Raw genomic sequence first — 57,671 nt, 5'->3', positions numbered from 1 at the left:
TTCGTTACGCGTGACGCGCTCGATGAACCAGGGCGAAACCTGGAAGCCGCCGTTGGCGATGACTGCGTAGGCGTTGGTCATTTCCATCGGCGTGAGGCTCGCGCTGCCGAGTGCCAGCGACAGCCCGCGCGGCAAACGATCCACCGAGAAGCCGAAGCCTTCCAGGTAGTCGATCGTCGGGTTGACGCCCATCGCCTGCAGCACGCGAATGGTGACCAGGTTGCGCGAACGCGCCAGAGCCGGGCGCAGGCGCATCGGACCCTGGAAGTCGCGGCTCGAGTTCATCGGTCGCCACAGCGAGTTGCTGCCATCGTCGACCACCAGCGGTGAGTCATTGACCACGCTCGCCGCGGTCATGTCGCCGTCGTCGAGGGCGGCCAGATAGATGAACGGCTTGAAGATCGAGCCGGACTGGCGCTGGGCCTGAATGGCGCGGTTGAACTTGCTGGCGTTGAAGTCGAAGCCGCCCTGCAGCGCCAGAATGGCGCCGGTGCGCGGATTCTGAACCACCAGCGAGCCTTCGATGTCCGGGCGCTGTGAGAGACGCACCGTGCCGTCTTCGTTTTCCACTACGCGCACCAAGTCGCCGCGTTCGGCGATCTGGCTGGCACTGGTAGGCTCACCGCCGCGGCTTCTCGGGCTCTGGTAGGCGCGCGCCCAGTTCAGTCCGTCCCAGGCGATGGTCTTGAGCTCACGCTCGCGGGTCAGCACCTGCATTTCGCGGCCGCTGCTTTCGACCACGATGGCTGGCTGAAGCAGGCCGAAATTCGGCGTGCGCTCGAGCACCTGCACCCAGTTGGAAACGTCGCCGTCGATGCCCTCGACCACGGTCTGGCTGCGCTCGGCGGCCTGGCGTGCGGTCTGGCGAATTTCCGGCGATTCGGAAAGCTCTTCCTCGAGGCCCTGGGTAGTGGTCTGCTCCTGGGCTTCGACCAGGCTCGCGGCGATGTCGCTCTGCTCCGGCCCGCGCCAACCGTGGCGGCGGTCGTAGTCGATCAGGCCGTTGGCCAGCGCCTCGCGCGCGGCGGGCTGAAGCTCGCTATCGATGGTGGTATAGATGCGGTAACCGCCGGTATAGGCGGTATCACCAAAGCGCTCGACCGCGTACTGGCGCGCCATTTCCGAGACGTAGGAGGCGTCCACTTCGGTTTGCGTGTAGTGCCGGCGCGCGGTGACCGGCTCCTGAACGGACGCCTGGTAGGTGTCGTTGTCGATATAGCCGAGCTCGCGCATGCGAAACAAAATCCAGTTACGGCGGATCAGCGAGCGCTCGGAGTTGGCCAGCGGGTTGAACGCGGAGGGCGCCTTGGGCAGGCCAGCGATCATGGCGGTTTCGGCAAGCGTTAGCTCGGAAAGCGGCCGGTCGTAGTAGGTTTCCGCGGCGGTAGCGATGCCGTAGGCACGGTTGCCCAGAAAGATCTTGTTGACGTAAAGCTCGAAGATCTGCTGCTTGGAGAGCACCTGCTCCATCTGCAGCGCCAGCAGAATTTCACGGATCTTGCGGGTGAAAGTCTGGTCGAGGGTCAGCATGTAGTTACGCGCGACCTGCATGGTGATGGTCGAACCGCCGGATTGAATGGCGCCGCCGCTGCTGGCAAGCTCCACCGCGGCGCGGGCCAGACCCCGCGGGTCGACACCGGCGTGTTCGAAAAAGTTCGAATCCTCGGCAGCGATCAGCGCGTTGACCATGTTCTGGGGGATTTCATCGTAGTCGACGACCATGCGGCGCTCTTCGCCGAACTCGCCGATCAGCCGGCCATCGCTGGTGAGGATGCGAAGCGGCGTGTGCAGTTCGAAATTCTGCAGCTGGCGAACGTCGGGCAGCCCCGGTGAAAAGTAAATGGCGGCGGCGACCACTGCCAACGCTGCGGCGCCCGTGAGGGCGACCACTGCGGAGAACAGTGAGACGAGGAGAGTTCGTAAAAACTTCATGAACAGAGGGCATCCGTGGAAATAAGAGAGAGACGGCGTCCAGCTGGCCGTAGGGCGCGATTGGCCACCATTATAAGAAGCCTGCAGGTCGGCCACCAGTGTTGATATGCCATGATGGCCTTAACGTGTCGCGCTGTCGAAAATAAGGTAACCTCGACGCTGCTCGAAAAAACGATAAAACCAAACGGGATCACATGCGCCTACCAACGTCTGGAAAGGGGTTGATCGGGGTCGATATCACCTCGGCCACCGTTAAGCTTTTAGAGCTCAAACAGCTGGATAGTCACTATCAGGTGCAGAGTTACGCCGTGCGTCCGATCAATGAGGGCGCCGTGGTGGAGCGCCGCATCAAGGACATCACCCATGTGGCGCAAGTACTTCGCAGTGCCGTCGAGCAGGCCAGGCCCATGACGCGCAAGGCCGCCGTCGCTGTTCCGGTCAGCGCCGCGATCACCCGTACCCTGAGTTATCCCGCCGCCCTCGGCGAGGAGGAGATCGAGGCGCGCATCATCGAGGAGTACGACCGCCATATCCCGTTTCCGTTCAACGAGGTGGCCTTCGACTTCCAGCGCCTGGGGCCGGTACCCGGCGACGAAAGCCAGCAGCAGGTGATTCTGGTGGCGTGTCGCCAGCGCGACGTCACTCAGATGACCGATACGCTCATCCAGGCCGGGCTCGAGCCCGCCGCGGTGGATGTCGAAACCTTTGCCGTCGAGCGCGCCTTTGGCGAGCTTGAGCGCCAGCTCGCCGATCGCGACGCCAACGGCAGCGTTGCGCTGGTTGATCTGGGCGCCAAAATGAACGCTTTTCACGTATTGACCAACGGGCGTATTACCTACAGCCGCGACGCGGTTTACGGCGGGCGCCAGCTCACCGATGCGATTCGCGAGCGCTACGGGCTGACCAACGAGGAAGCCGGGCTTGCCAAGAAGCGCGGTGGCCTGCCCGAGGATTACGACGCTCAGGTGCTTGCGCCCTTCATCGACACCATCGTCCAGCAAGTCGGGCGGTCGCTGCAGCTTTACTACACCGCCGGGCGCACCCGCCAGGTCGAGCAGCTGGTGCTCGCCGGCGGCTCGAGCGTGATTCCGGGCCTGGCCGAGCGTCTCGCCGAGGAGAACGGCCTGACGGTGACCCAGGCCAACCCGTTTCATCGCATGAAGATCCACCGGCGGCTCAACGCGCGCGGTCTGGCCAGCGATGCGCCGGCCATGCTCACCGCCTGCGGGCTGGCCATGAAGGTGAGCCAATGAGTAGCATCAACATCAACCTGTTGGCCTGGCGCGAGGCGCGCCGCGAGAAGCGCACCCGTAAGTTCTACGGCGTGCTGGTGCTGGCGCTGGCGCTGGGCGTTCTGGTCGCGCTCGGCGTCTCGATGATCTACCAGCACGAACTCGACGAACAGAAGCTGCGCAACGAGTACATTACCCGCCACGTGCAGGAGCTCGAGCGCGAGATCGAGGACGTCAAGCGCTACCAGGCCGACGCCGCCCAGCTCGCCACCCAGCTCGAACTCTTCAAGGCGCTGCAGAGCGAGCGCCTGGATACCGTGGCGCTGTTCAACGCGCTGGCGGCGAGTTTGACCGATGGCGTGGTCTACGAGCAGTTGACCCGCCAGGGCCCCAGGATCAGCGTGAGCGCGAGCGCCAACGACGAGCGTCAGGTCTCCGAACAGCTGCGCCGTATCGCCCGCGTGCCTGACTTCGCGGTGCCGGTGCTGTCCGAGGTGACCCGCCTGCCGGACTCCCAGGGCCGGCGCTTCACCTTCGATGTCGTGCAAAGCCTGCACAGCGTCAGCGATGCGGCCGCCGCCGGGGAGGCCGCGCCATGATGAGTCGTGCCCGCATGCGTGCCGAGTGGCAGCGCCTGAAGGAGGTAGAGCTTCAACAGCTGGATCTCAAGGAGGCTGGAAGCTGGCCCATCTTCTTGCGGGTGCTGTGCGTGACGCTGGTGTTCGCGCTCGCCTTCGGCGCGCTGATCGCCTGGCAGGTCAGCGACAAACGCGCCAAGCTCGCCGAGGCAAAGCGCGAGGAGGCGCGGCTTCTGAGCGACTACCGGGTCAAGGCCTCGGAGGTGGCGCTACTGCCCAACGTACAGAATCAGCTCGAAACGCTTGAAACCCACATGACGCGCATGCGCGCGATGCTGCCCACCAGCGTCGAGATTCCTTCACTGCTCGATAGCATCAGCGACGCGGCCGTGGACAACCGCCTGACCATCGAGGGGATTCGCCTCGGCGCGCCGGTGGTCAACGAGCACTACATCGAGCACCCGCTGGATATCCAGGTGCGCGGCGGCTTCCACCAGCTCGGGCGCTTCATTGCCGACATCAGCCAGCTGGCGCGGATCGTGACCCAGCACGATTTGACGCTCGCCTCGACCGAACCCGGCAGCGAAGCGCTGCGCCTTTCGCTGGTCGCGCGCACCTATAGCTATATCGACGAGAGCGACGAGCTGCCGGGCGAAGGGGGAACGCCATGATGCGACGCATAATGGCGCTTGTGCCGCTGGTGGCGCTTGCCGGCTGCAACGATGCTCAGCTCGATCAGCTCGACGCCACGCTTGCCGATATTCGCCGCGCGCCGAGCACCCAGGCCCCGCTCGAGATCGCGCCGTTTCCCGAGCCCCAGGTTTTAAACTACCGATATAGCGAGTCGCGAAGCCCGTTTTTGGCGCCTGAACGGCTCACGCGCAGTGAGACAATCGCTTCGCGCAATAGCGCCCTGGCCCCGGACACCCAGCGACCGCTGGAGCCGCTCGAGGCCTTTGCGCTCACGTCGCTGCGCCTGGTCGGCACGCTCACGATGGGAGGGCAGCGCATCGCTCTGATCGCCACGCCGGATGGCAGCGTGGTCAACGTGCGCGAAGGCAACCACATGGGCGCCAACTACGGTGAAATCACCCGCATCACGCGTGACGAGGTCACGCTGGTCGAGCGCATCTTCGATGAGCGGGAGGGCTGGCAGCAGAGCCCGGCGGCGCTTTCGCTGCCTTAGCAACGCGCCGAACAACCACCTTCGCGAGGGTCTGTGTGAAAAGTCGACGCGCGTAGACACTCATACAGAGCCTGACGTTTATCCGGAAACCCTTGTTTATGGTCACCATCGTCCGCTCTACCGCATTTCTTCTGCTTTTGTCATGGCCCTTGCTGGGCGCCGCCGCGCTTTTGACCGATATCGACGTGCGCGAGGCGCCCCAGGGCGAGGTCGAGCTGCTGCTCTCCTTCGATGGCGCACCGGGCGAGCTCACCGGCTACGCGCTGGAGTCGCCGCCGAGGCTGGCGCTGGATCTGGCCAATACCCAAAGCGGGCTCGCCGAGCGCACGCTCTCGGTTAGCCAGGGCGGCGTCGAGCGCATTACCACGCTTGAAGGCGGCGGGCGTACGCGTCTGATCGTCGATCTTGCCGGCGCCCACACCTTTCGCGCCGCGCCGTCGCCGAGCCGGCTGAGCGTCTTTCTCACACCCACCGGCGCTGCCAGCCCGCCGCCGGTCACTGTGGCACCGGTGGCCGCCGCGCCGACCGCGAGTCCAGCACCCGTCTCGATGCCTGCGGCCGTCAGCGCAGGCCCACGCATCGAGGATATCGACTTTCGCCGCGGCGCGAACGGTACCGGGCGGCTTCTGGTTACCTTCAGCCAGAGCGGCGTGGAGGCCAGCGTCGAGGAGGGGGGGCTCGGCGTGGTGCTGGCCAATCTGCCAGGCGTTGCGCTGCCCGCATCGCTGGATCAGATTCTCGACGTCACCGACTTCGCCACACCGATCAACCGCATCACGCCACGCACCACCGCGCGCGGCGTGCAGCTCGAGCTGCAAACCCAGGGGCCTTACGCGCTGCTCTCGTCGCAAAGCGGGCGGGTGCTGACCGTCGATGTCGAGCCCGTTGCCACCCCCACCGATTCGCTTGCCCAGCGCGATGAAGAGCGCTTTACCGGCGACCGGCTGAGCCTTAACTTCCAGGACATCGAGGTGCGCTCGGTGCTGGCCACACTTGCCGAGTTCACAGGGCTCAACCTGGTCGCCAGCGACAGCGTCACCGGGCGGGTGACGCTGAATTTGAACGACGTACCCTGGGACCAGGCGCTGGCGCTGATTCTGCAAAGCCAGGGGCTATCGAGCCGCGAGCAGGGCAACGTCATCGTGATCGCTCCGGCCGGGGAGCTGGCCGAGGTCGAGCGTCAGGAGATCGAGTCGCGCAACCAGCGCCAGACCCTGACGCCGCTGGTCACCGAGTTCATCGAGGTGCGCTACGCCCGCGCCGAGGACTTCGCCCAGCTACTGCGCGGCGGCGACGGCTTCGGCCTTCTGACCGACCGCGGTCGGGTGAGTGTGGATCAGCGCACCAATACGCTGCTGGTGCAGGACACCGCCGACCAGCTTCGCGAAATCGTGGCGACCCTGGACCGGCTCGATGTGGCCGTGCGCCAGGTGCAGATCGAGGCGCGCATCGTCATCGCCCGCGACACCGCTTCCCGCGAGCTCGGCATCAACTGGGGGCTTTCCAGCACCCGTGGCTTCCAGCCGAACGAGTTCGGCCAGCAGGTTCGTCGTGACCTCAACCCGCAGGGCCTCAACCGTGCCCGGGGAGGGCTTGCGGTGGATCTCGGCCCCGGCTCGGTCGGTGCCACCGGCTTCAGCTTTGGCTATCTTTCCGGCGATGTGCTGCTGGATCTCGAGCTTCGTGCACTCGAGAGCGAAGGCAAGAGCCAGACGATCTCCCAGCCGCGTATCATCACCGCCAACCAGCGCACCGCCACCATCCGCCAGGGCGAGGAGCGGGCGTTTCAGAGCGTGGACGTGCAGGGCAACCCGGATACCCAGTTCAAGGAAGCCGAGCTATCGCTCGAGGTGACGCCGCAGATCACTCCGGACAACCGCATCATCATGGACTTGGTGATCAAGAACGACAGCTTCCGCGAAAGCGAATTCGGCGGCGAGCCGCCCATCGATACCAACCAGATCGAGACCCAGGTACTGGTGGATAATGGTCAAACCGTGGTGCTTGGCGGTATCTTGACCACCGAGCAGCTCAGTCAGATCGCCAAGACCCCACTGCTGGGCGATTTGCCGCTTCTTGGACGGCTGTTTCGCTACACCCAGGAGAGCAATGACAAGGTAGAGCTGTTAGTGTTTATTACTCCACGACTACTCGATGACGGTTTGGCGGTTCGCTGATGCAGGATTTACCCAACCTTTTTCTGGTCGGCCCCATGGGGGCCGGCAAAAGTACCATCGGCCGCTTGCTGGCCGCCGAGCTTTCGCGCTCCTTTTTTGACAGCGATCACGTCATTCAGGACCGCTGCGGCGCGGACATCCCCTGGATTTTCGACGTCGAAGGCGAGCCTGGCTTTCGCCTGCGCGAAAGCCAGATGATCGACGAGCTCACCCGCCTGCCTGGCGTGGTGCTGGCCACCGGCGGCGGCGCGGTGCTGCGTGAGGAGAACCGCCGGGCGCTGCGCGAGCGCGGTACCGTGGTCTATCTGCTAACTACCGTCGAGCAGCAGTTAAAGCGCACGGCCCGCGACAAGAATCGCCCGCTATTGCAGTGCGAAAACCGCGAGCAGGTGCTCAACAACCTGTTCTCACAGCGCGACCCGCTTTACCGCGCCACTTCCGATATTACCGTGCGCACCGACCGGCGCAGCCCGCGCGCGGTGGTCAACGACATTCTGCGCCGAGCCCGACGGCTCAACGACCCGCTGACCGACGCCGCGCCCACCCACTTCCGAGTATCGTCATGACGTCACACGCCCAACGCACCCTCGACGTGTCCCTGGGGGAGCGCAGCTACCCCATTCATATCGGCCGCGGCCTGATCGGTGAGCCCGGCGTGCTGGCGCCCTACCTGGCGGGCCGCCAGGTCATGGTAGTGACCAACGACACCATCGCGCCGCTCTATCTCGATACGCTGGTCGCGGCGCTGCCCGCCGAGTGCGAGGTGCGCACGCTGGTGCTGCCCGACGGCGAGATGTACAAGAACCTCGAGCAGGTCGAGCGCATCTGGGATGCGCTGCTCGGCGCTGGCTTCAATCGCCGCTGCACGCTGGTGGCCCTTGGCGGCGGGGTGATCGGCGACATGGTCGGTTTCGCCGCCGCCGCCTATCAGCGCGGCGTGGCGTTCATCCAGGTGCCGACCACGCTGCTCTCTCAGGTCGACTCCTCGGTGGGCGGCAAGACCGGCGTCAACCATCCGCTGGGCAAGAACATGATCGGCGCCTTCCATCAGCCCAAAGCGGTGCTGATCGATACCGACACACTGGCCACGCTGCCCGCCCGCGAGCTTTCCGCCGGGCTTGCCGAGGTGATCAAGTACGGCCTGATTCGCGACGTGGCGTTTCTTGGCTGGCTCGAGGCGAATATGGCCGCGCTTCGCCGCATTGATGCCGAGATGGTCAGCGAGGCGATCGCCGTGAGCTGTCAAATCAAGGCGGATATCGTCGCCGAGGATGAAACCGAGCAGGGCGTGCGGGCGCTGTTGAATCTGGGCCACACCTTCGGCCACGCCATCGAGGCGCACCAGGGCTACGGCCACTGGCTGCACGGCGAGGCGGTGGGCGCCGGCATGGTGATGGCGGCCACGCTCTCTTGTGAGCTTGGCATGATCGACGCCGCCATGCTGGCGCGCGCCAAAGCGGTGATCGAAAGCGCCGGGCTACCGCTGGCCGCACCTTCGAACATGGGGCGCGAGGATTTTCTCGACCGCATGCGCCTGGACAAGAAGAACATCGACGCGCGGCTTCGATTGATTCTACTGCGCGCGCTCGGTGAGGCGGTGATCAGCGACGAAACCCCGCCCGAGACCCTCGATACGCTGCTCGACGCCTACCCGCGCCGCGCTTGAACCCCGCAATCCGGGGCCTTTACCCGCTTTTAGCGCGGCCCGCCACGATCTCGACCCGCCATGATGGCGGGTTTTTTGTGCCTTCCTGCGTCACGCGGCGCCGATGCATCCTTAAATCGGTATGCCGTATGCGCTATCGGCATGGGTTTTTGGGCGATTATTAGACTAAAGTCTATGTCCCTGTAGTGGGCGCCTGATCGAACAGTGTTCACTTTTTAAGTGATTGACGCATCTATGTTTTTTTACGTAATGAAGTCGCAAATGCAGGATTTGACAAGGATTTTTTGACACTTTGCCGGGTAAGGCGATTGCGCTGCAGGGGGGCAAGTGGCTATGCTGAGCGGCCATTTTCCTGAGGCAGCGAACGCAAAAGAGCAGGGGCTCGGGCGGGAATCGGTGGCGAAAAATAAAAAGAAAACCTGCTATTAAAGCACAAGTTCGTTGTTAGTAAAATACCTTGACTAGAGGCACGCCCATGAACAAAGGTCTTCATCAGCCTGGCGAGTTTCGCGATAACTGCGGCTTCGGCCTTATCGCGCACATGCAGGGAGAAGCCAGCCACGATCTTTTAAAGACCGCCATCGAGTCGCTGACCTGTATGACCCACCGCGGCGGTATCGCCGCCGATGGCAAGACCGGCGACGGCTGCGGGCTTTTGTTGAAAATGCCGACCCGGTTCATGCGCGATATCGCCCGCGAGGCGCTCGATGTCGAGCCTGGCGAGCATTTTGCCGTAGGCGTGATCTTTCTTCCCGATGACGATGCGCGCGCCGACGCCGCCCGCGAAACGCTCGAGCGCGAACTCGACGCGCGCGGCCTCAAGCGCCTGGGCTGGCGGAAAGTGCCGGTTGATGAGAGCGTGTGCGGCCCGATGGCGCTTGACTGCCTGCCCCGCATCGAGCAGCTGTTCATCGAGCCAGGTGAAAGCGATAACTTCACCGTCGATCTGTTCATGGCGCGCCGCTACGCCGAGCAGGCGCTGAAGAAGGAAGAAGACTTCTACGTCGCCTCGCTCTCCGCCGAGGTCGTCTCCTATAAAGGTCTGGTGATGCCGGAGGATCTGCCGGCGTTCTACAAGGATTTGAACGACGAGCGCCTTGAAACCGCCATTTGCGTTTTCCACCAGCGTTTTTCGACCAATACCGCGCCGCGCTGGCCGCTGGCGCAGCCGTTTCGCCTGCTCGCCCACAACGGCGAGATCAACACCATCGAGGCCAACCGCGGCTGGGCCAACTCCAGGAAGGCCAACTTCGCCAGCGAGCGCCTGCCGGATATCGTCGAGCTCGACGAGATCGTCAATACCACCGGCTCCGACTCCTCGAGCATGGACAACATGCTCGAAGTGCTGCTCACCGGCGGCATGGAGCTACACCGCGCGGTGCGCATGATGGTGCCGCCGGCCTGGCAGAACGTCGAGACCATGGACGCGGAGCTGCGCGCGTTTTATGAGTACAACTCCATGCACATGGAGCCCTGGGATGGCCCGGCTGGCGTGGTCATGACCGACGGCCGCCAGGCGGTGTGTATGCTCGACCGTAATGGCCTGCGTCCGGCGCGCTGGGTGATGACCAAGAACGGCTACATTACGCTTGCCTCCGAAACCGGCACCTACGGCTACAAGCCGGAAGACGTGGTCGCCAAGGGTCGCGTCGGCCCGGGCCAGATGCTTGCCGTCGACACCCAGACCGGCGAAGTGCTGCATACCGACGACATCGACAACCGCCTGAAGTCTGCCTACCCCTACAAGCGCTGGCTCAAGGAGCAGGCCAATTACCTCGAGTCCGCGCTCACCGAGCTTGCGCGCTTTCAGAGTATGGATGTTGAGGCCCTCGGCGTGCAGCAGAAGATGTTCCAGATCACCTTCGAGGAGCGCGACCAGATCCTGCGTCCGCTGGCGGAAAGCGGCCAGGAGGCGGTCGGCTCGATGGGCGACGATACGCCGATGGCGGTACTTTCGAGCCGCCCGCGCCTTCTGACCGACTTTTTCCGGCAGAAATTCGCCCAGGTAACCAACCCGCCGATCGACCCGCTGCGCGAAGCGATCGTGATGTCGCTGGAAACCTGCTGCGGCGCCGAGCTCAACGTCTTCAAGGCGACCCCGGAGCACGCCCACCGCTTGATTCTGACCACGCCGATCCTGTCGCCGCGCAAGTTCACCGCGCTGGTCAGCCAGGACGACCCGGCGTTCGCCAGCTGCCGCCTGTCGCTTGGCTACAACCCGGAAGAGACCAGTCTCAAACAGGCGGTCGCAGCGCTCGCCCAGCGCGCCGAGCAGCACGTGAAAGAGGGCTGCGTGCTGCTGGTGCTAAGCGATGCCGAGCTGCCCAGGGGCGAGGTGCCGATTCAGGCCGCGCTCGCCGTGGGCGCGGTGCACAGCCACCTGGGGCGGCTGGCCATGCGCCCGATGGCGAACATCATCGTCGAGACCGGCTACGCCCGCGACGCCCATCAAATGGCGGTGCTGTTCGGCGTGGGCGCCACGGCGGTCTACCCCTGGCTTGCCTACCAGGTGATGGCGGACATGCACCGGGTCGGCGAGCTGACCGGCAATCCGGCGGATGGGCGCGAGAACTACCGCAAGGGCCTGCAGAAGGGGCTTTTCAAGATTCTCTCGAAGATGGGCATCTCCACGCTCGCCTCCTACCGCGGCTCGATGCTGTTCGAAGCGGTCGGGCTCAATGATGAGATCATGCAGACCTGCTTCGTCGGCATGGCCTCGCGCATTCAGGGCGCCGGTTTCAGCGAGCTGCAGATGCAGCAAACGCTGCTGGCCAGGGACGCCTGGACGCCGCGCAAGGGGCTCTCCCAGGGCGGGCAGTTCAAGTACGTGCACGGTCACGAGTACCACGCCTACAACCCGGACGTGGTCAAGACTCTGCAGGCAGCGGTGCAGGAGGGCAGCTACGCGAAATGGAAGAAATTCGCTCAGCTGGTCAACGAGCGCCCGGTGGCCACCATCCGCGATCTGTTGAAGCTCAAGCAGTCCGGTGACTCCATCGCGCTCGAGGAAGTGGAGTCCGTCGAGAATCTGCTGCCGCGCTTCGATAGCGCCGGCATGTCGCTTGGCGCGCTCTCCCCGGAGGCCCACGAGGCGCTCGCCCAGGCGATGAACGAAGCCGGCGGACGCTCCAACTCCGGCGAAGGCGGCGAAGATCACGCCCGCTACGGCACCATCAGAAGCTCCAAGATCAAGCAGATCGCCTCGGGCCGCTTTGGTGTGACGCCGTCGTACCTGGTCAACGCCGAGGTGCTGCAGATCAAGGTCGCCCAGGGTGCCAAGCCCGGCGAAGGTGGTCAGCTGCCCGGCGGCAAGGTCAACGAGATCATCGCCAAGCTGCGCTACGCGGTGCCCGGTGTGACGCTGATTTCACCGCCGCCGCACCACGACATCTACTCGATCGAGGATCTGGCGCAGCTGATTTTCGATCTCAAGCAGGTCAACCCGGAGGCCCAGGTCTCGGTCAAGCTGGTCTCCGAGCCCGGTATCGGCACCATCGCCACCGGCGTTGCCAAGGCCTACGCCGATCTGATCACCGTCTCCGGCTACGACGGCGGCACCGCGGCGAGCCCGCTGACCTCGATCAAGCACGCCGGCTCCCCCTGGGAGCTCGGGCTGCCCGAGGTGCACCAGGCGCTGCGCATCAACGGGCTGCGCGACAAGATTCGCCTGCAAACCGACGGCGGCATGAAGACCGGTCTCGACGTGGTCAAGGCGGCGATTCTCGGCGCCGAGAGTTTCGGCTTTGGCACCGCCCCCATGGTGGCGCTGGGCTGCAAGTACCTGCGTATCTGCCACCTGAACAACTGCGCCACCGGGGTCGCGACCCAGGACGACTACCTGCGCGGCGAGCACTTTCGCGGCACCGTCGACATGGTCAAGAACTACTTCCGCTTCATCGCCGAAGAGGTGCGCGAGCTGATGGCGATGCTGGGCGTGCGAAAGCTCACCGACCTGATCGGCCGTACCGATCTGCTCGAAGCGGTGGAAGGGCTGACCCCCGCCCAACGTGGGCTCGATTTGACGCCGCTTTTGAAGAACGACTTCGTGCCGGCGGACGCGCCGCAGTTCTGCACCGTTAGCCGCAACGTGCCCCACGACCCGGGCGCGAAGAACCAGGAAGTGCTCGAGGCGATCAAGAGCGCCATCGAGAATCGCAGCGGCGGTGAGTTCGAGTTCACCATCACCAACTGCGATCGCAGCGTCGGCGCGCTCTCGTCTGGCGCCATCGCCAAGCGTTACGGCGAAGAGGGGCTGGAAGACGCTCCTATCACCGCGCGCTTCACCGGGGTGGCCGGGCAAAGTTTCGGCGTCTGGAACGCGCGCGGTCTGAACCTGTACCTCGAGGGCGACGCCAACGACTACGTCGGCAAGGGCATGAACGGCGGGCGTATCGTCATCGTGCCGCCTGCGGTCAGCGAGTTCGAAAGCCACAAGACGGCGATCGTCGGCAATACCTGCCTGTATGGCGCGACCGGTGGCACGCTGTTCGCCGCGGGCGTGGCCGGCGAGCGTTTCGGGGTGCGCAACTCCGGCGCCACGGCGGTCATCGAAGGCGCGGGCGATCACTGCTGCGAATACATGACCGGCGGGCTGGTCTGCGTGCTGGGCGAAACCGGCGTCAACTTCGGCGCGGGCATGACCGGCGGCTTTGCCTACGTGCTCGATGAAGAGCGCAGCTTCGTCGACAAGTACAACCACGAGCTGGTGGAGATCCACCGCATCAACACCGAATCGATGGAGGCGTACCGCCGTCACCTGCGCGAGATGATCGAGGCCTACGTGGCCGAGACCGGCTCCAGGCGTGGCGCCGCCATCCTCGAAGACTTTAGCGACTACGCGCGCCACTTCTGGCTGGTCAAGCCGAAGGCGGCGAGCCTGGGTAGCTTGCTGGATCAATCCCGGCGTCAGCCGCAGTAACCGTGAGCCCACGCTGAGAGGAGAGAGATCATGGCCAACCGTTTGAACAACGATTTCCAGTTCGTCGACGTGGGTCGCAAGGACCCACAGAAAAAGGAAGCGCGCACCCGCGCTAAAGAGTTCGCCGAAATCTACGAGCCGTTCAAGCCGACGGACGCGGCGAGCCAGGCGCACCGCTGCCTGCACTGCGGCAACCCGTACTGCGAGTGGAAGTGCCCGGTGCACAACTACATTCCCAACTGGCTGCAGCTCGTTGTGGAAGGCAACATCATCGAAGCCGCGGAGCTTTCCCACAAGACCAACTCGCTGCCGGAAGTCTGCGGGCGCGTCTGCCCTCAGGATCGCCTCTGCGAAGGCGACTGCACGCTCAACGACGGCTTCGGCGCGGTCACCATCGGTTCGGTGGAGAAGTACATCACCGACACCGCCTTCGCCATGGGCTGGCGCCCGGACATGTCGAAGGTGGTCTGGACCGACAAGAAAGTCGCGATCATCGGCGCTGGCCCTGCTGGGCTGGGGGCTGCCGACATTCTCGCCCGCGGCGGCGTCAAGCCGGTGGTGTTCGATCGCCATCCGGAGATCGGCGGGCTTCTGACCTTCGGTATCCCCGAGTTCAAGCTCGAGAAGAACGTCATGGAGCGCCGTCGCGCGGTGTTCGAGGAGATGGGCGTCGAGTTTCGCCTCAACGTCGAGATCGGCGTGGACATCGAGTTCGACACTCTGGTGCAGGAGTACGATGCGGTGTTCCTCGGCATGGGCACCTACCAGTACATGGAAGGCGGCTTCCCCGGTGAAGACCTGCCCGGCGTCTACAAGGCGCTCGATTTCCTGATCGCCAATGTCAACCGGCGTTTGGGCTTCGAGAAGGACCCGGCGGACTACATCTCGATGGAAGGCAAGCGCGTGGTGGTGCTAGGCGGCGGTGACACTGCGATGGACTGTAACCGCACCTCGATTCGCCAGAACGCAGCGAGCGTGACCTGCGCCTACCGCCGCGACGAAGAGAACATGCCGGGTTCGCGTCGCGAAGTGGCCAACGCCCGGGAAGAGGGTGTCGAGTTCCTCTTCAACCGCCAGCCCGTCGCCGTGGTCGGCGAAGGCAAGGTCGAGGGCGTGAAGGTGGTGCGCACGCGCTTGGGCGAGGCCGACGAAAACGGCCGCCGCCGCCCGGAAATCGTGCCCGGCTCCGAAGAGGTGATCCCGGCGGATGCCGTCGTGGTCGCCTTCGGCTTTCAGGCAAGCCCGATCCCCTGGTTCGAAGGCTCGAGCATCGAGGTGTGCGAGCGCAACCTGGTCAAGGCCCCGGAGCACGGCCAGTTCGCCTTCCAGACCACCAACGAAAAGATCTTCGCCGGCGGCGACATGGTGCGCGGCTCGGATCTCGTGGTCACCGCCATCCATGAAGGCCGCCAGGCCGCCGAGGGCATTCTGGATTACCTGGGCGTTTGATTCTTCCTTGTCAGATCAGCAGGCCGTGATCCCACGGCCTGTTTTTTGGCGCAAGGGTGGCTCGGCAGTGGGGCCGACCAGTTCAAATTGAGCCTTCAGGCGAGCTCTGGTATTCTGTCATCCCATCCTGGTGTGGCTTTCTGCCGTGCCTTCTGATCACGTTATTACAGGTTTTCCATGACACGATATATCTTCGTGACCGGCGGCGTTGTGTCCTCTCTTGGCAAGGGCATCGCGTCGGCCTCGCTGGCGGCGATTCTAGAGGCCCGCGGTCTCAAGGTCACCATGCTCAAGCTCGACCCGTACATCAACGTGGATCCGGGCACCATGAGCCCGTTCCAGCACGGCGAGGTGTTCGTCACCGAGGATGGCGCGGAAACCGATCTGGACCTTGGCCACTACGAGCGCTTCATTCGTACCAGAATGACCCAGGGCAACAACTTCACCACCGGCCGGGTCTACGAGCACGTGCTGCGCAAGGAGCGCCGCGGCGACTACCTGGGCGGCACGGTGCAGGTGATTCCGCACATCACCGACGAGATCAAAAAGCGCGTCTATGAGGGCGGTGAGGGCTTCGACGTGGCGCTGGTCGAGATTGGCGGCACCGTCGGCGATATCGAGTCGCTGCCGTTTCTGGAGTCCATTCGCCAGATTCGAAGCGAGCTGGGCGCGAGCCGGGCGATCTTCATGCATCTGACGCTGGTGCCCTATATCAAGACCGCCGGCGAGACCAAGACCAAGCCGACCCAGCACAGCGTCAAGGAGCTGCGCTCGATCGGCATCCAGCCGGATATCCTTATCTGCCGAAGCGAAGTCGAGCTCGAGGAGAGCGAGCGGCGCAAGATCGCGCTCTTTACCAACGTCGAAGAGCGCGCGGTGGTGCCGCTTCAGGACGCCGACACCATCTACCGCATCCCGCTGATGCTCCACGAGCACGGCCTCGATGACATCGTCTGCGACAAGCTGCGCCTGGAAGCCGAGCCCGCGGATCTCGCCGAGTGGGTGAAGGTGCTCGACGCCAAGCTCAACCCGCTGAAGTCGGTGAGCATCGCCATGGTCGGCAAGTACATGGAGCTGCTCGACGCCTACAAGTCGCTCAACGAGGCGCTGATTCACGCCGGTATCCAGGGGCGCATCAAGGTCAACGTCGACTACATCGACTCCGAAGACATCGAGCGCCACGGCACCGAGCGCCTGGCGGGTAAGGATGCGATTCTCGTGCCCGGCGGTTTCGGCGAGCGCGGCGTGGAAGGCAAGATCAAGACCGCCCAGTTCGCCCGCGAGAACAACGTGCCCTACCTGGGGATTTGCCTGGGGATGCAGGTCGCGGTGATCGAGTACGCGCGCAACGTCGCCGGCTGGGCAGACGCCAACTCCACCGAGTTTACCCACGACACGCAGCATCCGGTGGTCGGTTTGATCACCGAGTGGCTCAATAGTGAAGGCAAGATCGAGCTGCGCGACGCCGCCTCTGACCTGGGCGGTACCATGCGCCTGGGCGGTCAGGTATGCCACCTGAAAGCGGGCAGCCGCGCCCGTGAAGCCTACGGCTCGGACGAGATCGTCGAGCGCCACCGCCACCGTTTCGAGGTGAACAACCAGTTCATCGACGAACTCGAAAAAGCGGGGCTGGTGATTTCCGGCAAGAGCGTGGATCAGTCGCTGGTCGAAATGGTCGAGCTTGCCGATCACCCCTGGTACGTGGCGTGCCAGTTCCATCCGGAGTTCACCTCCACGCCGCGCGATGGCCACCCGCTGTTCTCGGGCTTCGTCAACGCCGCCCTCGAGCACAAGGCGACGCGCACCCGCGCTCACGCCGCCCCCCACGAGTAAGGAGCGACGATGGCTGTCAACGAACGCCATATCGACATTGCTGGCCTGAAGGCCGGCAACTCCCTGCCGCTGATGCTGCTTGGCGGCATGAACGTGCTGGAGTCCGCCGAGCTTGCCGATGAAGTCGCGAGCGCCTACGTCGAGGCGACCACGGCGCTTGGCATGCCCTACGTCTTCAAGGCGAGTTTTGATAAGGCCAACCGCAGCTCGATCCACTCGTTTCGCGGGCCGGGCCTTGAAAAGGGCCTCGAGATCCTCGCCGATATCAAGGCGCGCTACGGCGTGCCGATCATCACCGACGTCCACGAGCCGCATCAGGCCGCAGCGGCGGCGGAGGTGGCGGATATCATCCAGCTACCTGCGTTTCTCGCTCGCCAGACCGATCTGGTCGTCGCCATGGCCAAAACCGGGGCGGCGATCAACATCAAGAAGCCGCAGTTTCTCGCCCCTCACGAGATGCGCCACATCATCACCAAGTTCATCGAGGCCGGCAACGACCGCCTGATGCTCTGCGAGCGCGGGTCGAGCTTTGGCTACAACAACCTGGTGGTGGACATGCTCGGCTTTGGCGACATGAAGGAGACCGGCTACCCGCTCTTTTTCGACGTCACCCATTCGCTTCAGCGCCCAGGCGGGCGTGCCGATAGCGCCGACGGGCGCCGCGCCCAGGTGGCGGAGCTTGCTCGCGCCGGGGTCGCCGTGGGACTGGCCGGGCTCTTTCTGGAAGCGCACCCGGACCCGGACACCGCCAGGTGCGACGGGCCGTGTGCTCTGCCGCTTGATCAGCTCAAGCCGTTTTTGACCCAGCTTTCACGGCTCGATGCGCTGGTGAAAGGCTTCGAACCGCTGGTGATACGCTAGGCCCCCTGGCCGCGCGTGCCCGACAGGAAACGCCGTTTTTCCGCCAATCGATAATCAAAAGGATGCTGTCATGACCAGGATTGTAGATATCTCCGCGCTGGAAGTGCTCGACTCTCGCGGCAACCCGACCGTAAGCGCCACGGTGCGCCTGGAAAGCGGGGCAGTGGGCCAGGCCTGCGCGCCCAGCGGCGCTTCGACCGGCTCGCGGGAAGCGCTCGAGCTTCGCGATGGCGACAAGGCGCGCTATTTGGGTAAGGGCGTGCTGAAGGCGGTGGAGGCGGTCAACGGCAGCATCCGTGAGACGCTGGTCGGCATGGACGCGCGCGACCAGCGCGGTATTGATAACGCCATGCTTAAGCTTGACGGCACCGATAACAAGGCGAACCTCGGCGCCAACGCCATTCTCGCGGTGTCGCTGGCGGCGGCGAAGGCGGCGGCGAACGCCAAGGGCGTGGCGCTCTACGCCCACATCGCCGAGCTTTACGGCAAGCCTGGCCACTACAGTATGCCGGTGCCGATGATGAATATCCTCAATGGCGGCGAGCACGCGGACAACAACGTCGATATCCAGGAGTTCATGGTTCAGCCGGTGGGCGCGGCCAACTTCCGCGAAGGGCTTCGCGTCGGTGCCGAAATTTTCCACGCGCTGAAGAAAGTGCTTTCCGCGAAAGGGCTCTCGACCTCCGTGGGTGACGAGGGCGGCTTCGCGCCGAACCTCTCTTCCAACGCCGAGGCGCTCGCCGTCATCAAGCAGGCGGTGGCGGACGCCGGTTACACCCTTGGCAGTGACGTGACGCTCGCGCTCGACTGCGCTTCCTCCGAGTTTTACAAGGATGGCCAGTACGTGCTCGCCGGCGAAGACAAGCGCTTCGACGCCCAGGGCTTCACCGATTATCTCGCCGGGCTCTGCGACGACTACCCGATCGTCTCCATCGAAGATGGCATGGACGAGTCCGACTGGGACGGTTGGAAGGCGCTGACCGACAAACTCGGCGACAAGGTGCAGCTCGTGGGCGACGACCTGTTCGTCACCAACACGAAAATCCTCAAGCGCGGCATCGACGAAAAGATCGGCAACTCCATTCTGATCAAGTTCAACCAGATCGGCTCGCTTTCCGAGACGCTGGACGCCATCCAGATGGCTCAGGACGCCGGCTTCACCGCGGTGATTTCGCACCGCTCCGGTGAAACCGAAGACACCACCATCGCCGATCTGGCCGTGGGTACCGCCGCCGGCCAGATCAAGACCGGCTCGCTGTGCCGCTCCGACCGGGTCGCCAAGTACAACCGTCTGCTCGCCATCGAAGCCGAGCTCGGTAGCGTCGAGTATCCCGGCCTCAAGGCGATCAAGGGGCAGTAAGCCGAAAGGGCGGTGATGTAAGTCATGTCTCAAGAGCATGTAAGATATGGCTTACCTTGCGAGATGGAACGTGCGTCAATGTTCTTTTTAAATGTTAAAGGTGATTGGCAATCGATTGATAATTAATCGGTTTTTAATGTCGTTGACACAGGGGCGAACTTTCGGGTTTGCCCCTTTTAATTATTCCCGGCTTTTTTGTTAACCGCCGAATCTCTGTCACACTGACCGTAGGACAAGGGGAGGCAAGGATGCTTTAGGCAGGGCAATAAGCGAGAAAACGGTGCGCCGGGTGATGCAGGACGTTGGCCCTGGCAGGGACGTTCACCGAGGAGGTATGACACAGGGAGTGGTCAGAGGAGAAGCTGGGAGCGGGCGGCCTGAGGGCCGCCTTTTTTGTGCCCGCTTTTTGCGGGCAGGCTTTATAGCAAAGCTATTAGTGGTTATAAGAAAAATAGATTGTTATTCCATTAAGCTATTGCTTATCATTGCCCGCCTGAATTAGCGGGCTATCTGTTTTCACACTAACGGCCTGCCCGCTGACGGTTTCACCGCATTCTACTCAGGAGGCGCTTTCATGACCTGGTGGGTCGTTATCAACGTATTCATTTTCGCGCTGGCGATTGCGCTACTGGCGCGCTGGCAGCGCCGCGGCGCGAGTCTTTCGCGCGTCGTGCTGGTGGGGCTGGTCGTCGGCGTGGTGCTCGGCGCCGTTCTGCAGGCGCTCTACGCCGACACAGAAACCCTTACGGGCACCATCGACTGGGTCAATCTGGTCGGCGGCGGCTACGTGCAGCTTCTCAAGATGATCATCATGCCGCTGGTGCTGGTGACGATTCTGTCGGCGGTCACGCGGCTGCACGATGCAAGTTCGCTTGGCAAGATCAGCTTTGGCGTACTGGCGATGCTGATGATCACTACGGCGATCTCGGCGGTGATCGGCATCGGCATGACCCAGCTTTTTGGCCTTTCTGCCGAGGGGCTGGTACAAGGGGCGCGGGAGCTCGAGCGCGGCCAGGACATCATCGAGCGCAGCGCTCAGGTGGCGGATCTGACCGTGCCGCAGCTGCTGTTGTCCTTCATTCCCAGCAACCCCTTCCAGGACCTGGCCGGCGCGCGTCCGACCTCGATCATCAGCGTGGTGATCTTCGCCGCTTTTCTGGGCATGGCGGCGCTTGGCATCAAGCGTGAGAACGCCGCGCTCGGCGACAAGCTGATCGACGGTATCGACGTGGTGCAGAAGTGGATCATGCGCCTGGTGCGCATGGTGATTCGCCTCACTCCTTACGGCGTCATGGCGCTGATGACCAAAGTGGTCGCGACGTCTGACGTGGGCGACATCCTGGGGCTTCTCGGCTTCGTGATCGCTTCTTATATCGGGCTTGGCTTGATTCTGGTGATGCACGCGCTGTTTCTCTCCGGCGCCGGCGTCAACCCGCTGCGCTACTTCCAGAAAGTATGGCCGGTGCTGACGTTCGCCTTCACCTCGCGCTCGAGCGCGGCGACCATTCCGCTCAATATCGAAGCTCAGGTCGACCGTATCGGCGTGCCGCCGGCGATCGCCAACTTCGCCGCCTCCTTTGGCGCGACCATCGGTCAGAACGGCTGCGCGGGGCTTTATCCTGCCATGCTCGCCATGATGATCGCGCCAACGGTAGGCATCGATCCGCTCTCGCTCGAGTTTCTGGCGACCCTGGTACTGGTGGTGACGCTGGCATCCTTCGGTATCGCTGGGGTCGGCGGTGGCGCAACCTTCGCCGCGATCATCGTACTTTCGACGCTGGATCTGCCGATTGCGCTGGCCGGGCTTCTGATCTCGATCGAGCCGCTGATCGACATGGGCCGCACGGCGATCAACGTCAACGGCTCAATGACCGCGGGCACGGTGACCAGCCGGCTGCTGGGCCAGCACGACGGCGCGGTGTTCGCCGCCGAGTCCGACGAGCTGGGCGAGCCGCGAAACGCTTGAGCTCTCTCATCAAGCCATGAAAAAAGCCACCTCGTCGGGTGGCTTTTTCGTGTGTCTGTGCCTGGGAGGCGCTCAGCGTTCGAGCTTGTCCATCTTGCCGCTCTTGCCGTCCCACTCCTCGGCGTCGGGCAGCGGGTCCTTCTTTTCGTTGATGTTGGGCCATACCTCGGCGAGCTCGGCGTTGATCTCGATGAAGGGCTCCTGACCGTCCGGCAGCTCGTCTTCCGAGAAGATCGCCTCGGCGGGGCACTCCGGCTCGCACAGCGCGCAGTCGATGCACTCGTCCGGGTGGATCACCAGAAAGTTCGGGCCTTCGTAGAAGCAGTCGACCGGGCAGACTTCCACGCAGTCGGTATATTTGCACTGGATGCAGTTTTCGGTAACGACAAACGTCATCGGTTGGGTCCTCTTGCCTGGCCGCCGGCCAAGGTAATCGTAAATGATTGCTAATCGTGAATGGTTATAAGCTAACCGCTTTTTATAAGCTAAAGCGCATGCCGGGTATTCTAGTGGGGGCGCCGGTTCGCGGCAAGCGCGAACTGGCCGGTCATAGAAGCGCCCGCCACTGGTAAAGCAGCGCCAGCGCCTCCCGCGGCGACAGATCGTCGACCTCGACCTGGGTAAGCGCCTCCACCACCGGGTGCGGGGCGCTGGCGAACAGATCGCTTTGCAGCGGCGCGCTTACCGCGTGCGCCGGACGCTGCTGCTCGTCGACGTCGCGCTGCTCGAGCGTGGCGAGCTTCTCGCGGGCGCGGCTTATTACCGCGCCGGGCACGCCAGCGAGCTGCGCCACCTGCAGGCCGTAGCTCTGGCTCGCCGGCCCCGCCTCGATGCGGTGCATGAAGACGATGGTGTCGCCGTGCTCGGTGGCGGTGAGATGGATGTTGGCCACGCCTTCGGCTTGCTCCGGCAGGGCGGTCATCTCGAAGTAGTGGGTGGCGAACAGCGTCAGCGCGCGCGTGGTCGCCAGCTGCTCGGCGCTCGCCCAGGCAAGCGATAGGCCGTCGAAGGTGCTGGTGCCGCGGCCGATCTCATCCATCAGCACCAGGCTCTGCTCGGTGGCGTTGTGCAGGATGTTGGCGGTTTCGGTCATCTCCACCATGAAGGTGGAGCGCCCGCCGGCAAGATCATCCGAGGAGCCGATGCGGGTGAAGATACGATCGAGCGGGCCGATCTCGGCGCTTTGGGCCGGCACGAAGCTGCCGCAGTGGGCGAGCAGGGCGATCAGCGCGGTCTGGCGCATGTAGGTCGATTTACCGCCCATGTTGGGGCCGGTAATGACCAGCATGTGCCGCTTGGGCGAAAGCTCGATGTCGTTGGGCACGAAGGGCGTTTGGCTGACGTGCTCGACCACCGGGTGGCGTCCGGCGCTGACGTGGATACCGGTCTCCGCTGTGAGCGTTGGGCGTACCCAGCCCAGCGCCTCGGCGCGCTCGGCGAAGGCGCAGAGCACGTCGAGCTCGGAAAGTGCCTGGGAGGTGGCCTGGAGTTCGTGCAGGTGATTATTGAGCTCACCCAGAAGCCGGTCATAGAGCCATTTCTCCCGCGCCAGCGCCCGGGATTTGGCCGACAGCGCCTTGTCCTCGAACTCCTTGAGCTCCGGGATGATGAAGCGTTCGGCGTTTTTCAGCGTCTGGCGGCGAATGTACTCCGCCGGCGCCTGCTGGGCCTGGGCGCGGGGCAGCTCGATGAAGTAGCCGTGCACCCGGTTGTAGCCCACCTTCAAATTCGAAAGTCCGGTGCGCTCGCGCTCGCGCCGCTCGAGCTCGACCAGATACTCGCCGGCGTTCTCGGCAAGCCCCCGGTGCTCGTCGAGCTCGGCATCGAACCCTTGTGCAATAACGCCGCCGTCGCGGATCACCACCGGCGGGTTGGTGATGATCGCGCGGGTCAGGGTGTCCGCGGTTTCCGGATAGGGGCGGATGTGGGGCTTGAGCGCATCGAGGGCGCTGCCGCTCTCTACCGCGGTCAGCAGGCGCTGCAGCTCAGGCAGGGCGTTGAGCGCATCGCGAAGGCGGGCCAGATCCCGCGGGCGGACGCTGTAGAGCGCGACACGCGCGAGGATCCGCTCGATGTCGCCAAGCTCGGAAAGCGCCTCGCGAAGCGCCATGTAAGCGCCGTCCAGACTCAGCAGCGCAACCCCGGCCTGGCGCCCCTTGACCAGCTCGGTCTGGCGCAGCGGGCGGTTGAGCCAACGCTTCAAGAGCCGCGAGCCCATGGGCGTGGCGCAGGTGTCGAGCACGCTCGCCAGGGTGTTGTCGCTGCTGCCGCCGAGATTGGTGTCGATCTCCAGATTGCGCCGGCTGGCGGCGTCGATCACCACCGCGTCGTCGCGGTTCTCTACCGTGATGGCGGTGACGTGGGGCAGGCGCGAGCGCTGGGTGTCGCGAGCGTAGTCGATCAGCACGCCGGCGGCGATCAAGGCGGTGGAGAGATGCGCGCAGCCGAAGCCGCGCAGGTCCTGCACCTCGAACTGGTCGCACAGGCTGCGCGTCGCGCTATCCAGATCGAATAACCATTCGCCCTGGCGGCGCAGACTGCGCTTTTGCGACCAGGCCTCGGGCAGCGTGAGGTTTTCCGGCACCAACAGCTCCGCCGGCGCCAGACGGGTCAGCTCGGCGAGCATCTCCGCCTCGCTTTCGACTTCGAGCACGTTGAAGCGCCCGCTCGATAGCTCGAGCCAGGCAAGCCCGAAACGCTCGCGGCCAGGGGCGAGGGCGACCAGCACGTTGTCGCGCCGGGCGTCGAGCAGCGCTTCGTCGTGCAGCGTGCCCGGGGTGACGATGCGCACCACTTGGCGCTCGACCGGGCCCTTGCTGGTCGCCGGGTCGCCGATCTGTTCACAGATCGCCACGGATTCACCGGCGGCCACCAGCCGGGCGAGATACCCTTCCGCGCTGTGGTAGGGCACACCGGCCATCGGAATCGGCTTGCCGCCGCTTTGGCCGCGCGCGGTCAGGGTGATATCCAAAAGCGCGGCGGCGCGGCGGGCGTCGTCGAAGAACAGCTCGTAGAAATCCCCCATCCGGTAGAACAGCAGTACCTCCGGGTGGTCGCGTTTTATCTTCAGATACTGCGCCATCATCGGCGTATGCGCGGGGCTTTGTGACATGGACGTTCTGGCCTGGCGGGGCGCAAACCGGGGCTGCGCCGCGTGCTGTATTCGAGTTTCGTACCCGGCGCCTGCAAACGGGGCCGTCGGCGAGGACGCTCGCTGCAAGTTCTATGGGCAACCAAAACGCAGTATTCTACGCTGAACGAAGCGCTTACATGAAGGAGTCTGCATGACCGCTGACGCGTCCGGCTTGAAAAACCTCGATCTGACGCTGCTCGCCAGGCGTTTGGGCAAACGCTGCACCGAGCGGGGTTTCACGCTGACCACGGCGGAGTCCTGCACCGGCGGCGGTATCGCCTCGATGATCACCTCGGCGCCGGGAAGCTCCGCCTACTTCGAAACCGGGTTCGTCACCTACTCCAACCAGGCCAAGACCCGGCTGCTGGGCGTAGCCAGCGAAACGCTCGACGCCCATGGCGCGGTGAGCGAGGCGGTGGTCAACGAGATGGTGCGCGGGGCGTGCCGTGAAAGCGGGGCGGCGCTCGGCGTGGCGGTCAGCGGCGTGGCCGGCCCCGGCGGCGGCAGCGCCGACAAGCCCGTGGGGCTGGTCTGGCTGAGCGTGGGCAGTGAGCGCGAGCAGCGCGCCCAACGCTTCGTCTTTCCCGGTGACCGGGCGGCGGTGCGCGAGCAGGCGGTGCGCGAGGCACTAATTGCCCTGATGCTCTACCTTGGAACCGATGGTCAGGCGTAGAAATCTACCGCGATCAGCGGTTTGAGCGCGCCGACGCCGAGTAAATAAATAGCGCGACAGGGATAGGTTTTGCGGCCAATATTTGGCATAATACTGGCTAATTATACAGGTTGTTACGAGGACGTTTTACATGGCTCAAGATGAAAACCGTACCAAGGCACTGAACGCCGCGCTCAGCCAGATCGACCGTCAGTTCGGCAAGGGCACCGTGATGCGCCTGGGCGACGCGCCGCGCGTGGTAATGCCGTCGGTCTCGACCGGATCATTAGGGCTCGATATCGCGCTCGGCATTGGCGGGCTGCCCTACGGGCGGGTCGTGGAAATCTTTGGCCCGGAGTCCTCGGGCAAGACCACGCTGACGCTTTCGGTCATCGCCCAGGCGCAGAAGCAGGGCAAGGTGTGCGCCTTCGTGGACGCCGAGCACGCGCTGGACCCGAGCTACGCCGAGAAGCTCGGCATCAATCTCGATGACCTGCTGGTTTCCCAGCCCGACACCGGTGAACAGGCCCTCGAGATCACCGACATGCTGGTGCGCTCCGGCGGGGTCGACGTCATCATCATCGACTCCGTGGCCGCGCTCACCCCGCGCGCCGAGATCGAAGGCGAAATGGGCGACGCCCACGTGGGTCTTCAGGCGCGTTTGATGTCCCAGGCGCTGCGCAAGATCACCGGTAACATCAAGAACGCCAACTGCCTGGTGGTGTTCATCAACCAGATCCGCATGAAGATCGGCGTGATGTTCGGAAGCCCCGAAACCACTACCGGCGGTAACGCGCTCAAGTTCTACTCCAGCGTACGCCTGGACATTCGCCGCACCGGCTCGGTGAAGTCCGGCGACGAGGTCACCGGCAACGAAACCCGCGTGAAGGTGGTGAAGAACAAGGTCGCACCGCCTTTCCGCCAGGCCGAGTTCCAGATTCTCTACGGCAAAGGCATCTACCACGCTGGCGAAGTGATCGACCTGGGCGTGCAGTGCAACCTGGTCGACAAGGCCGGCGCCTGGTACAGCTACAAGGGCAGCAAGATCGGCCAGGGCAAGGCCAACGCCTCCCAGTACCTGGAAGAGCATCCGGAGATCATGGAAGAGATCGAAAGCCAGATCCGCGATCAGCTGCTGGCCAAGGCCGAGCCCAGGAAAGAGGAAGAGGTCGCCGCGGCGGACGACGACGCGGACGGCGAAGACAGCCTGATCTGATCGGCCGACCCACCACCCGGAGAGAGCCATGTTCGGCGCCGGCAACGCGACCCCGCGCGGGGTCGCCATTGACCTGCTGGCCCGGCGCGAGTACTCCCGCGCTGAGCTGCACCAGAAGCTTTTGCAAAAGGCATTCGATGAGGCCGAGATTCTCGAGTGCCTGAACGCCCTCGAAGAGCAGGGCCTGCAGGATGACGCGCGCTTTGCCGAGAGCTTCGTGCGCTCGCGGGTGCTGCGCGGCCAGGGGCCGATGCGTATCAAAATGGAGCTTGGCCGACGCTGTATCAAAAGCGACCTTCAGAGCGATGCGCTGCGCCTGGTCGCCGAGCAGGAGCGCATCGACTGGTTCGAGCTTGCCGCCGAGACCTTGCAGCGGCGCTTTCGCACCAGCGGCGCGTCGGATGGCGAGCGCTTTGTCCCGCCCAAAGAGCGCGCCAGGCGCGAGCGCTTTCTCGCCCAGCGCGGCTTCGATTTCGACCAGATCCGCTACGCGCTCACAACACTTTCCGATTGAATCCCACCCGTCACGCTTTCTCGCAGCGCCCGTTCACGGGGCGCTTGCGCTTCGTGGCTTTAGTCGCGTGACAACTTCGTTATAATGGACGTTTTGCAGCTCCCAGGGTGGCGGCGATAGCGCCCCGGGGCATTACGCTTCATTGTCACGGAACCCCTATGAAAAGCGCAGCGATCAGGCAGGCCTTCCTCTCCTATTTCGAAGAGCACGGACACACCGTGGTTCCTACCAGTTCGCTGGTGCCCGGCAACGACCCGACGCTTCTGTTCACCAACGCCGGCATGGTGCCGTTCAAGGATGTCTTTCTCGGCCGCGACCCGCGCCCCTACGTGCGCGCCACCTCGGCCCAGCGCTGCGTGCGCGCCGGCGGCAAGCACAACGATCTGGACAACGTCGGCTATACCGCGCGCCACCACACGTTTTTCGAGATGCTGGGCAACTTCAGCTTCGGCGACTACTTCAAGCGTGACGCCATCCGTTTCGCCTGGACCTTTCTGACCGAGACCCTTGGGCTGCCAAAGGAGAAGCTCTGGGTCACGGTGCATATAAGCGACGACGAGGCCGAGCGCATCTGGAAGGACGAGATCGGCATCGACCCGGAGCGCTTCTCCAAACTCGACGAGGACAACTTCTGGCAAATGGGCGACACCGGCCCCTGCGGGCCGAGCTCGGAGATCTTCTTCGACCACGGCGCCGAGGTGTGGGGCGGCCCGCCGGGAAGCCCGGAGGAGGACGGCGACCGCTACATCGAGATCTGGAATCTCGTTTTCATGCAGTTCGACCGCGACGGCGAGGGTACTCTCAATCCGCTGCCCAAGCCCTCGATCGATACCGGCATGGGGCTTGAGCGCGTCGCCGCGGTGATGCAGGGCGTGCACTCCAACTACGAGATCGACCTGTTCCAGAACCTGCTCGCCGCGGCGGCGAAGGCCACCGGCGCCACCGATCTCGAAGCGCCGTCGCTGCGCGTCATCGCCGACCATATCCGCTCCTGCGCGTTTCTGATCGCCGATGGCGTGCTGCCCTCCAACGAGGGCCGCGGCTACGTACTGCGCCGGATCATCCGCCGCGCGGTGCGCCACGGCCACAAGCTCGGCGCCACCGGCACGTTCTTCCACGAGCTGGTCGAGGCGCTGGATGCGGAAATGGGCGACGCCTACCCGGAGCTTCGCCAGTCGAGCGCGCAGATTGCCCGGGTACTGCTGAAAGAGGAAGAGCAGTTCGCGCGCACCCTGGATCACGGCATGGGGCTTTTGACCGAGGCGCTTGAGAATCTCGACGGCGACACGCTGCCAGGCGAGACCGTGTTCAAGCTCTACGATACCTACGGCTTCCCCTTCGATCTGACCGCGGATGTCTGCCGCGAGCGCGGGGTCACACTCGACGAAGCGGGCTTTCAGCAGGCGCTGGAGGCCCAGCGCGAGCGCGCCCGCGCAGCGAGCCAGTTCGGCGCCGACTACAGCGCCAACATCGAGCTCGAAGGCGCCACCGACTTCACCGGCTACGAGCGTTTGGCCGACGACGCCAGGGTGACCGCGCTCCTCGACGCCGAAGGCAACGCGCTGGCCGCGCTCGAGGCAGGTCAGAAGGGCATCGTCGTGCTGGACCGCACGCCGTTCTACGGCGAGTCCGGCGGCCAGGTGGGGGACACCGGCTATCTGCACGTTGACTGCGGGCGCTTCCAGGTGACCGACACCCAGAAGCAGAGCGGCCATCACCTGCATCAGGGCGTGATGGTGGAAGGGGCCCTCGAGGTGGGCGCCGGCGTGCGCGGCGAGGTCGACTCGGGCCTTCGCGCCGCCACGGTGCGCAACCACTCCGCCACGCACCTGCTGCACGAAGCGCTGCGCATGGTGCTGGGCGATCACGTTCAGCAGAAGGGCTCGCTGGTCAACGCCGAGCGCCTGCGCTTCGACTTCAGCCACTTCGAGGCGATGACCGCCGAGCAGCTTTTTGAGGTCGAGCGGCTGGTCAACGAGCAGGTGCTGGCCAACGCCCCGACCTGCACCGAGCAGATGAGTTTGAGTGAGGCCAAGGCCAAGGGCGCGGCGGCGCTGTTCGAGGCCAAGTACGCCGACAGCGTGCGGGTGTTGACCATCGGCGCCGACGACTTCTCGATCGAACTGTGCGGTGGCACCCACGTGGCGCGCAGCGGCGATATCGGCTGTTTCCATATCGTGAGTGAGGCGGGCACCGCAGCCGGCGTTCGCCGCATCGAGGCGATCACCGGCGAGAACGCGCTGGCCTACTTCCAGCAGCAGGAAGCCACCCTTGAGCGCCTGGGCGCGCGGCTCAAGGCCAAGCCCGAGCAGGTCGAGTCTCGCGTGGAATCGCTATTCGAGCGCAACCGCACGCTCGAAAAGGAGCTCGAGCAGCTCAAGGCGAAGCTTGCCAGCTCCGCCGGCAGCGACCTTTTGAGCCGGGTGCAGGAGGTGAGTGGGGTGAAACTGCTCGCCACCGAGCTCGAAGGCGTTTCCGGCAAGGATCTTCGCGGTATGCTCGACCAGCTCAAGCAGAAGATCGGCTCCGGGGTGATTCTGCTGGCGGTGGCGGATTCGGCGGCGGGCAAGGTGAGCCTGATCGCCGGAGTCACCGATGACCTGACCGGCAAGGTGAAGGCCGGCGAGCTGGTCAATTTCGTCGCCGCCCAGGTGGGCGGCAAGGGCGGTGGCCGCGCCGACATGGCCCAGGCCGGCGGCAGCCAGCCAGAAGCGCTGGCGCCGGCGCTTGAGAGCGTACCGGGCTGGCTTGAAAACGCGCTGTAACCAGCGAGCCGGTGGCCATCGGGCCACCGGCTTTTTTATGCGCGCAACGTCTCTACAAGCAGAAGGGCCGGCGCGCGGTTAACGCTCGAGCATCGCTGGTCTACTATTACTCTTTCACTCCGAACGCACAGGGAAAACGCATATGGCACTATACGTACAAAAGTTCGGCGGCACCTCGGTCGGCTCCGTCGACCGGATCAAGGCCGTGGCGGAGAAGGTAAAAGGCTTTCGCGACCAGGGCCACCAGGTGGTCGTGGTCGTGTCTGCCATGAGCGGCGAGACCAACCGCCTCACCGATATGGCCCACTCACTCAACGAAGACCCTACCCCGCGTGAAATGGACATGCTGCTCTCCACCGGCGAGCAGGTGACGATTTCGCTGCTGGCCATGGCACTGCAGCAACTCGGCGTCCCGGCGACCTCGCACACCGGCGCCCAGGTGGGTATTCATACCGACAGCGCCTACACCAAGGCGCGCATCCAGCGTATCGAAACCGACGACCTCAAGTCCGACCTCGATGAGGGCAAGGTCGTGGTCGTGGCGGGTTTCCAGGGGGTGGACGAAGAAGGCAATATCACGACCCTGGGCCGCGGCGGCTCCGATACCACCGGCGTGGCGCTGGCCGCGGCGCTGAAGGCCGACGAGTGCCAGATCTACACTGATGTCGACGGCGTCTATACCACCGACCCGCGGGTCTGCTCGCGCGCCCAGCGCCTCGAGAGCATCACCGTCGAGGAGATGCTGGAACTGGCGAGCCTGGGCTCGAAAGTGCTGCAGATTCGTGCGGTGGAGTTCGCCGGCAAGTACAACGTTCCGCTTCGGGTGCTCTCCAGCTTTCAGGACGGCCCCGGTACCCTAATTGTTGCAGACTCTGACCAAGACGAGGATTCCATGGAAGAACCGCTGATCTCCGGTATCGCCTTCACCAAGAACGAAGCCAAACTGACCCTTCTGCATACCCCGGACGTGCCCGGCGTTGCCTCGCGCATCCTCGGCCCGATCGCCGATGCCAACATCGAAGTCGACATGATCGTGCAAAACGTCGCCCCCGCCGGCGACTACACCGACTTCACCTTCACCGTGGCCAAGGGCGACTACAAGGCGACCAAAAAACTGCTGGAAGAGAGCGTCATTCCCGATCTCGGCGGCGGCGAGCTGCGCGGTGACGATAACATCGCCAAGGTCTCCCTGGTCGGCGTAGGTATGCGCTCTCATGCCGGTGTGGCTTCGAAGATGTTTCGCGTACTGGCCGACGAAAACGTCAATATCCGCATGGTGTCGACCTCGGAAATCAAGATCTCGGTAGTGATCGACGAAAAACACATGGAGCTTGCGGTCAACGCCCTGCACAAGGCGTTCGGTCTCGATAGCTCGAATGTGGAATCCGAATAACATTTGTTCAATAAACCTTCTACGCTATAGGTAACTTGCTGCCACGGGTGGTGAGCTAACTTGCAACGGAAGGTTGACGTGTCATGGAGCCAGAGGCATCAGTCGTTGGTGACTGATGCCGCTTTGTCGCATAATAGCGGCGTTGACGCCTCTGGCGGACACAATCCGTTGTACAAACGTCTGAGAAGGAGATCAGCCATGCTCATCCTAACGCGCCGAGTCGGCGAGACGCTGATGATCGGTGATGAGATCACCGTCACGGTGTTGGGGGTTAAAGGTAATCAGGTAAGAATCGGTGTGAACGCTCCAAAGGATGTCGCCGTACATCGTGAAGAGATCTACCAGCGCATCCAACGCGAGCGCGATACTGAAAGCGAACCCGAATAAATGGCGGCTTATGCCACGTCCACTACAGGGCGTTTAAGCGCTAACCATAAGCCGGCGCGAAAAAAATTCTGCATGGGGCTAGACACGCCCGGGTATAATCGGTAATATTCGCGCCGTGCCGTTGAGGAGAGGTGGCCGAGTGGCTGAAGGCGCTCCCCTGCTAAGGGAGTATAGGGTTTATAGCCCTATCGAGGGTTCGAATCCCTCTCTCTCCGCCAACTGCCGAACGTGTTGAAAGCCAGCGTGTTTTGAAGTGATTCGAGACGAATAGGCTTTCATCGGATAAGCGCCCGTAGCTCAGCTGGATAGAGTATCTGACTACGAATCAGAGGGTCGGAGGTTCGAATCCTCCCGGGCGCGCCATCCAGTGGCATACAAGCCACACCTCGTTATACAACATGCGACTTGAAAGCGAACTCGCATGCACATCAAGCGCCCGTAGCTCAGCTGGATAGAGTATCTGACTACGAATCAGAGGGTCGGAGGTTCGAATCCTCCCGGGCGCGCCAGATTTCAGAGAAAACCCGCCTTTTCGAGGCGGGTTTTCTGCGTCAGCGCTCGATACATGATCGCCAAAGCGCCTTTACGGCTCATGCTGACGGTATCGAAGGGAAGGAACCTGAGGAGGGCAGCTCGCGCCCTCTGCGGTCGTTTAAAGCGCCTGCCACGCTTCGTGGTCAGGCGTTTTTTTTGGCTTACGCGTGAGCGCTCGCCGGTTCTTCGAGCGCCGGGCTCGGGGCGAGCGCGCCCATCAGCGTTTCAAGCTCGGTGATACGCTTCAGGCGCTGGAAGTGGGCGTTGGCCTCCGGGCTTGACTGGCGCATCTGCGCCAACCACTGCTTGACCAGCGACACCACCACGCGATCCGGCAGCGTTTGGCGCTGGCGCCGTGCGTAGTCGGCGATGACACCGGCGCGCATTGACCAGGTGGTCTCAGGCAGGCGTTCGCCGGTGTCGAGCCAGTGACGAATACGCGGCGCAAGCCAGGGGTCCGCCAGCGCGCTGCGCCCGAGCATCACGTCCCGGCAGCCCGACAGCGTGCGCGCCTTCCAGTAATCCTCCAGCGTCCAGATATCGCCGTTGGCCACCACCGGAATCGACAGCTTTTCGCGAATGCGCCCGATCCACTCCCAGTGTGCCGGCGGCCGGTAGCCTTCGTCGCGGGTGCGCCCGTGCACCACCAGGCGCGCGGCGCCCCCGGCCTCGGCGGCCTGGCCGCAGGTCACGGCCAGGCGCCGGTCGGAAAAGCCCAGGCGAATTTTCGCCGTGACGGGGATGCGCCCCTCGAGCGCCTCGCGCACCGCCTCGACGGCGCGATGCACGCGCTCCGGGCGGCGCAAGAGCGACGCGCCGCCGTCGTGGCGGTTGACGAGCTTCGCCGGGCAGCCGAAGTTGAGATCCACGCTCACGGCGCCAAGCGACGCCGCCTGGCGCGCGTTGGCCGCCAGCGCCACCGGGTCCGAGCCCAGAAGCTGCAGATGCACCGGTACGCCGCTTGGGGTAGCGACCTTCGAGCGCTCAAGCTCCGGGCAGTGCTTGTAGAACACCCGAGGGGGCAGGCGAGCATCGACGACGCGCACGAACTCGGTGACCGTCCAGTCGAAACCGCGCTCGCGGGTCAGAAGATCGCGGGTGAGTGCATCGATCACGCCCTCCATCGGCGCCAGCCCTATCTCCCCCTTTTGTAGTAAATTAACAACCATGACTTCCACTTTTGCGGCATTGCAATATATGCTTGATGTGGCAGGTTAGAGGATTGTTCTCACTGCGCCAAGCGCCTTTGGAGGCATTTGGCGCGCCAATCATAACCACAACCAAGCGGGTGAATCATGCAAGAGGAAGATTTACTTTCCGAAGGGCTTGCCCTGATGGCCATGGGCATGGGCTTTGTTTTTGTTTTTCTTACGATATTGGTCGTCACCGTGACGCTGATGTCGACCCTGGTCCGGCGCTTTCAGCCCACACCCGCAGCGGCGCCCAAACGGGCATCCAGTGCCGGTACCCGCGCTATTTCCGGCAACGATGAAGAGGTCATGGCGGTGATCTCGGCGGCGGTCCATCGCTACCGTCGATCGCGCCCCCGCTAACGCTGCTACTCGTTAGCGAACTTTACAAAAGTCGTGCCATGTATTTTGTTAAGTTTACTAATATAACGCTTATCCGGGATTTCATATGAACGATAACAAACGCCCGCTGGGTATCACCGATGTCGTGCTGCGCGACGCCCATCAATCGCTGTTCGCGACCCGCCTGCGGTTGGAGGACATGCTGCCCATCGCCGAAAAACTCGACAATATCGGCTTCTGGTCACTGGAGACCTGGGGCGGGGCGACCTTCGACGCCTGCATCCGCTACCTGGGCGAGGATCCCTGGGAGCGTATTCGCACGCTCAAGGAGGCGATGCCCAATACGCCTCAGGCGATGCTGTTACGCGGCCAGAACCTTTTGGGCTACCGCCACTACGCCGACGACGTCGTCGACAAGTTCGTCGAGCGTGCCAAAACCAACGGTGTCGACGTGTTTCGCGTGTTCGACGCCATGAACGACCCGCGCAATCTGGAGCGCGCGATCAAGGCGGTGCGCCAGGTCGGCGGCCACGCCCAGGGCACCATCTCTTACACCGTGAGCCCGGTACACACGCTGGATGCCTGGGTCGAGCTTGCCGAAACCATCGCCGCCATGGGCGCCGACTCGCTGGCGATCAAGGACATGGCGGGGCTTTTGACGCCCTACACCGCCTTCGAGCTGGTCAGTCGGCTCAAGAAGACGCTGTCGATTCCGGTACACCTGCACTGCCACGCCACTACCGGGCTTTCGACCTCGACCATTCTGAAAGCGGTCGAGGCCGGGGTGGACAACGTCGATACCGCGATCTCCTCGATGTCAATGACCTATGGCCATAGCCCGACCGAGTCGGTCGTGGCCATGCTCAAGGAGTCCGATCGCGACACCGGGCTCGATCTCGAAGCGCTCGAGGACATCGCCGGTTACTTTCGCGAGGTGCGCAAGAAATACGCCGCCTTCGAGGGCTCGCTCAGGGGTATCGACTCACGCATACTCGTCGCTCAGGTGCCCGGCGGCATGCTCACCAACATGGAGAGCCAGCTCAAGGAGCAGGGCGCCGGCGACAAACTCGATGACGTGCTGAGCGAAATTCCCAACGTGCGCGAGGATCTCGGCTTTATTCCGCTGGTCACGCCGACCTCCCAGATCGTCGGCACCCAGGCGGTGATGAACGTGATGATGGGGGAGCGCTACAAGTCGATATCGAAAGAGGTGCAGGCGCTGTTGAAAGGCGAGTACGGCGCTGCCCCTGCGCCGTTCAGCGCCGAGCTGCAAGCCCGCGTGCTCGAAGGCAGCGAGCCGATCACCTGCCGCCCGGCGGATAACCTCTCGCCGGAGCTGGCGCGCCTGGAAAGCGAGCTCGAGGAGAAGGCTAAGAGCGATGACATCCGCCTGATGGAGGGCGAGCAGCGTATCGACGACGTGTTGACCTACGCGCTGTTCCCGCAGATCGGGCTCAAGTTCCTGAAAAACCGCGACAACCCGGACGCTTTCGAGCCCGCGCCCAGCGCCGGGGAGGACGCGCCCGCGAGCGACAAGGCGGTGGCACCGGCCAGGGCTACACCCGCTCAGGGCCCGGAGACCTACACCGTCAAGCTCAACGGCAAGGCCTACGTGGTCGAGGTCGCCGAAGGCGGCGAAATCAGCCAGGTCAGCGATACCAAAAGCGACGCTGCGCCGGCACCGGCAAGCGAGCCCGCCGCACCGAGCGGCGAGAGCATCGACGCGCCGCTGGCGGGCAACATCTTCAAGGTCAACGTGAAGGTCGGCGATACGGTCGCCGAGGGCGACGTAGTGGTGATTCTCGAAGCCATGAAGATGGAAACCGAGGTGCGCGCCCAGAGTGCCGGCACGGTCTCCAGCATCAACGTGAGCGAAGGCGACAGCGTCGCCGTCGGCGACTCGCTGATCGAGCTTTGAGGGTATTGGCGCAATGGAAAAATTGATCACCCTCTGGGAGGGCTCGGGGCTTTATAACCTCCAGCTCGGCCAGGCCGTCATGATGGGGGTGGCGCTGGTGCTTCTGTACCTTGCCATCTACAAGAAGTTCGAGCCGCTTTTGCTGGTGCCGATCGGCTTTGGCGGGATTCTCGCCAATATTCCCGAGGCGGGGCTTGCGATCAGCGCGCTCGACCAGGCGATCGAGGTGGGGCGCCCGGCGATACTGCAGCAGATTGGCGCCGCACTCGGGGTGGCGCCGGATCCGACGGCGGGGCTCGAGGCGTTTCGCGAAGCGCTCAAGGCCGTGGCCCACGACGCCGCGCCGGATACGGTGCGCGCCGCCCGGGATGTCGCCGTCGATGCGGGCTACAGCAACGGCGTGCTCTACAGCTTCTATAGCGTAGCCATCGGCTCGGGGATCGCGCCGCTGGTGATCTTCATGGGCGTGGGCGCGATGACCGACTTCGGGCCGCTTCTGGCCAACCCGCGCACGCTGTTTCTCGGCGCGGCGGCGCAGTTCGGCATCTTCGCGACGCTCTTTGGCGCGGTGCTGTTGACCTCGATGGGGCTGATGGACTTCTCGCTCAACCAGGCGGCGGCGATCGGCATTATCGGCGGCGCGGATGGGCCGACCTCGATCTACGTCTCGAGCGTGTTGGCCCCGGAGCTTCTGGGCGCGATCGCCGTGGCCGCCTACGCCTACATGGCGCTGGTGCCGCTGATCCAGCCGCCGATCATGCGACTTCTCACCACCGAGAAGGAGCGCAAGATCGCCATGACCCAGCTGCGCCCGGTATCGAAGCTCGAGAAGATCATCTTCCCGGTCATGCTGCTGGTGCTGGTGGCGCTGTTTCTGCCAGACGCGGCGCCGCTTCTGGGCATGTTCTGCTTCGGTAACCTGATGCGCGAGTGCGGCGTGGTCGAGCGGCTGGCGGACACCGCCCAGAACGCGCTGATCAATATCGTCACCATTGTGCTGGGGCTCTCGGTGGGCTCGAAACTGATGGCCGAAAGCTTTCTCGCCTTCGAGACGCTGGGTATTCTGGGCCTGGGGATCGTCGCCTTCGGGATCGGCACCGCCGCTGGCGTGCTGATGGCCAAGCTGATGAACCTGGTCAGCAAGATGCCGATCAATCCGCTGATTGGTGCGGCCGGCGTCTCCGCGGTGCCGATGGCTGCCCGGGTGGCGAACAAGGTCGGGCTCGAGGCGAACCCGCACAACTTCCTGCTGATGCACGCCATGGGGCCGAACGTTGCCGGGGTTATCGGCTCGGCGGTGGCCGCCGGGGTGATGATCAAGTATCTTGGATAAATACGACGTGGAAATCGATAGCGCTAGAGCAAGTGGTGCGGCGTCGAGCAGCCCGGCGTGAGGGTCTTTCGCCAGGGAGGGCGAAAGTAGCGCCCAAGGAGTAATGCCAGTCAGTTAGGTTTGGTCAGGTTTTGTGGGAGGGAGCTTCAGCTCGCGACGGGTGGCCAGGCCAAGGCGCCTGACGGCGCCATTCGCCGAAATGTCGGACCACCGCTGAAGCGGCCTCCCACGGTCGACTAGCCAAGCCAATAGGTAGTTGGATACCGTGACTGAACGGCATTAGCGCCCAAGGAGGGGTTTACAGCGCCCTCACGACGGGGTGGGCGACGCCGCTTTCCGCACCAGACATAAACCACCTGAAACGCCCCGCCATCGAGCGGGGCGTTTCAGGTGTCAGCGCGTCGAATCTCGAGCGCCCCTTTCAAGCGGCTTTCCAGCGCAGTGAAATCCGCCGGCTCGTCGGTGGGCCACTCGACGGTCAAGGTAACGCCCTGGCCGTCGTAGTCGGCGTTGGCGACGGGGGCGCTTTGCTCGTCGAACCAGGCGCGGGCCTGGGCTTCGCTGGCGAAATCGACCTTGACCCGGTAGGGCGTGCGCTCGACGATTTCCCGAGTGGGGAGCGTCTCCAGCGCCTTGTTCACCGCCAGCGCGTAGGTGCGGGCCAGGCCCCCGGTACCTAGCTTGGTCCCGCCGAAGTAGCGAATCACCACACAGCCTGTCTCGCCCAGCCCGCTTCCGGTCAGCGCCTGATACATCGGCCGCCCGGCGGTGCCGCCGGGCTCGCCGTCGTCGGAGAAGCCGATATGGGTCTGCTCGCCGGGCGGGCCGGCGATAAAGGCGCTGCAGTGGTGGCTAGCGGCCGGGTGCTCGGCGCGCGCGGCTTTCAAAAGCGAGTCGAACGCCAGGGCGGTCGGGGCGTGACACAGCCAGGCGATGAAGCGGCTCTTTTCGACGACGACCTCGTGCTCGAAGCGGGCGTCCGGGGCAAGGTCCGGGGCTCGGTAGCGCAAAAGGGGCTCCCAGGGTAGCGGTCAGTGGTGCCGGGTAGCATCGGGGCGGTCGATCCCCATGACCATCCCCAGCACCTGGATATCGCTATTATGCAGGAAAACCGGCGCCATCGCTTCGTCCTCGGGCCAGAAACGCACGCCCAGACGGCCGATCGAGAGCGCCCTGAGCGCTACCTCGCGCTGGTTGATGGTCGCGGTGGCGGTTTCCAACTGGCCGCCGCGCTGGTGGCGATGAATCACGATCACGTCGCCGTCGAATAGATTGAAAGCCTGCATGCGATGGCCGCGAACGCGCAGCGCGTAGGTGTTACGTCGGGTGACTTCTCGCACGGGGTTGTTTGCTCGTGCTGGAGCGGGGCGAGGGGTGTGGGCGGGCTCAAACGGTCGTGTTGCGATCATCGAATCTCTCCAGCGTCGCCCGCTCCCTGGGCGTAAACATTCCTGGGCATGAATGAATGGGCAGCGCAGTGTTGTTCATGGCTTTTCATACAGTGGTTGGAGTATAAACCTGTTTTTCCATACAGTTCTACCCCTGTGACTCATTCATTGCGCCCGGTGGTGAAGGTCAGCCTACTTGCGCCCGGCGCGGTGGGGCTCGGCGGCTGTCAGCGACGCGATGCCGCGGCGCCTGACTGGCGAAAAAGCGCGTTCTTGTGTAGAGTGCGCGCCATCTTAAGCCTTACGCCGCCCCTCCCGGAGATGCCCTTGAGCCTGCGCCTTCAAGCCCGAAAGCTTGCCTGCGAGCGCGACGATCGCTGGCTGTTCCGGGAGCTTGACGTCGAGATTCGAAGCGGCGAAATCCTGCGCCTCGAGGGCCCCAACGGCAGCGGCAAGACCACGCTTTTGAAGATTCTCGCCGGCCAGCTCGACGATATCGACGGCGAGCTCTACTTCAACGACACGCCCCTGCACCGGTGCCGCGAGCGGTTTCGCGCCAACCTTCTTTACCTGGGCCACGCGCCCGGTGTGAAGGCGGGGCTCACCGCACTCGAGAACCTGGCCTGGTATCAGGCACTCGGCGGCGAGCCGGTCGATGAAGCGGCCTGTGAACGCGCGCTTTCAGACGTCGGCCTGGCGGGGTTCGAGGAGAGCCTGGCCGGCACGCTTTCCGCAGGGCAAACCCGGCGCGTGGCGCTGGCAAGACTTGCGCTGTCGCCTCGGCCGCTCTGGGTGCTCGACGAGCCCTTCACCGCGCTTGATCAGAGCGGCGTCGAGGCGCTGGAGCGCAGGCTTCACGCCCACGCAAGCCGCGGTGGGGCGGTCATCGTCACCACCCACCACGCGCTGGGCCAGCATCCGCGGGTGCGCCGGTTGGTCCTGGGCGAAGGAGCGGCGCATGGCTGAACGAGAGGCCACTATGCCGCTGGTGTCGGCGCCGGGCGGGGCGGGGCGCGCCTTCATGGCGACGCTTTCGCGCGATCTCAGGCTTGCCTGCCGGCGCCGGGGCGAGGTGCTCAATCCGCTGGTGTTCTATGCGCTGGTGATCACGCTGTTTCCGATCGGGATTTCGCCGGACCCGACGCTTTTATCGGTGGTGGCCCCGGGGCTTTTATGGGTCGCGGCGCTGCTGGCGGCGCTTTTATCGCTGGATTCGCTGTTTCGCGGCGACTTCGAGGACGGCACCCTCGAGCAGCTGGCACTTGCGCCACAGCCGCTTTATCTGCAGGCGCTGGCGAAGGTGTGCGTACATTGGCTGTTGACCGGGCTTCCGCTTTCGCTGATGGCGCCGGTGCTGGGGGCGCTGCTGGCGCTGCCGGCGGGCAGCTACGCGGTGCTGTCGCTTTCGCTTTTGCTGGGCAGTGCCAGCCTTAGCCTGATCGGGGCAATTGGCGCGGCGTTGACCGTGGGGCTTGCGCGCGGCGGGGTGCTGATTTCGCTTTTGATTCTGCCGCTCTACATCCCGGTGCTGGTGTTTGGCACCGGCGCCGTCGAAGCGGCCGCCGCCCTCGAGAGCGCCGCCCCGCAGCTCTCTATCCTGGGGGCGCTTCTGGCCATCTCCTTGATAGTGGCGCCGCCGGCGATCGCCGCCTCGCTTCGTATCAGCATCAACGGTTGAGGACGCACGCCATGTGGGCCATCGTGCACAAGTTTGGATCTCCCCAGTGGTTCTACCGGCTAAGCCGCCGGCTCGAACCCTGGTGCTGGGCGCTGGCGGTGCTGGCGCTTGGCGTGGGCAGCGTCTGGGGGTTGGCGGTGGCGCCGGCGGATTACCAGCAGGGCGAGAGCTTTCGCATCATCTACGTGCACGTACCCGCAGCGCTGCTGGCGCAGTCGGTGTTCGTATCGATGGCACTGGCGAGCCTGGTGTTCATGGTGTGGAAGATCAAGGTTGCCGACATGGCCGCCGCGGTCATGGCGCCGTTTGGTGCGGCGATGACGTTCACGGCGCTGTTTTCCGGCGCCGTCTGGGGCGTGCCGACCTGGGGCACCTGGTGGGTGTGGGACGCGCGGCTCACCTCGATGCTGATTCTGCTGTTTCTGTATCTTGGCGTGATTGCGCTTCGCGGCGCGTTCAGCCGCCGTCAGAGCGGCGCCAGGGCCGCCTCTATTCTCGCCATGGTCGGGGTAATCAACATTCCGATCATCAAGTATTCGGTGGATTGGTGGTACACCCTGCACCAGTCCGCCACCTTCACGCTCACCTCCCGCCCGGCCATGCCGGCCTCGATGTGGGTGCCGCTTCTGATCATGCTGGTGGGCTTTTACAGCTTCTTCGCGGCGCTGACGCTTTTGCGCGTGCGCAGCGAAATCCTGCGCCGCGAAGGCGACAAGCGCTGGGTGCGCGCGCTCATGGAGTCTGGCTCATGAGTGCTTTCGATTCACTCGCCGCGTTTTTTGCCATGGGCGGCCACGGCGCTTACGTGTGGGCGGCCTGGGGCGTGACCGCCGCGCTGCTCGCGCTCTGCTTCGTGCAGGCGCAGCTCGAGCGCCGCGCGCTGATCAAGGCGCTTGCCCGACGCGAACGCCGCGCCCGCGCCCAGCATCTCTCTACCCCAACACCGAGCGAGGAAAGCGATGACGCCTAAACGCAAACAGCGGCTGTTCGCGCTTCTCGGGGTCGTGGTGCTCGCCGCCATCGCCGTGGGGCTGACGCTTTACGCGCTGCGCGCCAATATCAACCTGTTCTTCAGCCCGGTGCAGATCCAGCAGGGCCAAGCGCCGCTGGAGCGCCAGATTCGCGCCGGCGGGCTGGTCAAGGTTGGATCGGTCGCCCGCGACCCGCAAAGTCTGGACGTCGATTTCGTCGTCACCGACTACGTCGACGAGGTCGAGGTTTACTACAGCGGCATCCTGCCGGATCTGTTCCGCGAGGGCCAGGGCGTGGTGGTGGTCGGCGAGCTCCAGCAGGACGGCCGGCTGCGCGCCGACAAGGTGCTCGCCCGCCACGATGAAAACTACATGCCGCCGGAGGTCGCCCAGGCGCTGGAGGAGGCGGGCTACTCACCCGCCGACTACCAGCAGAAGGCCGCCAGCGTGGCAAGCGATCTTGAAGAGCAACGCCGCGCGCAAGCGGACGGGAACTAGCGTTTATGTGGGTAAGAATGATCCCCGAAGTCGGGCACTTCGCGCTGATTCTGGCGCTGTTACTGGCCGTCGTGCAGGCCAGCCTGCCGCTGGCGGGAAGCCTTGGCCGCCGCCCCTTGTGGATGGCGTTTGGGGCGCCGATGGCAGCGGGGCAGTTTCTGTTTCTCGGCGCGGCGTATCTCTGTCTGACCGCAAGCTACCTGCTCGACGACTTCAGCGTGGCCAACGTCGCCAACAACTCCAACTCGCTTTTGCCCTGGTACTACAAGGCCAGCGCCGTGTGGGGCAACCACGAGGGCTCGGTGCTTTTGTGGAGCTTGATGCTCTCGGGATGGGGCTTCGCCGCCTCGCGCTTCTCCCGGGCGCTGCCTCGCGACATGGTTGCGCGGGTGCAAAGCGTCATGGGCATGGTGAGCGTGGGCTTTCTGCTCTTCATCCTGTTCACCTCCAACCCCTTCGAGCGGCTTCTGCCCAACGTGCCCGGTGACGGCGCTGACCTGAACCCTCTGCTGCAGGATTTTGGCCTGGTGATCCACCCGCCAATGCTCTACATGGGCTACGTTGGCTTTTCGGTGGTGTTTGCCTTCGCCATCGCCGCGCTGATGGGCGGGCGGCTGGACGCGGCCTGGACGCGCTGGGCGCGGCCCTGGGCGAACATCGCCTGGGCGTTTTTGACCGTGGGCATCGCGCTTGGCAGCTGGTGGGCCTACTACGAGCTTGGCTGGGGCGGCTGGTGGTTCTGGGACCCGGTGGAGAACGCCTCGCTCTTGCCCTGGCTCACCGGCACGGCGCTTCTGCACTCGCTGGCGGTGACCGAAAAGCGCGGCTCGTTCAAGAGCTGGACGGTGCTGCTGGCCATCTCTACCTTCGCGCTGTCGCTGATGGGCACGTTTCTGGTGCGATCCGGCGTACTCACCTCGGTGCACGCCTTCGCCAACGACCCTTCGCGCGGGTTCTTCATTCTGGTGCTCTTGAGCGTCACAGTGACGCTTTCACTGCTGTTGTTCGCGCTGCGCGCTCCGCGGGTCAGCCACCGGGTCGGCTTTGGCTGGCTATCGCGGGATTCGCTGTTGCTGGTCAACAACTTCCTGCTGGTGATCATGACCGTCACCGTGCTGCTCGGCACCGTCTATCCCTTGATTCTCGACTCGCTCAATCTGGGCAAGATCAGCGTCGGCCCGCCGTACTTCAACGCGCTGTTCGTGCCGCTGACCGTGGTGATGTGCCTGTTCATGGGTATTGGGCCGCTGGCGCGCTGGAAGCGCACCGATGCGCGCACGCTCACCAGAAGGCTCTGGCTCGCCGGGCTCGCCGCACTCGTGATCGGCGCGGTGGCGCCGCTGCTCTACGCCGGGACCTGGAATCTGTGGGTGAGCCTGGGGCTTGTGACCGCGCTCTGGATCGTGCTGCCGCTCGCGCGCGATGTGATCGACACCTGCCGCCAGGCGAGCTCGGTCAAGCGCGGGCTTGGCAAGCTTTCGCTCGCCTACTGGGGCATGGTGCTGGGCCACGTGGGTTTGGCCGTGACCATCGTTGGCGTGACGGTGGTGTCGAACTACAACGTCGAGCGCAACGTGCGCATGGCGCCGAACACCACCGTCGAGGTGGCGGGCTATCAGTTCACCATGCGCGAGCTTACGAGCCGGCGGGGGCCGAACTTTCTGGCCGATACTTCGATTGTCGAGGTGCGCAAGGGCGATGACGGCCGCGCTTTCGTCATGCGCCCGGAGAAGCGTCTTTACATCGCCACCGGCATGCCGATGACCCAGGTCGCGCTGCGCCCGGGGCTGTTTCGCGATTTGTACGTCGCCATGGGCGAGGATCTCGACGACGGCAGCTACGCCATGCGCGTTCAGTACAAACCCTTCGTGCGCTGGCTCTGGCTCGGCGCGCTTCTGATGGCGCTCGGCGCGGTGCTGGCGGTGATCGACCGGCGCTACCGGCGCGCCCCCGCGCGCCCCCGGCTATCCGAGGAGGTCAATCCATGAAACGCTGGCTTCTACTGTTGCTGCCGCTGGGGTTTGTCGGTATCGCGCTGTTCTTCTACCAGGGGCTTTCCCGCGACCCGAGCCAGCGCGATTCGGCGCTGATGGCGCGCGACTTTCCCGCCTTTAGCGCCACGACGCTGCGCGACGAGGAGCGCCAGGTGAACGAGTCGCTTTTGCGCGGCGAGGTCACGCTGGTCAACGTCTGGGGCGAGTGGTGCCCGGCGTGCAAGCAGGAGATGCCCCAGCTTCTGGCGCTTTCCGACGAGGGCATCCGCCTGGTCGGCGTGAACTACCGCGACACTCGCGAAAAGGGTAAGGAGTTTCTCGGCGAGTACGGCGACCCCTTCGAGGTCAATATCTTCGACCCGGAGGGCACACTGGGCTTCGATCTTGGCGTCTACGGCGCGCCGGAGACCTTCTTGGTCGATGCAGGCGGCGTGATTCGCTACCACCACAAGGGCTATATCTCGCCAGAAGACGTGCAAAACCGCATCCTGCCGGAGGTGGAAAAATGGCGCTGAAACGCCTTTTCACGCTGATCGCGCTGCTGCTGGTGGCGAGTGCGAGCTTTGCCGCGATCGAGGTGCGTGAGTTTAGTGATCCGGTGCTCGAGCGCCGCTACGTCGATTTGACCGCGGCGATGCGCTGCCCGCTGTGCGAAAACCAGGCGATCGACGACTCCAACGCGCCGATCGCCGCCGACATGCGCCAGCGCGTTTATGAGCTGCTCCACCAGGGGCAGTCCGACAGCGAAATCATCCATCACATGGTCGAGCGCTTTGGCGAGTACATCCTCTACAACCCGCGGCTCGAGAACCGCACCTACCTGCTGTGGGGGGCGCCCATCGCGCTGGTGGGGCTCGCGTTTGTGATACTGGCGCTGATCGTACGCAGCCGCCGGCGTGCCTCGACCCGGGCGCTGAGCGCACAAGAGCGCGCGCGCCTTGCGCAGTTGATCGACGACAAGAGGTTCCCATGACGCCACTCTGGATCGCGCTTTTACTCACCGCGCTGCCGGCGCTTTGGCTGCTGCTTTCGCCGCTGTGGCGGGCGCGGGCGCTCCATGACGCCCAGCGCCGTTTTGATGAAAGCGACGACGCCAACCGCCAGAACGTGGCCGTGTTTCGCCGCCGGCTCGCCTCATTGGAGAACGCCTTCGAGCGCGGCGATATCGACCGGGCGCGCTTCGACGAGGACAAGCTCGAGCTCGAGCGAAGCCTGCTGGATGACACCACCGCCGCCCCGGTAAAGCCGCTGAAGTCGCCCGCCGCCGGGCGCGTGCTGGTGCCGGTCGTGGCGGTGCTGGTCCTGGCGGCGGCGGTGGGCGGCTACCACTACGGCGGCGCCCAGGGCGATCTTGCGCTTTATGCCCTCGAGCGCAACCTGCAAAACGATCCGGAGGTTTCGCTCGAGCGCTACGTGGAGCGCCTGGAGCAGGAGGCCGAACGTCAGCCAGGCAACCCCAACGTCTGGGGGCGGCTTTTCACCGCCTACCGCGAAAGCGGCGCTTTCGAGCAGGCCGACCAGGCGCTGGAGCGGCTGATGGCGCTCGAAGGCCGTACGCCTTCGCTTCTGGGTGAGCTGGCGGAGTTGCGCTTTTTCATGGCCGACCGCCGCTTGATTCCCCCGGTACAGACGCTCATCGACGAGGCGCTGGAGAAAGACCCGCGCCAGCCCAAGGCGCTCAGCCTGCTCGGGGTAGTCGCTTTCGATCAGGGCGACTACGCGCTTGCCATCGACCGCTGGCGCCGGGCGCTGGCGAGTCTCGGTGACGGCACTACCGCCGAGGCGCTGCGTGAGGGTATTCGCCAGGCCCAGGCGCGAATGGGTGCCGATGACGCTAACGTTTCGACCGACGCTGTGGTTGAATAGCCCGCTCGTTTTTTTCGTTTTCAAAGAGCCGCGATGCGCCTAACGTCCATACGCCTTACCGGGTTCAAATCCTTCGTCGATCCCATCACGGTGCCCTTCGATGGCAACATGACCGCGATCGTCGGGCCCAACGGCTGCGGCAAGTCCAATATCATCGATGCGGTGCGCTGGGTGATGGGGGAATCCTCCGCCAAGACCCTGCGCGGCGAGTCGATGGCGGACGTCATCTTCAACGGCTCCACCGGGCGAAAGCCCGTCGGCCAGGCCTCGATCGAGCTCAAGTTCGACAATCGCGACGGCGCCATGGGCGGCGCCTACGCCCAGTACTCGGAGATCGCGGTCAAGCGCCTGGTGACCCGGGACGGCCAGTCCAACTACTTCTTCAACGGCCAGAAGTGCCGCCGCCGCGATATTGCCGATCTCTTCATGGGCACCGGCCTTGGCCCGCGTTCCTACGCGCTGATCGGCCAGGGCATGATCTCCAGGCTGATCGAAGCGCGCCCGGACGATCTGCGCGCCACCCTCGAGGAGGCCGCCGGCATCTCCAAATACAAGGAGCGCCGGCGCGAAACCGAAAACCGCATGCGCCGCACCCAGGAGAACCTGGAGCGGCTGGACGACATTCGCGAAGAGCTCGACAAACAGCTCGAGCGCTTGAAACGCCAGGCCGAGTCCGCCAAACGTTACCAGACGCTGAAATCCCAGGAGTATCAGCTCAAGGGCGAATTGGCGCTGATTCGCGGACGCGCCTTGCGCGCGGAGCAGACCCGCCAGGAAGCCCAGGTGCGCGAGCTCGAGATCAGCGTCGAGAAGGACGTGTTCGGCGTACGCGCCTGCGAAACTCGCCTTGAGCAGGCCCGCGAGCGCCACGACGAACTCGCCGAGGTGCTCGAGCGCTATCAGCAGGCGTTTTTCGAAACCACCACGCGGATTGCGCGGCTGGAGCAGGATCAGGCGCACCGCAAGAGCCGCCAGAGCCAGCTTGCCAGCGACATCGAGACCGCCCGGCGCGATCTCGATGAGCAGCGCCGGGTAAGTGAAGGCGACCGCGAGCGGCTCGAGGCGATCGACGAGCGCTGGGAAACGCTGTTACCCGAGCTCGACGCTCAGGAAGAACAGCTCGAGGCGCTCGAAGAGACGCTGGCCGGCATCAAACCGGTGCTCGAGGAAGCCGAGCAGCGCTTTGCCGACATCGACGCGCGCTGGCGCGACGCTGGCCGCGACGCCGAGCGCCGCCAGGACCAGATCAACGACCTCGAACAGCGCATCAAGCGCCTGCAGAGCGAGCGCGGCCGCCGCGAGCAGCAGCGCGGCGAGCTCGACGACTCCGCCACCATCGGCGAGCAGCACGCCGAGAGCCGCGCCGCTCTCGACGACGCCGAGTACCGAAGCCAAGCGTTCGAGGAGCAGCGCGCACAGCACCAGGCGCGCTTTCAGGACACGCGCGCCGAACAGCAGGCCGCTTTTGATGAGCGCGACGCCAAACGAGGCGAGCTCAGCCGCTGCCAGGGCGAGCTCGCCTCGCTCCAGGCGCTGATCGACGCGGCCCTTGCCGATCACGACCCGGATCTTCAGGCCCGCCTCGAGGCGCTGGGACTCGAAAACGCCCCACGGCTGGGCGATACGCTCAAGGCCGAGCCCGGCTGGGAGTCGGTCGTCTCCTGGCTGCTCGCACCCTGGCTCAATGCGCGGCTGGTCGACGCTCAGGCGCTGAAGGCGCTGCCCGAGGCGCTGGCGACCGACTGGGCGCTGATCGAGGGCCGCGCCGCGCGCGCTGGCTCACCGGATCGGCTCGATGCGAAGGTGGAAGGTGCCGGGGCGCTCAGTGGCTGGCTTTCGCACATTCATACGGTCGAGCGCGACGACGACGCGCTGGCGCTGGCCGCGACCCTTCCCTCGGGGGAGAGCGCGGTCAGCCGCCAGGGGCTCTGGTGCGGGCCGGGCTGGCTTTCCCAAAAGGCGAGCGGCCAGGGGGTGGATGCGCTACTGGTCACGCGGCGGCGCTTCGACGAGCAGCGCCTGCGCGAACAGGCGCTGGAGGCAGCGCTGGAGGCGCTCGACGAGCGCTGCGACGCAAGCAGCGAGCGCCTCGAGACGCTGGAAACCGAGCGCGAGCAGCACGCCGAGGCCGAGCGCGAACACGCCGCAAAGCGCCAGCAGCTGGCGATTGCGGAGCAGCGCCTGGCCCAGCGCCTCGAGCACCTCAAGGGCCGCGCCGCCGAGATCGACGACGAGCTCGCCACGCTGAAAGAGGACGAAGCCACGCTGGCGCTGGACCTCGAGGAGCAGCGCGAGCGCTGGGGCGAGGCGATGGCCACCCTCGAGCAAGCCGCGACCGAGCGCGAACAGAGCGTCGAGCAGCGCGCCCGCACCCGCGAGGAGGTCGAGCGCCTGACCCGTGAACAGGCGCCGCTCAAGGCGAGCCAGCAGGCGCTGGCGCTGGAGCGCGAACGGCTGGTGACCGAGCGCGACAGCCTGCGCGCCCAGCAGGCTCGGGCCGGCGAGAGCGAAGAGCGCCTGACGCTGCGCATCGAGGAGCTCGAGGAGGCGCGCGAGGCGCTGATCGAACCCGACGAGCTCGCCGCCGAGGAGCTCGAGGTCCTGTTTGACGAGCGCGAGCAGCGCCAGGCGCGGCTCAGTGACACCCGCGAGCAGGCCCAGACCCTCACCGAGCAGCTTAGAAATGACGAGCTTGCCCGCCAGAACCATGAGCGCACCCTGGAGCAGAGCCGCGAACGGCTTCAAACGCTGCGCATGGAGGTCCAGGCGCTGAGCCTGAAAGCCGCCGCTCAGGACGAGGCGCTGGCCGAGCTTGGCCACGACCCCCAGGCGCTCGCCGAAGCGCTGGCCGACGACGCCGAGGAGTCGCGCTGGCAGAGCCTGCTTGAAAGCACCAGCGAGAAGGTCCGCCGACTCGGTGCGATCAACCTGGCGGCGATCGAGGAGTACGACCAGCAGGCCGAGCGGCGCAACTACCTGGAAGCGCAGCACGCCGAGCTCACCGAGGCGCTCGATACTCTCGAGCGGGCGATCAAGCGTATCGACCAGGAGACTCGGGTGCGTTTTCGCGAGACCTTCGAGCAGGTCAACGCCGGGCTGCAGGAGCTGTTCCCGCGGGTATTCGGCGGCGGTGCAGCGTGGCTGACGCTGACCGGTGAGGATCTGCTGGAAACGGGCGTTGCCATCATGGCGCGCCCGCCGGGCAAGAAGAACAGCACCATTCATCTGCTCTCCGGCGGCGAGAAAGCGCTGACGGCGCTGTCGCTGGTGTTTGCCATCTTCCGGCTCAACCCGGCGCCGTTCTGTATGCTCGACGAGGTCGACGCGCCGCTGGACGACGCCAATGTCGGCCGCTACGCCAAGCTGGTCAAGGAGATGTCGGAAAGCGTGCAGTTTATCTACATCACCCACAACAAGATCGCCATGGAAGCCGCCGAGCGCCTGATGGGGGTAACCATGCAGGAACCCGGCGTCTCACGGCTCGTCTCGGTGGGCATCGAAGAAGCGGCGGCGCTGGTCGACTAGGTGAGTGCGAAAAGCCGGTTAACCTTCGCCGAGCTCGCGCATCAGGGTGTAGAGTTTGGATTTGGCCTCGAAACCGATACCCGGAATGTCCGGCAGCGCCACGTAGCCGTTTTCCACGGCGATGCCGTCGGCGAAGCCACCGAAAGGCTGGAACACGTCCGGATATGACTCGTTGCCACCAAGCTTGAGGCCGGCCGCGATGTTGAGCGACATCTGGTGGCCGCCGTGGGGCACCACACGGCGACTCGACCAGCCAAGCTCGTCTATTACCTCCAGTGTCTTCATGTACTCCACCAGCCCGTAGGAAAGGGCGCAGTCGAACTGCAGGTAGTCGCGGTCGGCTCGCATGCCGCCGTGACGCAGCAGGTTGCGTGCATCCTGATGAGAAAAGAGGTTCTCTCCGGTGGCCATGGGGCCATCGTAGTGCTCGGCGAGTTCTGCCTGTAGCGCGTAGTCCAGCGGGTCGCCGGCTTCTTCGTACCAGAAGAGATCGTAAGGCTTGAGCGCTCGAGCGTAGTCGATCGCGGTCTTGAGATCGAAACGGCCATTGGCGTCCACCGCCAGGCGGCGGCCGTCGCCCACCACCTCGAGCACCGCCTCGATGCGACGCAGATCCTCGTCCAGGGGGGCGGCGCCGATCTTCATCTTGACCACTTCATAGCCGCGATCCAGATAGCTTCGCATTTCGTCCTGGAGCTTCTCGTTACCCTTGCCCGGATAGTAGTAGCCGCCGGCAGCGTAGACCCAGACCTTGTCGTCCGCCTGACCGTCGCGATAGCGCTCGGCGAGCAGGCGGTAAAGCGGCTTGCCCGCGATCTTGGCAACGGCATCCCACACCGCCATGTCGATCGTGCCCACGGCCACGGAGCGCTCGCCGTGCCCGCCGGGTTTTTCATTGCTCATCAGGGCTTTCCAGATAGCGAACGGATCGAGGTTGTCGTTGGCTTCATCAACGAGGCTCGCCGGGTCCGCCTCGAGTACGCGATCGATAAAGCGATCGCGCATCAGCGCGCCCTGGCCGTAGCGCCCGTTGGAGTTGAAGCCGTAGCCGATGACGGGCTTGCCGTCGCGAATGACATCGGTCACCACGGCAACCACGGAGCAGGTCATTTTGGAAAAGTCGATATAGGCGTTGGCGATGGGCGAGGCGATGGAAACCGTCTTCTCGCGAATGTCTACGATACGCATGGCATTACCTTTTATGAATCGAGTGGGTTCGAGACAACGATAGGCCTGGCGCCACTTCCCGGCTAATGCATATACTGGGGCACCCCATGCTGAAAAGGCATTGCCATGGAATTGGCCTGGCTCGAAGACTTCGCCGCTCTTGCCGAGCACAAGAGCTTCGTTCGCGCCGCGAATGCGCGCCATATCACCCAGCCCGCGTTCAGTCGGCGCATACGATCGCTGGAGCAGTGGATGGGAGTGGCGCTGTTTACACGTACCCCTCAGGGAACTAGGCTCACCGATGCCGGGCACCACGTGCACGCGGGGATGTTGGAGGCGAGTCAAACCCTCTATGCATTACGGGCCAGAGCTCAAGCGGTGGCTGGCCACGCGGCGAAGACCTTGCAGTTCGCGGCGACTCATTCGCTCTCGTTCACCTTCTTTCCACGCTGGATACGACGGATCGATGCAAGCCCTGTGGCCTCGATCCAGCTTCATTCGGATACCATGGCCGGCTGTGAACGTCTGCTGATCGAAGGCAAGGCGCATTTCTTGCTGAGTTATCGCGATCCTTTAGCGGATTCGCTCTTTCCCGCCAAGTATTATGAGCGTTGTATTATTGGTAAAGACTGGCTCATCGCGCTAGTGGGAAAAGACTTGAAGCGTCGACATCACGATTTTTTTCCTTATCTTGCTTACTCCGAGTCTTCCGGTCTCGGGCGCATTATCGATGATTATCCCATCGACGATAAAGTGCGCGAGTTAATCCTGCCGGCGCACTTCACCAGTCATTCGGCAGCGGTATCGATGTCGATGGCGCTTCAAAACAAAGGGCTTGCATGGCTGCCTAAAAGTCTTGTCGAACAAGAGATTGAAGAGGGGAGGCTGGTGCGCGCTTTTAACGAAGAGAGTGATATACCACTGGAAATACATATAGTGAAGCCGCGACTGTTAGCGAGTCACTTCGCTGAATCGTTTTGGCTAAAGCTCGCACGAGTTAACTAACGAGACTTGCGATTCAACTTTGATTGTGCTTGTTTGATGGATAATGGTGTCGCAATATTTTGTCATATTGAGTTTACACCTCTACAATTGACGCGTTAATGGGTGGCGGGGCGAACTTGAAGTTACCGCATCGATGAATAGAGAGCCCTGTTGCTCCTTCATCGAACCGTTTGTGAGGTAACGGTTGCGGGCGGAACGTACAGGCGCCAAATAATAAGGTACAGGAGCGTTGTAGAAGGAGAGTGAACGAGCAAAAAGGTGCCGGGAGGGCACTTTTTGCGAAATTACTTGTCCAAGCGCCGGACCCGTTACGCCGAATTATCATTGGTGAGCGTCATGGTCTCGCACAATAAGCAATAAGTTGCCCTTTTTTGTAGCAGCCGCACTATGCTTGGTGGTAAATATAGCGCCTGGGTGGACGCAGACATCATCAAGGTAGCGCCTTAAACCGGTTGAAATGACCCATGGAATGCTCGACATGGAACTAAGAGAGTGGTTAATCATTCTAGGATTGGCGCTGGTATCGCTTATCGTGGTCGATGGTGTTCGAAGGCTTCAGCGTCAGCGCCGTGTTCCCAGGCTCGACCAGGCGGTCGATAATCTGCCCAAGGCGTCGGTGGAAGAGCTCGATGATGAGGCCAAAGAGGCCGAGATCAACTGGGAGCTTCCCAACGGCGGCGCCCGCGTGGTCAAACCCGCCGACTACAGCGGCCTTGGTAAGAAGCCCCAGCTCGAGCGCCAGGAGCATCCTGGTCCTTCGCGCGTACTCTCTGATTTCAAGCGCTCTTTTTCTCGTGCCACGGGTCGCGGCAAGCCCGCCGCCGACGGCCAGCGGCTGGCGTTCGAAGGCGGTTTCAACGACGCTCGCAGCAGTGCCTCTTCCGCCTCGGCCTTTACCGCATCGAACCCTGCTGTCTCTCGCCCGGTCGAGCCCGCTCCCCGCGCCAGCGTGAAAAGTGAAAAACCCCCGGTGGAAAAAACCCCGGTAGAAGAGCGCCGCGAGCCCAGCCTGTTCGCCGAGCCCGTGCCGGCTGCCGCCAAACCTCAGCCCGCCGCGTCGATCGAACCCACCGAGCAGCCCGCGCCGGTCGAAGAGCGCATCCCCGCACCTGCCGAACCAATCGAGCCCACGCTTTCCGCCGAATCCGACGCTGCGTCAGAGTCCGCATCTTTACAAGAGACTTCCGGCGTCAAGGTCGATGCTACCGAGGCGCCGCCGGCGGCCGAAGAGGCCAGCGCAAAGGCCGACTCCGAGGTGCTGCGCGCCGAGCCGGAAGACGCCGGGTTCACCAAAACCGAGTCGCGCAAGCGCCGCCAGCTGCGCTCCCACACCGCCGGTGAACTCGACGATGAAGCCGTCGATGCCTACCGGCTGGTAGATTTCGAAGGTATGGGGCGCTCGTTCAAGCGCCGCATGATCGAGCGCCGCGAGACCCGCGCGCGCAAGAAGATCGAAAAAGCCGAGCGGGCGAAGGCGCTTGCCAAACAGAAGGCCGAGCGCAAGGCGCTCGAAGCCGAGCAGCGCCGCGAAGCGAAGGAGGCAGCCGAAGCCGAGAAGGCGCGGATTGCTCAGGAAAATGCCCGCGCGCGCGAAATCGAAGCCGCCCACACCGCCCCTCGTTTCCAGAACGACGAGCTCTACAGCGCCGAGCCTTCGATGAGCGCGCTGCGCCGGCACAGCGCCGAACGTTTCGATCTCGCTGATGAAGGCGAACGCACCGACGAGCCCGAGGCGTACTTCGATGATGCTTACGGCGCCTCTAGCGAGGATGAAAGCGTCGTGCGCGCCCATCCGACGCTCGAAAAAGCGCTGCGACACGACGTTTCCGGCGCTCGCGCCAAGGAGGCGTTGACCGACGCCTCGGAAATGATCGTCATCAGCGTGCTTTCCCGCGACGAAGAGGGCTTCGAGGGTGGCAAGCTGCTGGAGCTGATGATGGCCTGCGGGCTTCGCTACTGTAGCGCCATGGGCGTGTTCCACCGCTTCGAAACCGAAAGCGACGACAGCGGCCTGCAGTTCTCGATGGTCAACGTGGTCAAGCCCGGTACCTTCCCCATCGAGCAGATGGACGAATTCACGACTCCGGGCGTCACTCTGCTGATGCCGCTGCCCGGCGCGCTCGACGCCTCCGCCGCGTTCGAAGCGATGGTGGAAACCGCCATGGTGGTGGTTCGCCACATGGGCGGCGAGCTCAAAGACGAAAACCGCAGCGTGATGACCGCTCAAACCATCGAGTTCGCGCGCCAGCGGGTGCACGAGTTCGAGCGCCGCCACCGCTTGCAGCGCCACGCGCGCTAACCCCGTTCACTCCTTCTGCACCCGCCTTTTCAGGCGGGTGTTTTCGTTATGAAAGCGCTAGGCTATAGGCACGCTTCACTACGTACTGTTTCACGGAAACCGATTGCATGAGCAAGCCTTCCTCTCGCGTGCTCGAAGAGCTCGCCACCCTTCGCGCCGAGCTCGACGACGCCAACCACCGCTACTACGTGCTCGACGAGCCCGCACTCACCGATGCCGATTACGACCGCAAGCTCCAGGCGCTTAAGGAGATCGAAGCGGAGCACCCTGAGCTCGTCACCCCGGAGTCGCCCACCCAGCGCGTCGGCGCGGCGCCGGCACAGGGCTTTCCCGCGGTGGCTCACGCCATTCCGATGCTGTCGCTGGATAACGCTTTTGATCGTGACGGTATCTTCGCCTTCGCCGAGCGCGTGGCCGAACGCCTCGAGTGCTCGGCCAGCGAGATCGAATTCAGCTGCGAGCCCAAGCTCGACGGCGCCGCGGTGTCGCTGGTGTTCGAGCAGGGCGTGTTGACCAGCGGCGCGACCCGCGGCGACGGGCGCACCGGCGAAGGCATCACCTCGAACCTGCGCACGCTGCGCTCGATACCGCTCAAGCTGCGCGGCAAAAAGGTGCCCAAGCTTCTGGAGGTGCGCGGCGAAGTGATCATGCGCCACGAAGGCTTCGAAGCGCTCAACGAGCGCGCCCGAGAAGAAGAGGGGCGGGTGTTCGCCAACCCGCGCAACGCCGCCGCCGGAAGCCTTCGTCAGCTCGACCCGCGCGTGACTGCCAGGCGCCCGCTGGAGTTTCACGCCTACCAGGTGGCGCGGCTGGAGCCGGATGGCGGCGACACCAGCCACAGCGCGCTGATGAATAGGCTCAAGACGCTCGGCTTTCGTTCGAGCAGCGAGCTCGAGACGATTACCGGCCCGGAGGCGGTGGCGGATTACTGCGACGCGCTCGGCGAGAAGCGTTTGAATCTAGGCTTTGATATCGACGGCGTGGTGATCAAGGTCAACGACCTGCGCGCCCAGCGCGAGCTCGGCTTCGTGGCCCGCGCGCCGCGCTGGGCGGTGGCGTTCAAGTTCCCCGCCCAGGAGGAGATCACCACGCTCAATGACGTCGAGTTCCAGGTCGGGCGCACCGGCGCCATCACCCCGGTCGCCAGGCTTTCGCCGGTTTCCGTGGCCGGGGTCACCGTCTCCAACGCCACGCTGCACAACGCCGACGAGATCGAACGCCTTGGCGTGATGATCGGCGACACCGTGGCGATCCGCCGAGCCGGGGATGTGATCCCCCAGGTGGTGCGCGTCGATACCGAAAAACGCCCGAGTGATGCGCGTGCAATCGAATTTCCCACCGCCTGCCCGGCCTGCGGCTCTGACATCGAGCGCATCGAAGGCGAAGCGGTAGCGCGCTGCTCCGGCGGGCTTTTCTGCCCCGCCCAGCGCAAGGAGGCGCTCAAGCATTTCGCTAGCCGCAAGGCGCTGGATGTGGATGGGCTGGGCGAAAAAATCATCGATCAGCTCGTCGAGCGCGACTGGGTCGAGACCCCGGCGGATCTGTTCGCGCTCACCGCCGAGCGGCTTTGCGAGCTCGAACGCATGGGAGCGAAATCGTCGCAGAACCTGGTCGAGGCGCTGGAGAGCGCGAAAAACACCACCTTCGCGCGCTTCATCTACGCTCTCGGCATTCGCGAGGTGGGGGAGGCGACCGCCGCCAACCTGGCGCGCCACTTCGGCACGCGCGAGGCGCTCATGGCCGCCGACCAGGCCGCGCTCGAAGCGGTCAACGACGTTGGCCCGGTGGTCGCCGCCCACGTTCATACGTTTTTCCAGCAGCCGCGCAACCAGGCGACCATCACCGCGCTGATCGACGCCGGCGTCACCTGGGTGGAGGCCGAGGTCAAGCGCGGGCCGACGCCCCTCGAGGGCCAGACCTGGGTGCTCACCGGCAGCCTCGAGACCATGACCCGCGACGAGGGCAAGGCGCGCCTCCAGGCGCTGGGGGCGAAGGTCGCCGGCAGCGTGTCGAAAAAAACCGCCTGCGTGGTTGCGGGCGAAGCGGCGGGCAGCAAGCTCGCCAGGGCCGAAGAGCTCGGCGTCGAGGTGCTCGACGAAGCCGCTTTCATCGACAAACTCAAGCAATGGGAGCAGGGCGAATGAGCCGATTCATCGAAGTGCCGGCGCGCATGCTGCCGCCGGAAACCCTGAACGCGCTGCTCGAGGCCTTCGTCACCCGCCAGGGCTACGACACCACCGACACCAGCGGAGACGGTATGCACGGCTGGGTGGTCGAGCTCAAACGCCAGCTCGAGCGCGGCGAACTGCTGATCGCCCACGACATCGAGCTCGAGCAAACCGAGGTGATGACGCTTGCCCAGTGGCGCGCCTTCGGCCGCGATCTTGCCGACGACGAGGAGGAGGGCGATTACTAGCCGCGCGGTTTGGCCGACTCGGCGCGAATCAGCGCGCTGATCAGCCGCCGGCCCGGGTGCAGGTGATCGGCGATCGCGCCTTCGACGGGCAGCGGCTCATCGAGCATTCGCGAGGCGATCACCTCGGCGCACAGCGGGGCGCTGGCGAGCCCGCGGCTGCCGTGGGCCGCCGAGACCCAGAGGCCCGCGTGATGCGCGCCGGGAATCGAAGCCACCCGGGAGGCATCTTTTGAGAGCGCTGCGTAATCGCGCTGCCAGGCCTCTGCGTTGGGCACCGGCCCGGCGTAGGGCGTCTTGTCCGGGCTCGCCGCGCGTACCGCGGCGCGGCCGGTGAGCTTGGCTGGCGTCAGCGGCCCGCTTGCGCGCTCGAGCTCGTCGACCCACTCGGGAAGCGCCGCTCGAAGCTCATCGATATTGCGCTGGTGCTCCGCCTCACGCAGATCATTCGTTGCATCGTTGGGCACGAAGCTCGCGCCGAAGGTAAGCACGCCGTCAAGCGGTGGCGCCACGTAGCCGCCGGCGCAGACCACGCACTCGGGCGCACGCACGCCGTCGGGCAGCGTCAATGCGCTCACCTGGCCGCGCACCGGCTGGAAGGCAAGTGTTCGGGTCTGGGTAAAATCGCTTGCCTGGCGGGCGCAGGCGATGACCACCTGGTCCGCCTCCATGGCGGAGTTATCCCCAAGCGCCAGGCGCCAGCCCGACGTCTGTGCCTCTAGCCCGGTGACCTCGGCCTTTTCCAGCGTGATGCGCGGGTGGGCGAGTAGCGCTCGGCAGAGCGTCGCCGGGCGCACCCAGCCCGCCTGGGGGTAGTAAAGCGCGTGTTCGGTATGGCCCGCCACGTCGGCAAGCGCCTCAAGCGACCCCTGGTGCGCTCGCACCACCGCCTCGCCGAGCGGGTGGCGGGTGAGAAAGCGGCGCTGGCGGCTCGCTTCTCTTTCATTGGGGGCGAGCTGCACCACGCCGCAGGGCGACCAGAACGCCTCGCTTCCATCGAGTCCGCCAAGCCAGCGCGCGCTGTATAAAAGCCCGGCGAGATAAAAGCGGCTCTGGTCGTTGGTTTCGGCGGCGAGCTTGACGTAGAGCGCGCCCTGGCGGTTGCCCGAGGCCCCGGCGCCGGGTGCTTCGCGCTCGAGCACGGTCACGTTCACCCCGCGCCGGGCGAGTGCGGCCGCCGCGCACGCCCCGGCAAGTCCTGCGCCGATCACCGCGACCTGACGGGCGAGCCGCGGCGTCGGGGGCGTGAACCAGGGCGTGAGGCGGCGGCGGTGATCAGCCGGCGGCTCAATGATTTCGCCGGCGAGCATCTCGCGCTTGCGCCCGAACCCCGGCACCTTTCTGATCGAAAAGCCCGCCGCCTTCAACCCGCGCTTGACGACGCCTGCGCAGGTGAAGGTGGCGAAGGTTGCCCCGGGGCGCGAGCGTTCCGCCATCGCCTCGAACAGCGCCGGCTGCCACATCGCCTGGTTTTTCGAAGGCGCGAAGCCGTCGAGAAACCAGGCGTCGACCTGGCCGTCGAGCAGCGCCAGGCGCTCGGTGGTGTCGCCCAGATGCAGATCCAGCGTCACCCGCTCGCTCAGGTGCAGCCGGTGAATGCCGGCCACCGGCGCCGGCCACAGCGCGCAGAGCGTCTGCGCGTAGCGGGCAAGCGACGGCCAGGCGTTTAGCGCGCGGGAGAGCGCCTCGATTGGCATTGGATACTTCTCTGTGGATAACAGGTGCAGGCGCGCCTCGGGGGCTGCGTGCTGCTCGAAGCAGGCCCAGGCGCTGAGCACGTTGAGCCCGGTGCCGAACCCCGTTTCGCCGATCACGAAAGCTCGCGGCTCGCGCCAGGCGGCAAAGCGTTCCGGCAGCCGGTTGGCGTTCACAAAGACGTGTTCGGTTTCGGCGCGGCCATCCTCGCGCGAGAAGTAGACGTCGCCGAAGGCGTCGGAGTGCGGCGCGTCGCTCTCCCAGGTGAGCGACGGGGCGGTCAGGGCCTCAAGAGGCGGCAGGGTGGGGCGCTTGCTCACGCGGTCATCTCGTGGTGTTGGCGGTGGGTGATAAACGGTTAAAAAATGATCAATTCGTCAGCGCGGGCGCACACTCTCGCTTTGAGAAAAGCGTCCGCCGTGTTTGCACAGAGTTTTCCACAGCCTCTGTGCAAAAACCGGCGCCGCCGCACAGCGGCGAATGAAAATCAAGCCGCGTGCGATCAGGGCAGCACTTTCTTGAACGGCTTCACCTTGACCTTGGCGTAGACACCGGCGTCGACGTAGGGGTCGCTGTCCGCCCAGGCCTGGGCGTCGTCGAGGCTTGCGAACTCGGCGACCACCAGGCTTCCGCTAAA

The 57,671-nt window shown here is 64.4% G+C and carries 45 protein-coding genes and 3 tRNA genes (2 of these 48 only partly in view); 39 read left to right on the top strand and 9 right to left on the bottom strand.

All coding sequences use genetic code 11. The features are described from left to right. A protein-coding gene (locus ACGK9R_RS09270) for a penicillin-binding protein 1A (RefSeq protein ID WP_394580480.1) crosses the window boundary here: on the bottom strand, nt 1-1,932 show its 5' portion. Its footprint begins 597 nt before the window's first position; the window shows 1,932 of its 2,529 coding nt (coding positions 1-1,932); it begins with the start codon at nt 1,930-1,932; its stop codon lies off the left edge, out of view. A 194-nt stretch (nt 1,933-2,126) separates the two neighbouring features. Between ACGK9R_RS09270 and pilM the strand changes: the two genes are divergently transcribed. From pilM to ACGK9R_RS09205, 13 genes are all read left to right on the top strand, one after another. Next, nucleotides 2,127-3,185 carry a type IV pilus assembly protein PilM gene (gene pilM / locus ACGK9R_RS09265; RefSeq protein WP_394580478.1) on the top strand — a complete coding sequence of 353 codons (1,059 nt, stop codon included), beginning with the start codon at nt 2,127-2,129 and terminating at the stop codon, nt 3,183-3,185. Continuing rightward, entirely contained in the window at nt 3,182-3,763 is a 582-nt protein-coding gene (locus ACGK9R_RS09260) for a PilN domain-containing protein (RefSeq protein ID WP_394580476.1), read from the top strand. The genes pilM and ACGK9R_RS09260 overlap by 4 nt, the downstream gene beginning before the upstream one ends. Continuing rightward, a complete protein-coding gene (locus ACGK9R_RS09255) occupies nt 3,760-4,413 on the top strand; it encodes a type 4a pilus biogenesis protein PilO (protein ID WP_394580475.1) in 654 nt (217 codons plus the stop codon). The genes ACGK9R_RS09260 and ACGK9R_RS09255 overlap by 4 nt, the downstream gene beginning before the upstream one ends. Further along, nucleotides 4,410-4,928: a pilus assembly protein PilP gene (locus ACGK9R_RS09250; protein ID WP_394580473.1), complete on the top strand. Its 519-nt coding sequence runs from the start codon at nt 4,410-4,412 to the stop codon at nt 4,926-4,928. Before ACGK9R_RS09255 ends, ACGK9R_RS09250 begins: the two co-directional genes overlap by 4 nt. A gap of 98 nt (nt 4,929-5,026) precedes the next feature. Beyond that, nucleotides 5,027-7,105: a type IV pilus secretin PilQ gene (pilQ, locus tag ACGK9R_RS09245; RefSeq protein ID WP_394580471.1), complete on the top strand. Its 2,079-nt coding sequence runs from the start codon at nt 5,027-5,029 to the stop codon at nt 7,103-7,105. Beyond that, on the top strand, nt 7,105-7,671 hold the full coding sequence (gene aroK, locus ACGK9R_RS09240; protein ID WP_394580469.1) for a shikimate kinase AroK: 567 nt from the start codon (nt 7,105-7,107) through the stop codon (nt 7,669-7,671). The genes pilQ and aroK overlap by 1 nt, the downstream gene beginning before the upstream one ends. Beyond that, the gene (gene aroB / locus ACGK9R_RS09235) at nt 7,668-8,771 is read left to right on the top strand and encodes a 3-dehydroquinate synthase (RefSeq protein ID WP_394580467.1); all 1,104 of its coding nucleotides are present in this window, start codon (nt 7,668-7,670) and stop codon (nt 8,769-8,771) included. Before aroK ends, aroB begins: the two co-directional genes overlap by 4 nt. Before the next feature lie 475 nt (nt 8,772-9,246). Beyond that, entirely contained in the window at nt 9,247-13,689 is a 4,443-nt protein-coding gene (gene gltB / locus ACGK9R_RS09230) for a glutamate synthase large subunit (protein WP_394580465.1), read from the top strand. 30 nt (nt 13,690-13,719) lie between these two features. Next, entirely contained in the window at nt 13,720-15,138 is a 1,419-nt protein-coding gene (locus tag ACGK9R_RS09225; protein ID WP_394580463.1) for an FAD-dependent oxidoreductase, read from the top strand. Nucleotides 15,139-15,315: 177 nt separating this feature from the next. Continuing rightward, on the top strand, nt 15,316-16,971 hold the full coding sequence (locus tag ACGK9R_RS09220) for a CTP synthase (protein ID WP_394580461.1): 1,656 nt from the start codon (nt 15,316-15,318) through the stop codon (nt 16,969-16,971). 9 nt (nt 16,972-16,980) lie between these two features. Next, the gene (gene kdsA / locus ACGK9R_RS09215) at nt 16,981-17,832 is read left to right on the top strand and encodes a 3-deoxy-8-phosphooctulonate synthase (protein WP_394580459.1); all 852 of its coding nucleotides are present in this window, start codon (nt 16,981-16,983) and stop codon (nt 17,830-17,832) included. 70 nt (nt 17,833-17,902) lie between these two features. Beyond that, nucleotides 17,903-19,192 carry a phosphopyruvate hydratase gene (gene eno, locus ACGK9R_RS09210; RefSeq protein ID WP_394580457.1) on the top strand — a complete coding sequence of 430 codons (1,290 nt, stop codon included), beginning with the start codon at nt 17,903-17,905 and terminating at the stop codon, nt 19,190-19,192. Nucleotides 19,193-19,766: 574 nt separating this feature from the next. Next, the gene (locus ACGK9R_RS09205; RefSeq protein WP_394580456.1) at nt 19,767-21,158 is read left to right on the top strand and encodes an L-cystine transporter; all 1,392 of its coding nucleotides are present in this window, start codon (nt 19,767-19,769) and stop codon (nt 21,156-21,158) included. A 72-nt stretch (nt 21,159-21,230) separates the two neighbouring features. Here the strand turns inward: ACGK9R_RS09205 and fdxA are convergent, their stop codons facing one another. Beyond that, nucleotides 21,231-21,554, bottom strand: coding sequence for a ferredoxin FdxA (gene fdxA / locus ACGK9R_RS09200; protein WP_394580454.1), 324 nt, complete (start codon nt 21,552-21,554; stop codon nt 21,231-21,233). Between the two features lie 151 nt (nt 21,555-21,705). Next, nucleotides 21,706-24,270: a DNA mismatch repair protein MutS gene (gene mutS / locus ACGK9R_RS09195; RefSeq protein ID WP_394580452.1), complete on the bottom strand. Its 2,565-nt coding sequence runs from the start codon at nt 24,268-24,270 to the stop codon at nt 21,706-21,708. Nucleotides 24,271-24,442: 172 nt separating this feature from the next. Between mutS and ACGK9R_RS09190 the strand changes: the two genes are divergently transcribed. From ACGK9R_RS09190 to ACGK9R_RS09150, 9 genes are all read left to right on the top strand, one after another. After that, complete coding sequence (locus ACGK9R_RS09190) at nt 24,443-24,964, top strand: CinA family protein (protein ID WP_394580450.1); 522 nt, start codon at nt 24,443-24,445, stop codon at nt 24,962-24,964. Nucleotides 24,965-25,094: 130 nt separating this feature from the next. After that, entirely contained in the window at nt 25,095-26,159 is a 1,065-nt protein-coding gene (recA, locus tag ACGK9R_RS09185; RefSeq protein ID WP_394580449.1) for a recombinase RecA, read from the top strand. A gap of 28 nt (nt 26,160-26,187) precedes the next feature. After that, complete coding sequence (locus ACGK9R_RS09180; RefSeq protein WP_394580447.1) at nt 26,188-26,673, top strand: regulatory protein RecX; 486 nt, start codon at nt 26,188-26,190, stop codon at nt 26,671-26,673. Between the two features lie 158 nt (nt 26,674-26,831). Further along, nucleotides 26,832-29,438 carry an alanine--tRNA ligase gene (gene alaS, locus ACGK9R_RS09175; RefSeq protein WP_394580446.1) on the top strand — a complete coding sequence of 869 codons (2,607 nt, stop codon included), beginning with the start codon at nt 26,832-26,834 and terminating at the stop codon, nt 29,436-29,438. Nucleotides 29,439-29,580: 142 nt separating this feature from the next. Further along, nucleotides 29,581-30,831, top strand: coding sequence for an aspartate kinase (locus ACGK9R_RS09170; protein ID WP_394580444.1), 1,251 nt, complete (start codon nt 29,581-29,583; stop codon nt 30,829-30,831). A gap of 198 nt (nt 30,832-31,029) precedes the next feature. Beyond that, a complete protein-coding gene (gene csrA / locus ACGK9R_RS09165; protein ID WP_252106858.1) occupies nt 31,030-31,218 on the top strand; it encodes a carbon storage regulator CsrA in 189 nt (62 codons plus the stop codon). Between the two features lie 125 nt (nt 31,219-31,343). Continuing rightward, a tRNA-Ser gene (locus tag ACGK9R_RS09160) sits at nt 31,344-31,436 on the top strand. A 68-nt stretch (nt 31,437-31,504) separates the two neighbouring features. Continuing rightward, a tRNA-Arg gene (locus ACGK9R_RS09155) sits at nt 31,505-31,581 on the top strand. Between the two features lie 69 nt (nt 31,582-31,650). Then, nucleotides 31,651-31,727 (top strand) — tRNA-Arg (locus tag ACGK9R_RS09150). A gap of 186 nt (nt 31,728-31,913) precedes the next feature. On the opposite strand, the gene ACGK9R_RS09145 is transcribed toward ACGK9R_RS09150, so the two are convergent. Beyond that, nucleotides 31,914-32,921: a tRNA dihydrouridine synthase gene (locus ACGK9R_RS09145; RefSeq protein ID WP_394580442.1), complete on the bottom strand. Its 1,008-nt coding sequence runs from the start codon at nt 32,919-32,921 to the stop codon at nt 31,914-31,916. Nucleotides 32,922-33,047: 126 nt separating this feature from the next. On the opposite strand from ACGK9R_RS09145, the gene ACGK9R_RS09140 reads away from it, so the two are divergent. The 3 genes from ACGK9R_RS09140 (at nt 33,048) to ACGK9R_RS09130 (ending at nt 36,535) form a co-directional block, all read left to right on the top strand. Further along, a complete protein-coding gene (locus tag ACGK9R_RS09140; RefSeq protein ID WP_394580441.1) occupies nt 33,048-33,305 on the top strand; it encodes an OadG family protein in 258 nt (85 codons plus the stop codon). An 85-nt stretch (nt 33,306-33,390) separates the two neighbouring features. Continuing rightward, complete coding sequence (gene oadA / locus ACGK9R_RS09135; protein WP_394580439.1) at nt 33,391-35,202, top strand: sodium-extruding oxaloacetate decarboxylase subunit alpha; 1,812 nt, start codon at nt 33,391-33,393, stop codon at nt 35,200-35,202. Nucleotides 35,203-35,215: 13 nt separating this feature from the next. After that, complete coding sequence (locus ACGK9R_RS09130; protein WP_394580437.1) at nt 35,216-36,535, top strand: sodium ion-translocating decarboxylase subunit beta; 1,320 nt, start codon at nt 35,216-35,218, stop codon at nt 36,533-36,535. 386 nt (nt 36,536-36,921) lie between these two features. Here ACGK9R_RS09130 and ACGK9R_RS09125 read toward each other — a convergent pair whose 3' ends face one another. Both ACGK9R_RS09125 and ACGK9R_RS09120 read right to left on the bottom strand, forming a co-directional pair. Further along, nucleotides 36,922-37,545 carry an IMPACT family protein gene (locus tag ACGK9R_RS09125; protein ID WP_394580435.1) on the bottom strand — a complete coding sequence of 208 codons (624 nt, stop codon included), beginning with the start codon at nt 37,543-37,545 and terminating at the stop codon, nt 36,922-36,924. A 21-nt stretch (nt 37,546-37,566) separates the two neighbouring features. Then, complete coding sequence (locus ACGK9R_RS09120; protein WP_394580433.1) at nt 37,567-37,875, bottom strand: LexA family protein; 309 nt, start codon at nt 37,873-37,875, stop codon at nt 37,567-37,569. Nucleotides 37,876-38,250: 375 nt separating this feature from the next. Between ACGK9R_RS09120 and ccmA the strand changes: the two genes are divergently transcribed. From ccmA to smc, 10 genes are read left to right on the top strand one after another with little or no spacing between them, the layout of a single operon-like run. Beyond that, complete coding sequence (gene ccmA, locus ACGK9R_RS09115) at nt 38,251-38,889, top strand: cytochrome c biogenesis heme-transporting ATPase CcmA (RefSeq protein ID WP_394580431.1); 639 nt, start codon at nt 38,251-38,253, stop codon at nt 38,887-38,889. Continuing rightward, nucleotides 38,882-39,601 (top strand): heme exporter protein CcmB, encoded by a 720-nt coding sequence (gene ccmB / locus ACGK9R_RS09110; protein ID WP_394580429.1) that lies wholly within the window; start codon nt 38,882-38,884, stop codon nt 39,599-39,601. The genes ccmA and ccmB overlap by 8 nt, the downstream gene beginning before the upstream one ends. Before the next feature lie 11 nt (nt 39,602-39,612). Further along, nucleotides 39,613-40,353 carry a heme ABC transporter permease gene (locus tag ACGK9R_RS09105; RefSeq protein WP_394580427.1) on the top strand — a complete coding sequence of 247 codons (741 nt, stop codon included), beginning with the start codon at nt 39,613-39,615 and terminating at the stop codon, nt 40,351-40,353. Further along, the gene (gene ccmD, locus ACGK9R_RS09100) at nt 40,350-40,571 is read left to right on the top strand and encodes a heme exporter protein CcmD (protein ID WP_394580426.1); all 222 of its coding nucleotides are present in this window, start codon (nt 40,350-40,352) and stop codon (nt 40,569-40,571) included. Before ACGK9R_RS09105 ends, ccmD begins: the two co-directional genes overlap by 4 nt. Beyond that, nucleotides 40,561-41,070 carry a cytochrome c maturation protein CcmE gene (ccmE, locus tag ACGK9R_RS09095; RefSeq protein ID WP_394580424.1) on the top strand — a complete coding sequence of 170 codons (510 nt, stop codon included), beginning with the start codon at nt 40,561-40,563 and terminating at the stop codon, nt 41,068-41,070. The genes ccmD and ccmE overlap by 11 nt, the downstream gene beginning before the upstream one ends. Before the next feature lie 5 nt (nt 41,071-41,075). Beyond that, the gene (locus ACGK9R_RS09090; protein WP_394580422.1) at nt 41,076-43,058 is read left to right on the top strand and encodes a heme lyase CcmF/NrfE family subunit; all 1,983 of its coding nucleotides are present in this window, start codon (nt 41,076-41,078) and stop codon (nt 43,056-43,058) included. Then, complete coding sequence (locus ACGK9R_RS09085; RefSeq protein WP_394580420.1) at nt 43,055-43,579, top strand: DsbE family thiol:disulfide interchange protein; 525 nt, start codon at nt 43,055-43,057, stop codon at nt 43,577-43,579. Before ACGK9R_RS09090 ends, ACGK9R_RS09085 begins: the two co-directional genes overlap by 4 nt. After that, nucleotides 43,570-44,037 carry a cytochrome c-type biogenesis protein gene (locus tag ACGK9R_RS09080; RefSeq protein ID WP_394580418.1) on the top strand — a complete coding sequence of 156 codons (468 nt, stop codon included), beginning with the start codon at nt 43,570-43,572 and terminating at the stop codon, nt 44,035-44,037. The genes ACGK9R_RS09085 and ACGK9R_RS09080 overlap by 10 nt, the downstream gene beginning before the upstream one ends. After that, a complete protein-coding gene (gene ccmI / locus ACGK9R_RS09075; protein WP_394580416.1) occupies nt 44,034-44,930 on the top strand; it encodes a c-type cytochrome biogenesis protein CcmI in 897 nt (298 codons plus the stop codon). The genes ACGK9R_RS09080 and ccmI overlap by 4 nt, the downstream gene beginning before the upstream one ends. A gap of 33 nt (nt 44,931-44,963) precedes the next feature. Beyond that, nucleotides 44,964-48,455 carry a chromosome segregation protein SMC gene (gene smc / locus ACGK9R_RS09070; RefSeq protein WP_394580414.1) on the top strand — a complete coding sequence of 1,164 codons (3,492 nt, stop codon included), beginning with the start codon at nt 44,964-44,966 and terminating at the stop codon, nt 48,453-48,455. A gap of 18 nt (nt 48,456-48,473) precedes the next feature. Here smc and ACGK9R_RS09065 read toward each other — a convergent pair whose 3' ends face one another. After that, nucleotides 48,474-49,643 carry a mandelate racemase/muconate lactonizing enzyme family protein gene (locus ACGK9R_RS09065; RefSeq protein WP_394580412.1) on the bottom strand — a complete coding sequence of 390 codons (1,170 nt, stop codon included), beginning with the start codon at nt 49,641-49,643 and terminating at the stop codon, nt 48,474-48,476. 105 nt (nt 49,644-49,748) lie between these two features. Between ACGK9R_RS09065 and ACGK9R_RS09060 the strand changes: the two genes are divergently transcribed. The 4 genes from ACGK9R_RS09060 to ACGK9R_RS09045 all read left to right on the top strand — a co-directional run bounded on the left by ACGK9R_RS09060 (nt 49,749) and on the right by ACGK9R_RS09045 (nt 55,342). Beyond that, entirely contained in the window at nt 49,749-50,627 is an 879-nt protein-coding gene (locus ACGK9R_RS09060) for a LysR family transcriptional regulator (protein WP_394580410.1), read from the top strand. A 478-nt stretch (nt 50,628-51,105) separates the two neighbouring features. Beyond that, complete coding sequence (gene zipA / locus ACGK9R_RS09055; protein WP_394580408.1) at nt 51,106-52,926, top strand: cell division protein ZipA; 1,821 nt, start codon at nt 51,106-51,108, stop codon at nt 52,924-52,926. Nucleotides 52,927-53,033: 107 nt separating this feature from the next. Further along, nucleotides 53,034-55,070, top strand: a complete 2,037-nt coding sequence (gene ligA / locus ACGK9R_RS09050) for an NAD-dependent DNA ligase LigA (RefSeq protein ID WP_394580406.1) — start codon at nt 53,034-53,036, stop codon at nt 55,068-55,070. Continuing rightward, the gene (locus ACGK9R_RS09045) at nt 55,067-55,342 is read left to right on the top strand and encodes a YheU family protein (protein ID WP_394580404.1); all 276 of its coding nucleotides are present in this window, start codon (nt 55,067-55,069) and stop codon (nt 55,340-55,342) included. The genes ligA and ACGK9R_RS09045 overlap by 4 nt, the downstream gene beginning before the upstream one ends. On the opposite strand, the gene mnmC is transcribed toward ACGK9R_RS09045, so the two are convergent. Both mnmC and ACGK9R_RS09035 read right to left on the bottom strand, forming a co-directional pair. Beyond that, a complete protein-coding gene (gene mnmC / locus ACGK9R_RS09040) occupies nt 55,339-57,354 on the bottom strand; it encodes a bifunctional tRNA (5-methylaminomethyl-2-thiouridine)(34)-methyltransferase MnmD/FAD-dependent 5-carboxymethylaminomethyl-2-thiouridine(34) oxidoreductase MnmC (RefSeq protein WP_394580402.1) in 2,016 nt (671 codons plus the stop codon). The two genes, ACGK9R_RS09045 and mnmC, sit on opposite strands and share 4 nt — an antisense overlap. Nucleotides 57,355-57,536: 182 nt before the next feature. Then, nucleotides 57,537-57,671, bottom strand: the final stretch of a protein-coding gene (locus tag ACGK9R_RS09035) for a YciI family protein (protein ID WP_394580401.1). Its footprint extends 165 nt past the window's final position; the window shows 135 of its 300 coding nt (coding positions 166-300); the start codon falls outside the window, past its right edge — the gene reads right to left on this strand; its stop codon occupies nt 57,537-57,539.

It is taken from the genome of Halomonas sp. HNIBRBA4712, assembly GCF_043558675.1.
Taxonomy (GTDB): Bacteria; Pseudomonadota; Gammaproteobacteria; order Pseudomonadales; family Halomonadaceae; genus Vreelandella.
This window is presented reverse-complemented; position numbering and strand designations above follow the sequence as displayed.

Coding starts and splice junctions, on each gene's coding strand:
- ACGK9R_RS09065 (WP_394580412.1), bottom strand. CDS start 49,643: ATGCGTATCGTAGACATTCGCGAGAAGACGGTTTCCATCGCCTCGCCC.
- zipA (WP_394580408.1), top strand. CDS start 51,106: ATGGAACTAAGAGAGTGGTTAATCATTCTAGGATTGGCGCTGGTATCG.
- csrA (WP_252106858.1), top strand. CDS start 31,030: ATGCTCATCCTAACGCGCCGAGTCGGCGAGACGCTGATGATCGGTGAT.
- pilM (WP_394580478.1), top strand. CDS start 2,127: ATGCGCCTACCAACGTCTGGAAAGGGGTTGATCGGGGTCGATATCACC.
- pilQ (WP_394580471.1), top strand. CDS start 5,027: ATGGTCACCATCGTCCGCTCTACCGCATTTCTTCTGCTTTTGTCATGG.
- ACGK9R_RS09225 (WP_394580463.1), top strand. CDS start 13,720: ATGGCCAACCGTTTGAACAACGATTTCCAGTTCGTCGACGTGGGTCGC.
- eno (WP_394580457.1), top strand. CDS start 17,903: ATGACCAGGATTGTAGATATCTCCGCGCTGGAAGTGCTCGACTCTCGC.
- ACGK9R_RS09140 (WP_394580441.1), top strand. CDS start 33,048: ATGCAAGAGGAAGATTTACTTTCCGAAGGGCTTGCCCTGATGGCCATG.
- kdsA (WP_394580459.1), top strand. CDS start 16,981: ATGGCTGTCAACGAACGCCATATCGACATTGCTGGCCTGAAGGCCGGC.
- ACGK9R_RS09105 (WP_394580427.1), top strand. CDS start 39,613: ATGTGGGCCATCGTGCACAAGTTTGGATCTCCCCAGTGGTTCTACCGG.
- aroK (WP_394580469.1), top strand. CDS start 7,105: ATGCAGGATTTACCCAACCTTTTTCTGGTCGGCCCCATGGGGGCCGGC.
- ACGK9R_RS09180 (WP_394580447.1), top strand. CDS start 26,188: ATGTTCGGCGCCGGCAACGCGACCCCGCGCGGGGTCGCCATTGACCTG.
- smc (WP_394580414.1), top strand. CDS start 44,964: ATGCGCCTAACGTCCATACGCCTTACCGGGTTCAAATCCTTCGTCGAT.
- ACGK9R_RS09205 (WP_394580456.1), top strand. CDS start 19,767: ATGACCTGGTGGGTCGTTATCAACGTATTCATTTTCGCGCTGGCGATT.
- fdxA (WP_394580454.1), bottom strand. CDS start 21,554: ATGACGTTTGTCGTTACCGAAAACTGCATCCAGTGCAAATATACCGAC.
- ACGK9R_RS09170 (WP_394580444.1), top strand. CDS start 29,581: ATGGCACTATACGTACAAAAGTTCGGCGGCACCTCGGTCGGCTCCGTC.
- ACGK9R_RS09250 (WP_394580473.1), top strand. CDS start 4,410: ATGATGCGACGCATAATGGCGCTTGTGCCGCTGGTGGCGCTTGCCGGC.
- ACGK9R_RS09090 (WP_394580422.1), top strand. CDS start 41,076: ATGTGGGTAAGAATGATCCCCGAAGTCGGGCACTTCGCGCTGATTCTG.
- recA (WP_394580449.1), top strand. CDS start 25,095: ATGGCTCAAGATGAAAACCGTACCAAGGCACTGAACGCCGCGCTCAGC.
- ACGK9R_RS09260 (WP_394580476.1), top strand. CDS start 3,182: ATGAGTAGCATCAACATCAACCTGTTGGCCTGGCGCGAGGCGCGCCGC.
- ACGK9R_RS09085 (WP_394580420.1), top strand. CDS start 43,055: ATGAAACGCTGGCTTCTACTGTTGCTGCCGCTGGGGTTTGTCGGTATC.
- ccmE (WP_394580424.1), top strand. CDS start 40,561: ATGACGCCTAAACGCAAACAGCGGCTGTTCGCGCTTCTCGGGGTCGTG.
- gltB (WP_394580465.1), top strand. CDS start 9,247: ATGAACAAAGGTCTTCATCAGCCTGGCGAGTTTCGCGATAACTGCGGC.
- mutS (WP_394580452.1), bottom strand. CDS start 24,270: ATGTCACAAAGCCCCGCGCATACGCCGATGATGGCGCAGTATCTGAAG.
- ccmD (WP_394580426.1), top strand. CDS start 40,350: ATGAGTGCTTTCGATTCACTCGCCGCGTTTTTTGCCATGGGCGGCCAC.
- ACGK9R_RS09130 (WP_394580437.1), top strand. CDS start 35,216: ATGGAAAAATTGATCACCCTCTGGGAGGGCTCGGGGCTTTATAACCTC.
- ACGK9R_RS09080 (WP_394580418.1), top strand. CDS start 43,570: ATGGCGCTGAAACGCCTTTTCACGCTGATCGCGCTGCTGCTGGTGGCG.
- ACGK9R_RS09255 (WP_394580475.1), top strand. CDS start 3,760: ATGATGAGTCGTGCCCGCATGCGTGCCGAGTGGCAGCGCCTGAAGGAG.
- ACGK9R_RS09145 (WP_394580442.1), bottom strand. CDS start 32,921: ATGGTTGTTAATTTACTACAAAAGGGGGAGATAGGGCTGGCGCCGATG.
- ACGK9R_RS09045 (WP_394580404.1), top strand. CDS start 55,067: ATGAGCCGATTCATCGAAGTGCCGGCGCGCATGCTGCCGCCGGAAACC.
- ACGK9R_RS09220 (WP_394580461.1), top strand. CDS start 15,316: ATGACACGATATATCTTCGTGACCGGCGGCGTTGTGTCCTCTCTTGGC.
- oadA (WP_394580439.1), top strand. CDS start 33,391: ATGAACGATAACAAACGCCCGCTGGGTATCACCGATGTCGTGCTGCGC.
- ACGK9R_RS09060 (WP_394580410.1), top strand. CDS start 49,749: ATGGAATTGGCCTGGCTCGAAGACTTCGCCGCTCTTGCCGAGCACAAG.
- alaS (WP_394580446.1), top strand. CDS start 26,832: ATGAAAAGCGCAGCGATCAGGCAGGCCTTCCTCTCCTATTTCGAAGAG.
- ccmI (WP_394580416.1), top strand. CDS start 44,034: ATGACGCCACTCTGGATCGCGCTTTTACTCACCGCGCTGCCGGCGCTT.
- ACGK9R_RS09190 (WP_394580450.1), top strand. CDS start 24,443: ATGACCGCTGACGCGTCCGGCTTGAAAAACCTCGATCTGACGCTGCTC.
- aroB (WP_394580467.1), top strand. CDS start 7,668: ATGACGTCACACGCCCAACGCACCCTCGACGTGTCCCTGGGGGAGCGC.
- ligA (WP_394580406.1), top strand. CDS start 53,034: ATGAGCAAGCCTTCCTCTCGCGTGCTCGAAGAGCTCGCCACCCTTCGC.
- ccmB (WP_394580429.1), top strand. CDS start 38,882: ATGGCTGAACGAGAGGCCACTATGCCGCTGGTGTCGGCGCCGGGCGGG.